Annotated in this window: 47 protein-coding genes; 41 read left to right on the plus strand and 6 right to left on the minus strand. The window is 30.9% G+C overall.

What is annotated here, in order from left to right:
* Positions 1-174 precede the first annotated feature (174 nt).
* Entirely contained in the window at positions 175-1,293 is a 1,119-nt protein-coding gene (locus ABF633_RS12415) for a ribose-phosphate pyrophosphokinase (protein ID WP_415524123.1), read from the plus strand.
* Between the two features lie 240 nt (positions 1,294-1,533).
* Here the strand turns inward: ABF633_RS12415 and dmpI are convergent, their stop codons facing one another.
* Complete coding sequence (gene dmpI / locus ABF633_RS12420; protein ID WP_415524125.1) at positions 1,534-1,716, minus strand: 4-oxalocrotonate tautomerase DmpI; 183 nt, start codon at positions 1,714-1,716, stop codon at positions 1,534-1,536.
* Positions 1,717-1,809: 93 nt separating this feature from the next.
* Positions 1,810-2,367: a flavin reductase family protein gene (locus ABF633_RS12425; RefSeq protein WP_415524127.1), complete on the minus strand. Its 558-nt coding sequence runs from the start codon at positions 2,365-2,367 to the stop codon at positions 1,810-1,812.
* A gap of 139 nt (positions 2,368-2,506) precedes the next feature.
* Here ABF633_RS12425 and ABF633_RS12430 point away from each other — a divergent pair, with 139 nt between their 5' ends.
* The 11 genes from ABF633_RS12430 to ABF633_RS12480 all read left to right on the plus strand — a co-directional run bounded on the left by ABF633_RS12430 (position 2,507) and on the right by ABF633_RS12480 (position 12,402).
* On the plus strand, positions 2,507-2,833 hold the full coding sequence (locus ABF633_RS12430; protein WP_415524128.1) for a winged helix-turn-helix transcriptional regulator: 327 nt from the start codon (positions 2,507-2,509) through the stop codon (positions 2,831-2,833).
* A gap of 467 nt (positions 2,834-3,300) precedes the next feature.
* Positions 3,301-3,894 carry a GNAT family N-acetyltransferase gene (locus ABF633_RS12435; protein ID WP_415524130.1) on the plus strand — a complete coding sequence of 198 codons (594 nt, stop codon included), beginning with the start codon at positions 3,301-3,303 and terminating at the stop codon, positions 3,892-3,894.
* Positions 3,895-4,057: 163 nt separating this feature from the next.
* Entirely contained in the window at positions 4,058-4,633 is a 576-nt protein-coding gene (locus ABF633_RS12440; RefSeq protein ID WP_415524131.1) for an NfeD family protein, read from the plus strand.
* Positions 4,634-4,799: 166 nt separating this feature from the next.
* Entirely contained in the window at positions 4,800-6,290 is a 1,491-nt protein-coding gene (locus tag ABF633_RS12445; RefSeq protein WP_415524132.1) for a flotillin family protein, read from the plus strand.
* A gap of 276 nt (positions 6,291-6,566) precedes the next feature.
* On the plus strand, positions 6,567-7,064 hold the full coding sequence (locus ABF633_RS12450; RefSeq protein ID WP_415524133.1) for a pyridoxamine 5'-phosphate oxidase family protein: 498 nt from the start codon (positions 6,567-6,569) through the stop codon (positions 7,062-7,064).
* 40 nt (positions 7,065-7,104) lie between these two features.
* Positions 7,105-7,332, plus strand: coding sequence for a hypothetical protein (locus ABF633_RS12455; RefSeq protein WP_415524134.1), 228 nt, complete (start codon positions 7,105-7,107; stop codon positions 7,330-7,332).
* Complete coding sequence (locus ABF633_RS12460; protein WP_415524136.1) at positions 7,329-7,958, plus strand: hypothetical protein; 630 nt, start codon at positions 7,329-7,331, stop codon at positions 7,956-7,958. The genes ABF633_RS12455 and ABF633_RS12460 overlap by 4 nt, the downstream gene beginning before the upstream one ends.
* Before the next feature lie 161 nt (positions 7,959-8,119).
* Entirely contained in the window at positions 8,120-8,506 is a 387-nt protein-coding gene (locus tag ABF633_RS12465) for a hypothetical protein (protein ID WP_415524137.1), read from the plus strand.
* Positions 8,507-8,526: 20 nt separating this feature from the next.
* A complete protein-coding gene (locus ABF633_RS12470) occupies positions 8,527-10,977 on the plus strand; it encodes a glutathionylspermidine synthase family protein (protein WP_415524138.1) in 2,451 nt (816 codons plus the stop codon).
* Entirely contained in the window at positions 10,974-11,444 is a 471-nt protein-coding gene (locus ABF633_RS12475) for a hypothetical protein (protein ID WP_415524140.1), read from the plus strand. Before ABF633_RS12470 ends, ABF633_RS12475 begins: the two co-directional genes overlap by 4 nt.
* A gap of 34 nt (positions 11,445-11,478) precedes the next feature.
* Positions 11,479-12,402, plus strand: a complete 924-nt coding sequence (locus ABF633_RS12480) for a ketopantoate reductase family protein (RefSeq protein ID WP_415524141.1) — start codon at positions 11,479-11,481, stop codon at positions 12,400-12,402.
* 240 nt (positions 12,403-12,642) lie between these two features.
* Here the strand turns inward: ABF633_RS12480 and hydG are convergent, their stop codons facing one another.
* Together hydG and ABF633_RS12490 are read right to left on the minus strand one after the other, a co-directional pair.
* Positions 12,643-14,055, minus strand: a complete 1,413-nt coding sequence (hydG, locus tag ABF633_RS12485) for a [FeFe] hydrogenase H-cluster radical SAM maturase HydG (protein WP_415524142.1) — start codon at positions 14,053-14,055, stop codon at positions 12,643-12,645.
* Between the two features lie 88 nt (positions 14,056-14,143).
* Positions 14,144-14,389: a TM1266 family iron-only hydrogenase system putative regulator gene (locus ABF633_RS12490; RefSeq protein ID WP_415524143.1), complete on the minus strand. Its 246-nt coding sequence runs from the start codon at positions 14,387-14,389 to the stop codon at positions 14,144-14,146.
* 428 nt (positions 14,390-14,817) lie between these two features.
* On the opposite strand from ABF633_RS12490, the gene ABF633_RS12495 reads away from it, so the two are divergent.
* From ABF633_RS12495 to ABF633_RS12535, 9 genes are all read left to right on the plus strand, one after another.
* Complete coding sequence (locus ABF633_RS12495) at positions 14,818-15,657, plus strand: 2-oxo acid dehydrogenase subunit E2 (RefSeq protein ID WP_415524144.1); 840 nt, start codon at positions 14,818-14,820, stop codon at positions 15,655-15,657.
* Positions 15,658-16,027: 370 nt separating this feature from the next.
* A complete protein-coding gene (locus ABF633_RS12500; protein ID WP_415524145.1) occupies positions 16,028-16,411 on the plus strand; it encodes a cytidine deaminase family protein in 384 nt (127 codons plus the stop codon).
* Positions 16,412-16,644: 233 nt separating this feature from the next.
* A complete protein-coding gene (locus ABF633_RS12505; RefSeq protein ID WP_415524147.1) occupies positions 16,645-16,941 on the plus strand; it encodes a putative quinol monooxygenase in 297 nt (98 codons plus the stop codon).
* Positions 16,942-17,495: 554 nt separating this feature from the next.
* Positions 17,496-18,359 (plus strand): Rpn family recombination-promoting nuclease/putative transposase, encoded by an 864-nt coding sequence (locus ABF633_RS12510; RefSeq protein ID WP_415524148.1) that lies wholly within the window; start codon positions 17,496-17,498, stop codon positions 18,357-18,359.
* 294 nt (positions 18,360-18,653) lie between these two features.
* The gene (ftsH, locus tag ABF633_RS12515) at positions 18,654-20,492 is read left to right on the plus strand and encodes an ATP-dependent zinc metalloprotease FtsH (RefSeq protein ID WP_415524150.1); all 1,839 of its coding nucleotides are present in this window, start codon (positions 18,654-18,656) and stop codon (positions 20,490-20,492) included.
* The gene (locus tag ABF633_RS12520; protein ID WP_415524152.1) at positions 20,471-22,597 is read left to right on the plus strand and encodes a HelD family protein; all 2,127 of its coding nucleotides are present in this window, start codon (positions 20,471-20,473) and stop codon (positions 22,595-22,597) included. The genes ftsH and ABF633_RS12520 overlap by 22 nt, the downstream gene beginning before the upstream one ends.
* Positions 22,598-22,684: 87 nt before the next feature.
* Positions 22,685-23,932, plus strand: a complete 1,248-nt coding sequence (locus tag ABF633_RS12525) for an MFS transporter (protein WP_415524154.1) — start codon at positions 22,685-22,687, stop codon at positions 23,930-23,932.
* A gap of 217 nt (positions 23,933-24,149) precedes the next feature.
* Positions 24,150-25,718 (plus strand): FAD-dependent oxidoreductase, encoded by a 1,569-nt coding sequence (locus ABF633_RS12530; protein ID WP_415524156.1) that lies wholly within the window; start codon positions 24,150-24,152, stop codon positions 25,716-25,718.
* A 159-nt stretch (positions 25,719-25,877) separates the two neighbouring features.
* On the plus strand, positions 25,878-26,804 hold the full coding sequence (locus ABF633_RS12535; RefSeq protein WP_415524157.1) for a DUF2935 domain-containing protein: 927 nt from the start codon (positions 25,878-25,880) through the stop codon (positions 26,802-26,804).
* Positions 26,805-27,049: 245 nt separating this feature from the next.
* Here the strand turns inward: ABF633_RS12535 and ABF633_RS12540 are convergent, their stop codons facing one another.
* Complete coding sequence (locus ABF633_RS12540) at positions 27,050-28,234, minus strand: MFS transporter (RefSeq protein ID WP_415524159.1); 1,185 nt, start codon at positions 28,232-28,234, stop codon at positions 27,050-27,052.
* A 507-nt stretch (positions 28,235-28,741) separates the two neighbouring features.
* Between ABF633_RS12540 and ABF633_RS12545 the strand changes: the two genes are divergently transcribed.
* The 6 genes from ABF633_RS12545 to ABF633_RS12570 all read left to right on the plus strand — a co-directional run bounded on the left by ABF633_RS12545 (position 28,742) and on the right by ABF633_RS12570 (position 33,381).
* Positions 28,742-29,662 carry a M15 family metallopeptidase gene (locus tag ABF633_RS12545; protein ID WP_415524161.1) on the plus strand — a complete coding sequence of 307 codons (921 nt, stop codon included), beginning with the start codon at positions 28,742-28,744 and terminating at the stop codon, positions 29,660-29,662.
* 183 nt (positions 29,663-29,845) lie between these two features.
* On the plus strand, positions 29,846-30,874 hold the full coding sequence (locus tag ABF633_RS12550; RefSeq protein ID WP_415524186.1) for an amidase domain-containing protein: 1,029 nt from the start codon (positions 29,846-29,848) through the stop codon (positions 30,872-30,874).
* Positions 30,875-31,046: 172 nt separating this feature from the next.
* The gene (locus tag ABF633_RS12555; RefSeq protein ID WP_415524162.1) at positions 31,047-31,316 is read left to right on the plus strand and encodes a hypothetical protein; all 270 of its coding nucleotides are present in this window, start codon (positions 31,047-31,049) and stop codon (positions 31,314-31,316) included.
* Positions 31,313-31,630 carry a PTS sugar transporter subunit IIB gene (locus tag ABF633_RS12560; RefSeq protein ID WP_415524163.1) on the plus strand — a complete coding sequence of 106 codons (318 nt, stop codon included), beginning with the start codon at positions 31,313-31,315 and terminating at the stop codon, positions 31,628-31,630. The genes ABF633_RS12555 and ABF633_RS12560 overlap by 4 nt, the downstream gene beginning before the upstream one ends.
* A gap of 56 nt (positions 31,631-31,686) precedes the next feature.
* Complete coding sequence (locus ABF633_RS12565; RefSeq protein ID WP_415524164.1) at positions 31,687-33,009, plus strand: PTS sugar transporter subunit IIC; 1,323 nt, start codon at positions 31,687-31,689, stop codon at positions 33,007-33,009.
* Between the two features lie 18 nt (positions 33,010-33,027).
* The gene (locus ABF633_RS12570) at positions 33,028-33,381 is read left to right on the plus strand and encodes a PTS lactose/cellobiose transporter subunit IIA (protein WP_415524166.1); all 354 of its coding nucleotides are present in this window, start codon (positions 33,028-33,030) and stop codon (positions 33,379-33,381) included.
* Between the two features lie 71 nt (positions 33,382-33,452).
* On the opposite strand, the gene ABF633_RS12575 is transcribed toward ABF633_RS12570, so the two are convergent.
* Entirely contained in the window at positions 33,453-34,325 is an 873-nt protein-coding gene (locus ABF633_RS12575) for a LysR family transcriptional regulator (RefSeq protein WP_415524168.1), read from the minus strand.
* A 380-nt stretch (positions 34,326-34,705) separates the two neighbouring features.
* Here ABF633_RS12575 and ABF633_RS12580 point away from each other — a divergent pair, with 380 nt between their 5' ends.
* The 14 genes from ABF633_RS12580 (at position 34,706) to ABF633_RS12645 (ending at position 50,397) form a co-directional block, all read left to right on the plus strand.
* Complete coding sequence (locus ABF633_RS12580) at positions 34,706-35,500, plus strand: ABC transporter permease (protein WP_415524170.1); 795 nt, start codon at positions 34,706-34,708, stop codon at positions 35,498-35,500.
* 14 nt (positions 35,501-35,514) lie between these two features.
* Complete coding sequence (locus ABF633_RS12585) at positions 35,515-36,300, plus strand: ABC transporter ATP-binding protein (protein WP_415524171.1); 786 nt, start codon at positions 35,515-35,517, stop codon at positions 36,298-36,300.
* A 103-nt stretch (positions 36,301-36,403) separates the two neighbouring features.
* Positions 36,404-37,603, plus strand: a complete 1,200-nt coding sequence (locus tag ABF633_RS12590) for a threonine synthase (RefSeq protein ID WP_415524172.1) — start codon at positions 36,404-36,406, stop codon at positions 37,601-37,603.
* A gap of 262 nt (positions 37,604-37,865) precedes the next feature.
* Positions 37,866-38,876, plus strand: coding sequence for an ABC transporter substrate-binding protein (locus ABF633_RS12595; protein WP_415524173.1), 1,011 nt, complete (start codon positions 37,866-37,868; stop codon positions 38,874-38,876).
* 201 nt (positions 38,877-39,077) lie between these two features.
* Positions 39,078-40,361 (plus strand): DUF362 domain-containing protein, encoded by a 1,284-nt coding sequence (locus ABF633_RS12600; RefSeq protein WP_415524174.1) that lies wholly within the window; start codon positions 39,078-39,080, stop codon positions 40,359-40,361.
* A 15-nt stretch (positions 40,362-40,376) separates the two neighbouring features.
* On the plus strand, positions 40,377-41,462 hold the full coding sequence (locus ABF633_RS12605) for an Ldh family oxidoreductase (RefSeq protein ID WP_415524175.1): 1,086 nt from the start codon (positions 40,377-40,379) through the stop codon (positions 41,460-41,462).
* A gap of 428 nt (positions 41,463-41,890) precedes the next feature.
* Positions 41,891-42,748: an AraC family ligand binding domain-containing protein gene (locus tag ABF633_RS12610; RefSeq protein WP_415524176.1), complete on the plus strand. Its 858-nt coding sequence runs from the start codon at positions 41,891-41,893 to the stop codon at positions 42,746-42,748.
* On the plus strand, positions 42,745-43,668 hold the full coding sequence (locus ABF633_RS12615) for a DMT family transporter (RefSeq protein ID WP_415524177.1): 924 nt from the start codon (positions 42,745-42,747) through the stop codon (positions 43,666-43,668). The genes ABF633_RS12610 and ABF633_RS12615 overlap by 4 nt, the downstream gene beginning before the upstream one ends.
* Positions 43,669-43,763: 95 nt before the next feature.
* Positions 43,764-44,576 carry an alpha/beta fold hydrolase gene (locus ABF633_RS12620; RefSeq protein ID WP_415524178.1) on the plus strand — a complete coding sequence of 271 codons (813 nt, stop codon included), beginning with the start codon at positions 43,764-43,766 and terminating at the stop codon, positions 44,574-44,576.
* A gap of 289 nt (positions 44,577-44,865) precedes the next feature.
* Complete coding sequence (locus tag ABF633_RS12625; RefSeq protein ID WP_415524180.1) at positions 44,866-45,786, plus strand: aldo/keto reductase; 921 nt, start codon at positions 44,866-44,868, stop codon at positions 45,784-45,786.
* Between the two features lie 597 nt (positions 45,787-46,383).
* Positions 46,384-47,127, plus strand: a complete 744-nt coding sequence (locus tag ABF633_RS12630) for a hypothetical protein (protein ID WP_415524181.1) — start codon at positions 46,384-46,386, stop codon at positions 47,125-47,127.
* A 73-nt stretch (positions 47,128-47,200) separates the two neighbouring features.
* Positions 47,201-47,566, plus strand: a complete 366-nt coding sequence (locus ABF633_RS12635) for a VOC family protein (RefSeq protein ID WP_415524182.1) — start codon at positions 47,201-47,203, stop codon at positions 47,564-47,566.
* A 1,064-nt stretch (positions 47,567-48,630) separates the two neighbouring features.
* The gene (locus tag ABF633_RS12640; RefSeq protein WP_415524183.1) at positions 48,631-49,677 is read left to right on the plus strand and encodes an aldolase catalytic domain-containing protein; all 1,047 of its coding nucleotides are present in this window, start codon (positions 48,631-48,633) and stop codon (positions 49,675-49,677) included.
* A gap of 78 nt (positions 49,678-49,755) precedes the next feature.
* Positions 49,756-50,397 carry an HAD family hydrolase gene (locus ABF633_RS12645; RefSeq protein ID WP_415524185.1) on the plus strand — a complete coding sequence of 214 codons (642 nt, stop codon included), beginning with the start codon at positions 49,756-49,758 and terminating at the stop codon, positions 50,395-50,397.
* Positions 50,398-50,603 lie beyond the last annotated feature (206 nt).

Raw genomic sequence — 50,603 nt, forward strand, 5'->3', positions numbered from 1 at the left:
CGTAAGTCTCCCACTTGAAGAAGTGGGAGACTTACGCCAAGTTAGTCAGGTTAAATTTATAACCATGAATTTACCATTGACATAAGCTGTTTGTATACTTAAAATTAATTAAGTAAAATACTCGAAAAATGTATTAATGGAAAATAAATTTAAAATGATATATGGAGGAGAAATATGAGCAGCAGTCAAGTTTTCACCCATAATAATGGAGAATTGGGCCTAATTGTTTTGGAAAGTTGTAGAGAATTAGGGAAAAAAATTAATGAACATATCAAAAAGAGAAGAAATGTAGATGAAAATTTTTTATTACCTGTGGAAGAAATACGTTTTTCTAATGGTGAGGGTAAGGTAAAGCTTTCAGACTCAGTTAGAGGTAAGGATATCTATATACTTTGCGATATAGGAAACTATAGTTGTACATATAATATGTTTGGAATAGAGAATCATAAGGGTCCAGATGAACACTTTCAAGATATTAAAAGAGCTGTATCAGCCATAAGAGGAAAAGCTAAAAGAATAACTGTTATAATGCCACTGCTTTATGAATCAAGACAGCATAGAAGAAAGGGCAGAGAATCACTAGACTGTGCACTAGCTCTTCAAGAACTAGAGCGTTTGGGTGTACAAGAGATATTGACTTTTGATGCTCATGATCCTAATGTTCAAAATGCAATTCCACTATTGTCATTTGAAAATTTATACCCTACATATGATATTCTTAAAACTATTATAACAGAAGAAAAGGATATAGAAATACCTAAGAAGGATATGCTTGTTATAAGTCCAGATACAGGTGCTATGGATAGAGCTATATATTATTCAAGTGTTCTTGGTGTAGATGTTGGATTATTCTATAAAAGAAGAGATCACTCAACAATTGTAAATGGCAAAAACCCTATAGTTAAGCATGAATATATGGGAAGAGATGTTGAAAATCAGGATGTTTTAATAGTTGACGATATGATTGCCTCAGGAGAGTCAGTGCTTGATATAGCAAGAGAATTAAAATTAAAGAAGGCAAAAAATGTTTATGTTGCTACTACTTTTGCATTTTTTACAGAAGGACTGGAGAAGTTTCAAAAATATTATGATGATAATATAATAACTAGAGTTTATTCAACAAATTTGACTTATATATCACCTGAACTTAAAAAGACTGAGTGGTTTAAACCAGTTGATATGTCGGAACTTTTAGCAATAATAATAAGTAGATTGAACAGGGAACAATCCATTGCTAAATTTATGGATGCTACATATGTAATACATGAACTAATAAGAAATGAAAAATATTAATATTACTTTGTTTGTACAAATTATACATGTATAATTTGTACATAGCATAAAGACCAGCAATTAGTTAATTGCTGGTCTTGCTTCGTAATTGAAGAATATTGTGTCTTATCCTTATTTCTTTTGCAGAAATATAAGCCTTATTTGCCTCATCTACAAGTAGCAATATTGTTTCTATATTTTAGCATAACGACATACTATTAAAATACTCCTGATTTTTTCTAAAACTCATATTTCAATATTTTATTTTTTGGATATTAGTTGCCCGCCTACACCAATATTGTCTTTTTCATTTTCTTTCAGTAAAACTACAAATGCTTGTTCTGGTGCATTCATAATTTTAGCAGCTGATGCTGTTAATTCTTTTACTAATTGACTCTTTTGTTCTTTACTTAATTTTTCTCCTTCTAATGTTATTACTGGCATAATTTTCTCTCCTTTATATATATATTAAAAATAATTAATTTTCTCAGATGCAGCTAAGCAAACTGTTTCACAACAAGTACAACCATACTTTTATTATGAATTCTTATACTCTCTTCCAACATTCCAGCATTGTGCAACCACATCACCTGTTCTTAAATATGTTCTTGTTAGCTTTTCAAATAATATTGGTTTTATTTTTTGATAATCAACCTTTCCACTTTTATCTAGAGCATGTTCTTCTACATGAGTATGAACAACTTTTAAAATAAAATTATCATAATCTTTTGTATCATAAATATCTACTAGTTCACACTCCATTGCAAGTGGTGATTTATCGATTATTGGAACATTTAATTCCCCCATGTGGTATTCAAACACTTGAGATTTATCAACTGTTTTACCTGATACAAGTCCTACATAATCTGCTTCTACCACCATATCTTCACTTACCAAATTAACAGATACTGTTTTATTTTCTTTTATCCCTAGATTTGTGTAACGTCCTTTTCTTATGCTAAGCATTATGGAATCTAGTCCTATGATTCCTATATGTGCAACATTACACCAATTAACTTTATCTCCTACAACTGTTCCTATCATAGTTGAAGGCGTCGGATAAAGACCTACTACTGCTCCAATATTTTTCTTCATTATTTTATTCCTCCTGGTGTAATCATGATTACTCTTGATTAATGAATTAATTCATGTTATTATTTTAACAGTAATTTTCATTTAATCAAGAATGCACTTTTTTGTAACATACTACCTAAAAAGAAAGTGAGTGTAAATAATGAAAGATTCAAAAACATTTAACTGCCCGATTGAAGCTCCCATAAGCTTAATTGGCGGGAAATACAAAGCAATCATTTTGTTTCATTTGATAAACAAAACTTTGCGCTTTAATGAATTACAGAAGCTTATTCCTCAGGCTACTCCCAAAATGCTTACGCAGCAATTACGCGAACTAGAAGGTGATGGACTAATTGTCAGAACTGTTTATCCAGTAGTTCCCCCTAAAACCGAGTATTGCCTCTCAGGATTTGGAGAAAGTATAATCCCTATACTAAATTTAATGTGTGATTGGGGTACTAATTATTTAAATAAATCTGATACTTAGAATGGCTTCCTCTAGCATAATTTAATTAAATTAATCCAACAAACCTTTTTTAAATTACTTAATGGTTAAATCAAAGGCTATTGATTTAACCATTTTTATTAAAAAATAGAATTTAATTACCATTCTTTCTCTTCTTCTCTTCAATCTTTTCATGAAGGTTGGTATTATACAATTTGTAAAGATCATAATCCCTATAAAACAAAAAGCTAGTTACGGTTATATCTAATCACCTTAACTAGCTCATTAATTTCTATAACTTAATTTCAACCTTATTTCATTTAACTGTTCCAAAACTGTATTTGGAACATAATCTATTTGGGCATAAGGCTTTTCTTAACTATAGGTTTATCAGATGGAAATATTAAAATTCTAACATTTTTTATAGGAGCAATATCATATTCTTTAATTTGAATATGTGTTCAATTGAATTTATCCATTGATAATTAATAGGTCTTACTATAATATTTATGTATGAACTAATTAATGTTTTTGTGGATTATGTAGATGATATAAATGTCAGTGGATGGAATTATTTTATTCATGGAAGGAAAAATAATCTTGTGCTAATATCCCTTAAGATATTAACACTTATGGAGGGAAATAAAATGAACTTAGAAGTAGTAAAAGCAGATAGTAAGAATACTGATTTTATTGAGCTTATAAAATTATTAGATGATGACCTAGGGGAAAGATATGGAGAATTACAAAAGCAATATAAAAAACACAACAAAGTTGACTATATAAATGATGTGGTAATTATTTTTAAAGATAAAGTTCCAGTTGCATGTGGAGGATTTAAAGAACATGATATTAATACTATAGAATTAAAACGAATATTTGTAATGAAAGAACATAGAGGACAAGGATTATCAAAATTAATAATCAATAAATTGGAAGAGTTAGCTAGAAGTAAAGAATATAAATATGCTTTATTGGAAACGGGAATAAAGCAAAAGGAAGCAATTAATTTATATAAAAGTAATGGATATTATGTAATACAAAATTATGAACCTTATGTGGGAAATGCAAATAGTATATGCATGAAAAAAATACTAGGTTGATGCGCAAATCGAATTACTTAATGCAATGGGTATATCAGATTATGAAAATATAATTTATTGAGAAAATACAATCTTCAACAATGTTATGATATAATATGATATATTGTAATATAATGGACTGTTATCAAGGTAATGTTAAATAAAGAAATTTAGGGGGCGCTTTATGGAGAGAATATACACAATTATATTTTGTGTAGGTGTGATTTATACAGTGTTTACTTTTTTAATAGGGGGACTCTTTGGAATTGTTCATATGGGATTAGATTTACATATGGATGCTCATCTGGATGGAGGAAATTCTTCAGGAGGCTTTGCTGCATTTCCACTTAAGCCTATAACTATAGTTTCATTTATTACAGTATTTGGCGGCGTAGGAATTATTGGAACGCAGTACAAATTAAACTGGATAACAGTAATTGTAATAGCAGTGATTTTGGGATTTATAGTTTCTACTGTATTATATAGATTTATAGTAGTGCCGCTATATAGAGCTCAAAATACCAGTGCAGTTTCTCAGGACAAACTTATTGGTATGACAGCAGTAGTTATATCACCAATAATGGAAAACGGCTTTGGTAGTATAGCTTATGTTGTTAATGGCAGTAAATACAATGCTCCAGCACAGCATGTTGCTAAGAAAGCAGTAAAGCAGGGGGAAGAAGTACTTATTTATGAAATAAAAAATAGTGTTTTTTATGTGGAACCATTAAATAACAATTTAGATTTATCTAATAACTAAGGATTTCAAGTGATTTTTATTATTTATTTGGCCATTGTTTGTTGATAAGGCTTGGAATAAATAATAATATAAAGTTTTAATTAAGCAAAAAGCTTATTAAAATAAATAAGGCATTTGAAAATGAATAGAAAGATTTTGAGTATGCCTAATAAAAGGAGAGAAGAAAATGGATTTAACAATATTAACTATTCCTGGAATCATCGTAGGGGTAATTATACTCTTAATTCTAAGTATTTTTTCCATGTGGAAAAGAGTGCCTCAAGACAAAGCATTAGTGATAACAGGACTTAAAAAGAGAGTAATCACTGGTGGTGGTGGCTTTGTAATTCCACTATTAGAGAGAACAGATAAAATATCTCTTGAAAATATGGAGATAGAAGTCCGTATTGATGGGGCATTAACTGGACAAGGCGTTGGAATAATGGCAGATGGAGTTGCTGTGGTAAAGGTAAAATCAGATACTAACTCAATTTTATCCGCAGCAGAACAATTTAACACTTCAAATGGATTACAGCATACCCTTCAAGTTATTGAACACACTACTCAAAATGTTCTTGAAGGTAAGTTAAGAGAAATTGTCTCAAAAATGACTATAGAGGAAATTTACAAAGATAGAGAAAAGTTTGCTTCTCATGTACAGGAAGTGGCAGCAATTGATCTTTCACAAATGGGTTTAGAACTTAAGGTGCTGACTATTAAAGAGATTTCAGACAAAAACGGATATTTAGAAGCACTTGGAAAACCAAGAATAGCTGCTGTAAAGAGAGATGCACTTATTGCAGAAGCAGAGGCAGCAAAGGAAACAAAAATAAGGACAGCCGAAGCAAACAGACTAGGTGAAGCAGCTAAGATTTTATCAGAAACTCAAATTGCTGAGTCCTCCAAGGAAAAGGAATTAAAGGTACAGGCATATAGAAGTGAGCAGGAAAAGGCAAAAGCTATATCTGATTTATCCTATGAAATAGAAGCCAATAAGGCCAAGCGAGAAGTAACAGAAACTCAGGTACAGGTAGAAATTACAAAGAAACAGAAGGAAAAGGAACTGGCAGAAGCTGCACTCCAAGTAGAACTTACTAAAAAGGAAAGAGAAATAGAACTTGCTGAAAAAGAGGCACTTAGAAAAGAAAGAGAACTGGATGCTACAGTTAAGAAACAGGCAGAAGCAGATAAGTATAGACAGGTTCAAACAGCAGATGCAGTTAGATATAAGGAAATTGCAGATGCAGAGGCAAGAGCTAAGGCTATTGAATTAGAAGGTAAAGCAAAATCAGAAACTCTAAGACTTCAAGGTATGGCAGAAGTAGATATAATAAGAGAGAAAGGTAAAGCAGAAGCAGAGGCTATGATGAAAAAGGCAGAAGCCTTCAAGTTATATAATGATGCAGCTATGACGCAGATGATAATAGAAAAATTACCTGAAATCGCCAAAGCTATATCTGAACCATTGGCAAAAACAGAAAAAATTGTTATTGTTGATAATGGAAATGGAGAAGGCAGTAATAAAGGTGCTGCAAAGGTTACAGGCTACGTAAATGATATTGTATCCCAGCTTCCTGAGACTGTTGAAGCCCTAACAGGTGTGAATATTTTGGATTTCCTATCTAAGAAGGTTTCAAGTAATGAAGATAAAGTTGAGGAAAAGCCTTTGGAACAATAGAACTTCATTAGCAAGAGATTGCACTTTCACTAATTTTAGTACATGGCTGATATAACTTTGCATTCGCATTGAATTATAAGAGTTATAAGAACTATTGAATAAGAGTGTAATTCTAATAGTATAATGGTAATTTATCTATAATAGAAAAAAATCTTAAAAATAATGCTATCAAGTTTGCTTTAAATAAATTTGATAGTATTTTACTTTAAAGAAAAATAGGTGGATGCCTTGTAGGTGCTTCAACAGAAAGTAATTAAAAGAGTGGTTATATCATAGATGATAAGGAAAGAAGTGAATAAATTAATGGGAATCGATTCTGGTATACTGGAAGAAGAAATTTTTAATCTTCTGGGAAATAAAAAGATAATGGTATTGGCTACCAGCGCTGAGAATAGAGTTACAGCAAGAAATATGAGCTGCATAATAATTGATAAAAAAATATATTTTCAGACGGATAAAAGATTTTTAAAATATGATCAGATACTTGAAAATCCTAGGGTTGCGCTGTGTGTAGATAATATTCAAATAGAAGGTATTGCAAAGATAAGAAAACATCCCCTTAATGAAGAAAATAAAGATTTTGCCTCCAGATTTGAAGATTTCTATAAAGGTTCCTATGATAACTATTCCCATATGGAAAATGAAGTAGTTATAGAGATAAAGCCAATGTTTATAACTATGTGGAAATATGAAAATGGACAACCTTTCAGAGATTTTTTAAATGTTACAGAGAATAGAGCTTATAGAAAAATTTATGATACAAGTGTATACTAATAACATCAATTTAAATGTAATTAAAAAGGAGAGTTTCATAATGAATGGATTGGAAAAATATTTATATTCTAAGGTGAAAATATATATTTATACTACTGCTCAGACTTATAATAATGAGAAGGCCGATGTTATATTAGAAGGAATAACTCTAGAGAAAGTAGAGGGGAATTTTATAGATATTAAGGATGAGCAGGATATAGTTCATCGCATTAATTTAGATAAATGTTTTTCTATAGTGGTTGAACCTGAGGGGAGCAACAGATATTGATAGACAAAGATATTAAACAGTATTACTATAATGTATACAAAAACTTTTATTTGAATGCAGGCATAATGTCATGCTTTGTTAAATCACTGCCCTTTGTTTCTGCTGTAAATTTAAGTGACTTAAACATAGGTACAAAGGTGGAGTTGGACATTTCAAAAATTAAAGCTCTTAAAACAGAAGATAATTTGATTATATTGGATATACCAGCTGAGTTGGGAATGGAATATGCTTATAATTATAGGGATAAATACACTATAATACCCGATTTCAATATGGTATGTCATGACTTTGGAATAGTTAAAAGTAAGCCTCTGCTAGAAAGATTAACCTTATTTTCAGATATAAAGTTAAAGAATACTGATAGGTATATGATTATATTGGACAGCAATCGTTACAGAGATATTGAAATAAATAACATGAATGAGTATAACAATCAATATGAAGTAACGGAAGAAGAATTACCTGAATTAGAGATTCTGGAGTTTTTAAAGATAAATACTGTTTCGTATATAGGTAGTGATAATGTAAAGGAAGATATAGCAGAATATTTGAATTATCTTAAAGCTAATAAAATAACTGTAAACATTGAATATGTGAATTTAAATAAGGCATGTGAAAATAAATAGTAAGTCAAAGATGCGACGAATATTTTGAATCCAACAAGGAAGCAGGTTCCGAAGATAGTGGGCTATCTGAGGGTTCTGCTGACGCAGTAGGATTCAAAATAGGCTAGCATACTGACTAGTTATTTATTTGAATATGCCTAAGGAGAATAGGAGTACATTATATGGATAAGAAGAAAATAGCCCTTAGTTTAGTTGTTTCCATGTTGGTGGCCAGTCCTCTATACGGATGCGGCCAAAAAAATATAACTGACAAGGATAAAGAAGAAGCACAGCAGCAGCAATCAGGTTACACCACACCCTTTGTGTATTATCCATATTCTTTTTTTCAAGGATATACTACAAATAATGGAGCTAGATCCAATGTGGATTTCTTTGGCTGGCACAGCTGGACTACTAATACAACAGGTGTAAATAGTCCCTATACCAGTTCAAGTTCAACTGTTAAAGGCAGCAGCGGCGGAGTCTCTTCCTCCTCATCAAGTCATATAGGAAGCAGCTCTGATTCAGGTGGCTACAGCGGAGTTCATGGAGGCAGTGCAGCAGGCTAACAGGAAGGAGATTTTAGAAAATGGAATATAATAATGTGGTAGATGAATTGCTTTTTAATTATTATGCCATACACTGTAAAAGAAAAGGGGATATTTACTCTCCTTATCCTTTCTATCTTGCAGAAGAAGAGTATAAAAAAATTAAATCCTTTACCACTGTAATTGATAAATTATCTCTGGATATATTAAATAATCTGAATACTAAATATGTGGATTATAAAGATATGATTCCTGATTTTCCTCTTAAAAATGAAATATTAAATCTAAATAGAGAAATATCTGATGTGTTTTGGACAAGATACGATTGTTTTATTGAAAGCAGGGGAAAGATATTTTTTAGTGAAGGCAATTATGACAAGCCTTGTGCACAGAGAGAACTAGGCATAGGCCAGTATTTTAACTGTGATAATAATGTAAATGAGGATTTTGTGGAAAAATTTAAATATAAATTTAATTCAATAGTGGAAAAATATTATAGTGATAAAAAAATCAATGTGCTTATACTGGCAGACCCCTGCCATTATGAGGAAGTTCATTTGTCCATGCTCTATAGAGAGTGGCTGGAAGACAGCAGAATAAATGTAATTTTAGGCGGCGGTAATAATTTATATGTTAAAGGTGAAAAAGTATACTGCTTCAATAAACCTGTTCATATTATATTAAGGCAGTTCCCTACTGAAAACTTATATGAAGTGAATGATATAGAAAAAATTTTAAATTTATATACAGAGGATAAAGTAATATTATTAAATGATCCAAGAATAGTAGTTCTTCAGAGTAAAAGCATATTTGCCTATTTTCACAAATTATTAAAGGAAAATAGATTGGATTCACACACTTCAGAAATAGTGGCACAGTGTATCCCCTATACAGAACTGTTGTCCAAAAAAAATATAAATAAAGCCATGGAAAATAAGAACAGCTATGTAATAAAGCCAATACTTGGACGTTATAGTGAAGATGTATTTATAGGAAGCTTATATTCAGAAGAAGAGTGGAAAAGTATTATAGAGGATATTGAAAATTATACAGAGTACTATATTTTACAGGAATTTAGGGAGATAAGAAAAGATAATATAGTTGAATTAAAGGAAGGCTATGCTCATAATGTGGATGCCTTTTGCAATCTTGGAGTGTATTTGTGCTGTAATGAAATCATAGGAATCTGTTCAAGATGGAATTACGATTATCTTACAGACAATGAAACTACTTTTGTTACTCCAATAGGAGTAAAAAACAGTAAACTTAACATTCAATACAATGAAAAAATAAAATGCAAGGAAACAGAGTTTAAAGATGTAAATATAGACCTTGTTAGAAAAGGCTTCCTCGGTGCTTATAATAATGCAAGAGAATATGTATCTCTAGACAAAATTCTATTAAGTAAAGATAAATTTCAGGAACTTAAAAATGCTTCAGAAGAAATTTTACACATATTCAATAGAGTATCTGAATTTGTGTATGGAAATAAGGGGTGGTTTGATGAGATTTTGGGTATATCAGATGTAAGCAAAAATGTATATTCCCCAAAGGATTTCAGCTATCTCAGTATTTTAGGAAGAATGGATTGGGCCTTAGATGCAGATAATAATTTAAAATTGATGGAGCTGAATAATGAAACTCCAGCTGGTCTATATGAGAGTACTATACTGAATGATTATCTCACAAAACGATATAAAGTGGATATGGAAAATCCTAATGAAAATTTTGAAGAAATATTGAGTAAAAATATAGAAGAATATATATTGAAATACTATCCAAAGACTATAGGGATATTTAGCAGCTGCTATTATGAAGATTATTATAATATAGATATTATTGTAAGCATAGTAAGAAAAATCAGCAGTAAATATAATATAAAAGTTATAAAAGGTAATGTCTATAATTTAAGAGTAGAAAATAACAAATTATACTACTTTAATGAACAGATAGATATGATTTACAGATATTTTCCACTAAATTGGTTTGAAAAATTTAATCTCAAGCAGGTTGGCAGCTGGATAAATAATAAAAATTGCATAAATCAGCCAGTAACAATGATAGCACAAAGTAAGGCTCTGTTTGCAGTTATATACGAAATGATGAGTACAGATTTTTTTACAGCTTATGAAAGAAACATTATATTAAAATATATTCCATATACAGATGTAAGTCATAAATCCATGAAAACCATAGATTATATTTGTAAGCCTATACTGGAAAGAGAGGGACAGGGAATATATACAAGGAGACAACTGTCTTCTGCAGATGGCCTTGAAAATTACATATTTCAGGAGAGAATAAATATAAAGGCAGTAAATTATAGGTTGAATTCCACTTATAAGAGAGAAGAAAAAAATTTATTTCCCATAATGGGATGTTTCTATAGTAAAGATAAATTTATTGGAATGTATTGCAGATTAGGCAGTTTAATCACTAAAGAAAATTGTGTGTATATGCCTCTATATGTTAATGAAGGCGGTGTAAAATGAAAAAGAAAAGAATTGAAATTATCGCAATAGTATTACTGGTTTCTCTGTTATTTACAGGCTGTGGAGAAGAGCTTGTAAGTCAGTCTTATGTGGGAACTTATAAATTACATGCTACTGATGGATATTACCTGGGAAAAGGAACTAATGAAGATGATAAAATGGAATATATTTTTCAAACGGAACCTATAGATGATTCTCAGACTTTATCCGATAATATAGATGTTACGGATGGAGTAACCATAAAGAATAGCTATACTAAAGAGGAAAAAGATACTATATTGAAAGAGGCCAATAAGTCTGTATCAAAAGAATCCATGGATACTTTCAAAAATAATCTAGAAGAGACAAATACAGTTTCCGTTTTTGCCGTTTCCTACAAAGATAGTAGTGGAAAGATCAATACACAATACAAATATGAAATTATAATCAATGATGATAAGATAAAAGATTTTGATAGCGACAATTAAAATTTCATAATAATTGCAAAGGAGTGGATAGGTTATGAAATATTTGATAGTAGGAACAGGGGGCACCGGCGGGTGTATTGGAGGTTATCTTGCCAGCTGTGAAAAGGATGTTACATTTATTGCCAGAGGGGCTCATTTAAAGGCCATGAAGGAGAAGGGGCTCATTATTCATTCTTCACGAAAGGGTGATATCCATATAAAAGATGTTAAGTGCTCTGATGGAAGTGATGACATTGGAAAGTTTGATGTAATCTTTGTATGCGTTAAAGGATATTCAATAAATGAGATTATTCCAATAATAAAAAAGGCTTCTCAGGAGAAAACTGTGGTAATTCCAATTTTAAATACTTTAACTGCAGGAGAAAAATTAAAAGAGGCTTTACCGGAGATAACTGTATTGGACGGTTGTATTTATGTTAGCGGATACGTATCAGCACCAGGAGAAATTACTCAAGGAGTGATGATCTTCCGTGTTGTATTTGGCCCTATGGAAAACACAGAAGTAGACATGAATTTTCTTAAGAAAATACAGCAGGAGCTAAAGGAATGTGAAATTGATGGTATTATTTCAGATAATATAAAGCGTGATACTTTTAGAAAGTTTTCCTTTACCTCTCCACTTGCAGCTGTTGGTGCATATTTTGATATTAACGTGGGTGAAGTTCAAAAACAGGGAAAATACAGGGATATGTTCATAGATCTTCTTAAGGAATTAGAAAAAGTTGCTGTTGCTTTAAATATTAATCTAACTAATGATTTAGTGAAAGAAAATCTGGATATTTTAGATGGACTTGCTCCTAATATAACGGCTTCAATGCAAAAGGATATTAAAAAGGGTAAACAAAGTGAAAAGGATGAACTTATATTTGATATTGTGAGAATTGCTGAGAAGAATGGAATTGAGGTTCCTAGTTATAAGAAAATAGCGGAGTACTTTGGATATGGAAAAGATTGTTAATGAGTATATATACTGGACAAGTTTCTTGGCAAAGATGTAAATAGAGGAGCTGTGCCACAATGCGTATCTATGCATTGTGACACAGCTTTTCAAATATTCTACTATTAAAATCTGATTGCTAATAAATAAATGAAATCTTTCCTAAATTTAACGAATATTTCTTTTTTGAGAAGTAATTCTGAAACATTGTTTAAAATTTTAACAATATATAGCACCTGATTATCTAATTACAATTATATATTAAAAATAAAGATCTCTTTCTCCAGCTTCTATTCTCTCTAATCTTCTTATAGTCTCTTCCTTTGCCTTTTCAGAAGTTATATCCTGTAAATTCTTTTCTATAGTTTTGGCACCAATTTCCTTAAGCTCATCATCAGCATAGTCTATTAAAAATTCCTTAAAAGTCATAATGGCATTTGGAAGACAGCAGTTATGGATATTTCCAGTTTTAGCTAGACTCATAAATCTTTCACCAGTTCTTCCCTGTCTGTAGCAGGCTGTACAATAGCTTGGAATATAGCCATTTTTGCATAAAAGCTTTAATATTTCAATAGGAGTTCTATGATCGCTTACTACAAATTGAGAAGCAGCAGGAGTAGGTGCATTTCCATATTCATCTTCATATCCTCCTACATCAGTACAGGAACCAGCACTGATTTGAGAAATTCCCACAGCTATAACTTCTTCTCTGAAGTTTGGTTCTTCTCTTGTGGAAAGAATCATTCCAGTGTAAGGTACAGCAAGTCTTATTATAGCTACAAGCTTTTTAAAGTCATGATCTGAAACCAAGTATGGGAAATTGTCATAGTTAACCCCTTCAGCAGGTCTTAATCTTGGCACAGATATGGTATGTGGACCTACACCGTTGAACTTTTCTTCAAGATGTTTTGAATGTAAGAATATTCCTATAGTTTCATATTTATAATCATAGAGGCCATATAGTACACCAATACCAACATCGTCAATGCCGCCTTCTATAGCCCTGTCCATGGCTGTGGTGTGATAATCATAATTGTGCTTCGGACCTGTTGGGTGAAGTCTTGCATAGGTTTCTCTATTATAGGTTTCCTGGAAAAGAGTATAAGTACCAATGCCGGCTGCCTTTAATTTTTTATAGTCTTCCACTGTAGTGGCAGCTATGTTTACGTTAATTCTTCTTATGGAACCATTGTCCTTTTTTACGCTGTAAATAGTTTTCATACAATCAGTTATATAATCAATTGGACAATTAACAGGGTCTTCTCCTGCTTCAATTACTATTCTTTTATGACCTAGATCCTCAATAAGTTCTATTTCTTTAATAAGTTCTTCTTTTGTAAGTTTTTTTCTGGTTTCCTTATTTGTACACTTATAACCACAGTATTCACAGCCGTTTACACAGTAGCTGCTTACATAAAGAGGTGCAAACATTACTATTCTGTTTCCGTAGATTTCCTGTTTTATTTTTATTGCTGCTTTATACATTTTATTTAATAGAGAATCATCCTCTACATGTAAAAGGGCAGAAACTTCATCAATAGTTAGCCCATGTGCTTTAGAAGCTTTTTCTATAAGTCCTTCAATATAATTTTTATCCTTAGCAAGCTCATTTCCCTTAGCAAGATGTTCTCTTATAACTTTATCATCTATAAAATCTGCTTTTTCAATATTCATTTGATTCCCTCCAGTTAATAATAATATACAATCATACAAAGATATGACTTTCAGTTTTAAAACCCACGCAATGCTAACACTTTAACTGCTACTTCTTAGATATTGCTGATTTTACGCTTATACTTTTTATGTTTCCAAGTTTACCGGTCATAGCACTTATGCTGTCCATAGGGCCATCAACTATTAAAGATATAACAGATACCTGTCTTTCTTTATGGGGTATGCCCATTCGGCCAACGATAATGTCACTGAAATCATGGAGTATCTTGTTAACTTCCTGTGCGTTACGTATATCTTCAACTATAATTCCAATGACACCTAATCTCTTATCCAAAAAACCTCACCTCTGACTCTTATTTAGACATCTCCAAAATATACGTTTCATATTTGGCTTGTTATTAATTTTCAGATGCCTTAGGCATATTAAAGTATTTTAAATTTTTGATATTTTTTTAACATGCTTTATTCTGGGTAATGAAATTCAATGAAAATAAAAAACCTTCCTCAAAAAATAGGAAGGTAAAATTACTTGGCTTTATCTCCTTCCTTTTGCTCAGAACTACTTTGCAATCAGAATGCAGTATCAATAGTAAATCCAATCTAAAAGAATACTCTCGTAAATTGAATCTAAATTTATTTTCTCACAAAGAGTTTAATATATCAATAGAAGGGAGAAATTTTATTTGTTTTATGATACAATATTGTTAGGAAGAAACGTAAAATTAAAGTAGTGATAATCTTTACAAATGAGAAGGAATATAAATGGATAACAATTTAAATCAGACAGATAAACTATTTAGGATATTTCAAATCGCAAAATTTAATCAAAAATCTATGGTGCCTACTGTTGCAATGACAATAAATATTGAAACAGAACAAATAATGAAGAAAAGGCTGGAATACAAGAAAGATATAACCAATCCACACATTACAATAACCAATATTATTATGAAAGCTGTTGCGGACACGCTGATTCAATATCCTCCCTTATATTCTTATTTTGATGGTAAAAAGATTATCGAAAATGAAGATGTTGTCCTGAATATTCCTGTAGATACGGGAAAACATGTTGAATATATAGTAATCCGTCAAGCTAACAAAAAAAATCTGGCTGATATTGCTAAGGAAAGCATAGAGGAGAGAAAAAAAATAGCGGATGGTAAAGGAAATTTTTCACAGTATATTATAAATTTAATGAAAAAAATTGTAGGAAAGAAACCTTCTGATCAATTAAATGATAAGGATATTCGGAAAATAGAAAAAAGAATGCAATATATAAGGCTATTGGAAAAAGTAAACCCAAATTTCTCTCTGAAGTTCGTAAAAGAACATTATGGGAATTTTCCAGTATCTAATTTTGGTTCTTTCCATATTCCTAATGGAATATTAGCTCTTTCAAAACCTATTGTAGCCGGATTATGTATTGGAGAAATGAATACATTTTTAAAGATGAAGGAAAAAGAAATAGTTGCAGTAGAATATATCCCATTGACTTTATCATTTGATCATCGTGTTTTTGATGGTGCATATGCAGGAAATTTCTTAAATGATTTAAAGGATTTATTAGAAAACTCTTCTGAAATGTCTACTCATTGTCTGTAATAGAGTCGTTAGAGCTCTAAATACCCTTGGTGAAGCGGTTATTGATAAAATATGGTTAAAGTAAAAATCAATATTTAGAACATGTAACTTTCTAAATATTAGATACTTTTTAGTAAACTAATAGACAATATTCTATTATGTTAAAATAGGTATTATTATCCAAGATGGCATAATAATTTATACAAAGATGAACTAATATATCAAGGGGGCAGAAAAGTCAATGAGGCTTACACACAGTTGTATTATTACTGAAAACGTAAAAAAATTAAGTGATTTTTATAAAGATATATTACATCATAATCTTCTATTAGAAAGCATATAAGCATATTGCTAAATCTTAAATTTATATATACTTGAAAGGATGATAGCTATGACATTTGATGAACTATATGATATTGCGAAAAATACATTAAATCCTAGAGAACTTTCAAAAAATTCTTATGCTGGTTCTGTTGCGGCAACAATTTTGAGTGAAAGTGGAAAAGTTTATACTGGAGTATGTATAGATACACCTTCATCTATGGGATTCTGTGCAGAACATTCTGCTATCGCTTCAATGATTACTGCTGGAGAAAATAGAATAGTTAAATTAATAGCTGTTTATAAAGATGGAAAAATAATTCCACCTTGTGGCAGATGTAGGGAGTTTATTTGCCAAATCCACGATGATAATTACAAATGTGAAGTAATGATAAGGAAAGATACAGTAGTTACTATTGATGATTTATTACCTTATCATAGTATATACCATTAACAGACACTGTTTATCCGATGACTAGCCGCTGTAACACTCCACCTTCAAAAGGTGGAGATAACACCGGCACATCCCTGGATAATTCATCTAAACTCAGTGGGAATACAAACTCCTACTGAGTAAGATTCATTGATAATAGGTTGAATCAAGTATTACTACTATACTAATATAATCTGGCAAAATATTAAAAAATCAAAATATTTATTTGTAAAGTATAATAGGGAGGATTAACTATGATAATAAAAAATGTTACTTTTTACATAAAACCAGAACACATAGAAGAATTTATAGAGGCAACTATAGAAAATCGAGATAACTCAAGAAAAGAAAAGGGAGTTGACTGCTTTGATTTTCTTCAATGCAAGGATGAACCAAATAAATTCCTGCTCTATGAGGGCTATAAATCAGAAGAGGCTATGGAAGAACATCTTGAGACAGAGCACTTTAAAAAATGGATAAATACAGTTGAAGAGTGGTTTTTAAAACCAAGAGATAGAGTTACTTACATACCCGTTTCAACAATAAAATAAAGTAAAAAACACCGTAAAATTCTTGATGATGAAAATTTTACGGTGTTTTTATAAACTATTCAGTTTTTCAAATACAATTTTGTATACATATTTAATTTTGAATATAATCATAGTTAGACTTTTGAAATAATGTGATTTTTCATGATTCTATAATATATTGTTATAAACAGAGTTCTTAGTATCGGTATTTTCGATGCTTACTAACAGAGTTCTTAGTATCAGTATTTTTGATACTTAGAAATCGTTGTCCTTTAGGGTAAATCGTTATCCAGGGGCGTAGCAGACCTTATCTCCCACATTGATAGAAAAGCAGAGAACCAAAATCTTTGATTTTGTGTGAATCGCTTTCACAGAGTGCGTTGGGAGCATTACGGATGGTAGTCATCGGATAAAAAATATCAATGAATCATTTAAATATATAATGAAGCTTTCATAGAATTTGGATATAATATATCTAATAGAAAATGTGAAATAAATTAGCTTTAGCTATTTTTAAAATTAATTGATTGATAGTTGAAAAGCTCATGAGAAATAAGTGAGAGGAGGTATAAAAAATGTGCAGACTAAACCCAAAGGTAGATTTTGCTTTTAAAAAATTATTTGCAAGTCCGGAAAATAAAGATCTGCTAATATCCTTTATAAATTCAATGCTTTCAGAAGATGAGCAGATTTCAGATATAGAATTAAAGAATCCATACAATATAGCAAATTATAGAAAAGGTAAAATGACCATACTGGATATAAAAGCAGTGTACGAAAAAGGTGTATGGTATGACATAGAGATGCGGCTGGCAGAACAGAGTTTTTACGATAAAAGAGCTTTTTACTATTGGGAAAAAGTGTATTCGGATCAGATAGAAAGCGGCGATGATTTTGAAGTATTAAGAAAAACTATAGCTATAAATATACTGGATTTTAACTATATAGATGAAGAAGATTTCCACAATGTATACAAGGTATTTAATGAAAAGAGTAAAAAGGAATTTTCTAATATATTTGAAATGCATTTTGTTGAATTAAATAAATTTAATAAGGATTACAGCAGTTTAACCAGTACTTTGGATAGATGGATAGCCTTTTTAAATATGGCCTATGAGATAGATGTAAATAAAATACCAGAAGAACTGGCAGTAGACAAGGAAATAAAGAAGGCATTGGAAAAGTTGGATATTATGTATCTGGACAGTGAGGAAAGAGAAATATATGAAAATGATTTAAAGGCTATGAGAGATTATAAGGCCGGACTCAAAACTGCTGAGAGAAAAGGTATGGAGAAGGGAAGAGAGGAAGGAAAATTAGAAGCTAAGATTGAAATGGCGAAAAATTTTTTAAAAATGGGATTGGATATAGAGCAAATAGCAGCAGGAACTGGGCTTACCAGTGAGGAAATTAGAAAATTAAAAAGTGAGTTATATTAATAATCTTCAATTTGAGTACATCAGTAAAAATGAAAATTATATAGTCCATTTTTTTAATGATTTTTCCTAAAGGATAAAGATTTCTAGGTATCAAAAATACTGATACTTAGAAATCTGTTTGTTCAATGCCGTATTATTCAATTAGAATTGTACGGTATTTTTCTTCTCAGACATATTAGTTGATAATTAATCTTAATATTATATTAAATTATTGCACGTATTAAAAAAACCGTAATAGAAAAAACGTGTATTTAGTGATACACTTAGTATTAAGAAATGGAGGGGAGTAAGTATATGTTTAACAATAATTTCGGCGACAAAAAATTTAAGTACGCAGCTTATTATTCCATCGGAGTTATTATTTTAGTACTTATATTAAATTATCTAATAGTAAGTATAAAAACGGAAGAAATAACATATAACAAATTTTTAGATCTATTATCACAGAAAAAAGTATCAGAGGTTCAAGTTACTCCTACGAGAATAACTGTAATACCTACTGATAATAGTGGAATAAATAAAAAAGTATTGTATACAGGAAGACTTTATGATCCAGATTTAAAGACAGAACTTAAAGATTCAGGTGCACAGATAACAGTGCCTTCTGGCAGTGATGATCCTATAAAAAATTTCATTATAAATTTTGTGTTTCCAATAGCTATATTTTTAATAGCTGGTAGATTTTTAATGGGTATGCTGGACAAAAAACTTGGCAGTGGAGTGATGTCCTTTGGTAAAAATAATGCAAAGCTCTATGCGGAAAGTGAAACGGGAATAACCTTTGAGGACGTGGCCGGACAGGAAGAAGCTAAGGAATCTTTAATTGAAATAGTTGATTTTCTTCATTACCCTGAAAAATATGCTCAAATAGGGGCAAAACTTCCAAAGGGAGCATTACTTGTAGGGCCTCCAGGAACAGGTAAAACTCTTCTTGCAAAGGCTGTAGCAGGAGAGGCAAAGGTACCATTTTTCTCTATGTCTGGTTCAAATTTTGTGGAGATGTTTGTAGGAATGGGAGCAGCTAGGGTAAGAGATTTATTTCAGCAAGCTCAGGAAAAAGCACCATGTATAGTATTTATAGATGAGGTTGATGCTATAGGTAAGAGCAGAGATAATGCCCTAGGCGGTGGAAATGATGAAAGGGAACAGACACTAAATCAGCTTTTGGCAGAAATGGATGGTTTTGATTCATCAAAGGGTGTGGTTATTTTAGCAGCTACTAACAGACCGGAAGTGCTTGATAAAGCTCTTTTAAGACCAGGAAGATTTGACAGAAGAGTAATTGTAGATAGACCAGACTTAAAAGGAAGAGAATCTATATTAAAGGTACATTCCAAGGGAGTAAAAATTTCCAGTGAGGTCAATATGGAAGCAGTTGCAAAGGCAACTCCAGGAGCAGTAGGAGCGGATCTTGCTAATATTGTCAATGAGGCTGCACTTTTAGCAGTTAAGGGTAGAAGAAAAGAAATAGAACAAGGTGATTTAGAAGAGGCTGTAGAGGTTATAATAGCAGGTAAGGAGAAAAAGGATAGAATTTTATCTGATAAAGAAAAGAAAGAGGTTGCATTCCATGAGGTAGGTCATGCATTGGTGGCAGCGTTATTGAAGCATACAGATCCTGTACACAAAATTACTATTGTACCAAGAACTATGGGCGCTTTGGGATATACCATGCAGCTTCCAGAAGAAGAAAAATATCTGGTTACCAAGGATGAAATGATAGATGAAATTACTGTTATGCTGGCAGGAAGATCTGCAGAGGAAGTTGAGTTTAATTCCATATCTACTGGTGCAGCTAATGATATTGAAAGAGCAACTAAAATGGCCAGAAATATGATAACTATATATGGAATGACTGATAGATTTGATATGATGGCATTAGAATCAGTAGAAAACAGATATTTAGATGGAAGGCCAGTACAAAATTGTAGCGCTGAAACTTCTACATCAATTGATACAGAAACTTTAAATATAATAAAAGAAGCTCATAATAGAGCTAAGAATTTACTAAAGGAGAATATAGAACTCCTTAGAAATATATCTGGCATACTTCTTGAAAAAGAGACATTAATGGGTGATGAATTTATGAAACTTGTAAAGGAGAGTCCGAATTGGCAGGAACAGAATATGTAGATAGAGATAAAAATGATGAACTGGAGCTTCAAGAGGAAAAGATAAGACTTCAGGGTGTAATAGATATAATAAATAAAGAAATACTAAACTATATACACAAGAGAAAGGATATAACGCAATATATACTGGATAGTAGAAAAAAGAATATTGAGGAATTTGAAGATGATGAAGATAAGATAATAGAATACTTCGATCATGAAAGATTTGTAAAAGAAGAAGCCTTTAAAACCATAGATAAAAGATTGAAAGAGCTTACAATATTGGAGTTATCACCTTATTTTGGACGGGTTGAGTTTAAGGAAGATGAGGAAGATCAAAGAATATATATAGGAAGGTTTGGAGTCACTCCAGAGGGGGCCTATGAACCACTGGTGGTAGATTGGAGAGCACCAGTTTCTTCACTATTCTATACTAGCAGCCTTGGAAAAAATGTATATACTGCTCCAGTAGGAGAAGTAGAGGCAAATATAATAAAAAAAAGGCAGTATATTATTAAAAAAAAGAAGCTTATGGGTCTCTTTGATTCTTCTGTAGATGTTAAAGATGACATATTACAGCTTGTATTAAGCAAAAATGCGGAGGAAAAGCTTAAGGACATTGTAATGTCAATACAGGAAGAACAGGATAATATCATAAGACAGTCAAGAAATAAAATAGTGGTGGTAAATGGAGTAGCTGGCAGCGGTAAAACTACCATAGCACTGCATAGAGTGGCTTATCTACTATATAATCACAGGGATACTCTTCAGGACAAGGTACTTATTTTAGGACCTAATCCTATATTTATGGAATATATATCTTCTGTTCTGCCAAGTCTTGGAGAAGTAGGTGTTAATCAGAAAACCTACAGAGATTTTGCGGTAGAACTCCTAGATGTAAGACAACGTGATATTATGACTACTAGAGAATATATGGAGAGAATTTTAAAGGGAGACAGTGAATTTATTAAATCTGTAAGCTATAAAAATAGTGATAAGTTTATAAGAGACTTAGATAATTTGGTAAGCAGTGTAGAAAAAAATCACTACATATTTACAGATGTGTTTTTTAATAATAAAATTATAGTTTCAAAAGCAGGAATTCAGGAAATGTATACAAAATATTATGGTAATATGCCTGTATTTAGAAGAGTAAAAAAGTTAAAGAGAATTATTTTTTCAAAACTTAAAGATGAGAGAGACAATATAGTTAGAAAAATAGAGCAGGATTATAGAGAAGCCATAAATAAACTTACTGAAGATGAATTAAAACTTCAGGGTACATCCTTGGATTACAAAAGAAAGCTTAAAATAAGAGAAACTATAAAAACACTTATGGATATAAAGAAAAGTATGACATGGCTTGGAGAACCCTCTATAATAGAACTATACGCTAGTATAAATAGTGAAAAACCTTATACTATAGATGATTTAACTGCACTACTGTACCTTTCCATAAAGTTTGAAGGCTTAACTATTGCGCAGGAAATAAAACATGTGGTAATAGATGAGGCTCAGGATTATAGCAATCTGGCTTTTAAAGTTATAAAAGAACTTACAGACTGCAAGGGCATGACAATAGTAGGGGACAGCAATCAGAGACTTATACCTTTAGAAGGTGAAATACCTTTTAATGAACTTGATAATTTAATAGAAGATGTAGAAACAGAGCATTTTAAGCTAAATAAAAGCTATAGATCTACAAAGGAAATAATGGAATATGCAAATAAATTCTTAGGAAAAGATACAATAGTTCCCTTAGTTAGAAGTGGAGAGACCGTTAAAATACTTAATCCAAAATCAGAAAAAGAATTTGTTGAGACTTTAGATAATATCATCAAAGACTATACAAAAAAAGAATTTGACAGTATAGCTGTAGTGTGTAGGGATTTGGATAGTACAGATAAATACGGAAAGCTTTTGAGTAAAAATAATTCTTTAAAGGTTATAGATAGGGAAGATATGATCTACCAAGGCGGAACAGTTGTGATTCCTTCATACCTTGCCAAAGGTCTTGAGTTTGATGCCGTTATAATTGTAGAAGATGGGAAGTATACCGAAAAAGATAAGTTTATGTATGTAATGGCTACGAGAGCTCTTCATGAACTGGCAGTGGTAGAATATTAAAATTTTTATTAATGCATAGCTAAATTTATTTACTGATGTGAAAAGTATGATACAATTTATTATGGTAAAATACTTTGAGACTTGGGAGTGATATTTTTGACAGTATGGAAAAGAAATTTAGCGGTGTGTTGGATGGGCTCCTTCACTACTTCTATAGGAATGAGTTTAGTTGTACCTTTTTTAGCCTTTTATATTGAAAATTTAGGTGTCACAAATATAAAATCTGTAGAGCAACTATCAGGAATAGCTTTTGCTATCACCTTTTTAGTTGCTTCAATTATGTCTCCAATGTGGGGCAAACTTTCAGATAAAAAGGGAAGAAAGCTGGTTATGATGTGTACAGCTATTGGATTGTCTTTGGTAAGCTTTGGTACAGCCTTTGCTGCTAATGTCTATATGCTTATTTTTTTTCGCATACTTCAAGGATTGATATCAGGATTTATTCCTTCAGCTATGTCATTTGTGGCAAAGGAAACACCAGAAGGTCATACGGGGTGGGCTTTGGCAACTCTTACTACAGGTAGTATGGCAGGTACTCTTTTAGGACCTATCTTTGGAGGATATTTGGATGAGCTTGTGGGAATAAGAATAGTTTTCTTTATAACAGCAGGATTTCTGTTTATGTCATTTTTAGTAGTTAAGCTGTTTTTAGTAGAGAATAAAGGAGAATTTAACTTAAAGAATCAGGATAGTAATGGTAAAAAATATAAAGAGAAATCAATTTGGGATAGAGTTGAATCAAGGTCTTTTATAATTATATTATTGATAACTACCTGTATAATAAATACTTCAAATCAGTCAATAGAGCCTATTGTATCTCTATATGTAAGGCAATTATTGAATGCTGCCCATATAGGCAGCTCTCACATTAGTCTTTATTCTGGAGTAGTAATGTCTGCTACTGGTTTTGGTATTCTCATATCGGCATCAAAAATTGGTAGGTTAGGTGATAAAGGCAGCTATTTCAAGGTGTTGAGTATTTCTATTATAATTTCAGCTGTGGTATTTATACCTATGGCTTTTGTAAGAAATCCTTGGGAGCTTATGATTTTGAGATTTGTACTTGGAATTTGTCAAGCAGGTGTGATGCCTTCAATAGCTACCATGCTTAAGAAAACCTCTGCTAAGGAAATATCGGGAACAATATTTGGATATAATCAAGCTGCGCAATTTTCCGGACTTGTTATTGGGCCATTAATAGGCAGCCAGATATCAGCAAATTTTGGATTTACTCATGTATTCTTTTTTACGGGATTTTTGCTGATGTTAAATTATATATTAATTATTCATACTAAAAAGAGTAATAGGGAAAGAATAGAAAGACTTTCACTATAAATAAAAGCTTATCTGATGACTACCTAAGGTAATACTGTAATCTCGTTCAAGACACTATGAAACTCATATGAGTGATTTTCATAGTGTTTTTATATTGGATTGGGCAAGTAATCATCAGAAATCTTGGTGTAAAAGAATTAGGATAAGAAGTATAAAGTATAAACTATCACATTTAAGCAAACAATATAGTGAAAAAGTTTAAATGTGGAGGACAAAAATGGAAGGTATAGGATCACATAATTCAGATGTTTTTTCTAGTATTCATGAACCATACTGGATTACATCTACAGAGGGAATAGAGTATCCTGCTTTAAAAGAGGATACAAAGGTTGATGTTGCCATAGTTGGTGGAGGTATAGTTGGGATAACTTCAGCATTTCTTTTAAAAAATAAAGGCTTAAAGGTAGCTGTATTAGAAGCTAACAGAATTGCTCATGGAACTACGGGGCATACAACTGCTAAAATAACCTCCCAGCATAATTTAATTTATGACAAGATAATATCTAAATTTGGAGAAGAAAAAGCAAGGCAATATGCAGAAGCTAATGAATCAGCTATTCATTTTATTGCAAATCTTGTAAAGGAAAAAAATATTGATTGTGATTTTTGTTGGCGTCCTGCTTATGTATATACTGAATCTGAGAAGTACATAGAGAAAATTGAAAAGGAGGTAGAAGCTGCTTCAAGTCTTGGAATAAAGGCATCCTATGAAGAAAATATCCCATTCCCCTTTAATATAAAGGCTGCTATTAAATTTGATAACCAGGCTCAATTTCATCCTTTAAAATATTTGCTTTCAATAGCCAAGGAAATACCAGGTGATGGAAGTGAGATTTTTGAAACTACTAAAGTTGTGGATATTAAAGATGGAGAAAAATGTACAGTGGTAACAGAGGATGGAAAAAGGGTAACTGCTGATAAAGTAATTATAGCTTCTCATTTTCCCTGTTATGATGGAAGATCCATGTATTTTGCAAGGATATATGCAGAAAAATCCTATGTACTTGGAGTTAAGATTAAAGAAAAATTTCCAGAGGGTATGTTCATAACAGCTGAAGATCCAGTGCATTCTCTTCGTTCCCAAAACTATGGAGATGGGGAAATTGTTCTGGTAGGTGGAGGAAAGCATAAGACAGGCAGCGAGAGTAAAACTAATATACATTACAAAAATTTAGGCGATTTTGCTAGAGAGTCCTTTGATTTACAAGAAATACTATATAGATGGTCCACACAGGATTGTATGACTGTAGATGATGTTCCCTATGTAGGCTACTGTGCATCTAATACTACCAATATATTGGTAGCTACAGGATTTGGGAAGTGGGGAATGACTAATAGTACAGCAGCTGCAAATATATTGACGGATTTAATTACAAAGGGAGAAAGTCCATGGTCACCTGTATATAATCCATCTAGATTTGATATAGCTGCTTCAGGTGCCAAATTGGTATGTGAAAATGCGGATGTGGCAGAAGAACTTATAAAGGGTAAAATTGCTCCAGCACCTAAAGATGTAGAAATTAATATTGGTGAAGCTAAAATAATTACTGTTGATGGTGAGAGGGTTGGAGCCTATCGTGATGAGCAGGGCGATTTGCACATGGTTGATATAACCTGTACCCATTTAGGCTGTGAACTAGTATGGAATGAAGCAGAAAAAACTTGGGATTGTCCTTGTCATGGTTCCAGATTTAGCTATGATGGTAGTAATGTGGAAGGGCCAGCATTTAATACTTTGAAGCATAGAGGAGAATGGCCAAATAAAAAAGATGCAAATATACTTTAAATATAAAGTTACAAATATAAAGGAATTATTGAAGATGTGGTTGAAAAAATGAATTGCGTATCACAATATATTATAGATAATATACAATTAGTAACACTTTACAAACTTAATTAATATATTAAATAACAGTTAATGATATTATATTAAGAGAGGTAAATTATGTTATCAAGTATTAATTTTATACGACAATCTCTTGAATTGCATCTTTTTTTCGGACGAATTATGAAAGAACACTCATTTTTTTTAGAAGCAGGCTTTACGCAAAAGAATTTAAGGTTTATTGATGAAGCAGATGACTTTAGAAGAGCGTTTGATAGATTTTTAGCAGATGTTATATCACTTTCTAATGGTGTTGTTAGTACTAGCGTGTTACAGTCTGGTGAAGTAATAACTCCTTTTACATTAAAAGCTGAAATGGCGTCAGAATATTTTACAGGAATAAATATTGCCACTGGTTTGACACAAGCAGAGGAAGGATTAAGGGGGAATAGTTTAACAGGAGATAATCCTGCTCTTGAACGAAGAGTATATATACTTAATGAAAGATCTCAGGATTTAGTTAGATCTTTAATACAGTTTAAGGCTAGGATATTATCAGATGTTATATCCTGTAGGATATTTACAAATAATTATCCTCTACTTATAGACCATATTATGAGAGAAGCAAAGTTTTATTTTTCTATAGTTCAAAGATTGCAGAATCGTGAAGAAATTAATTTGGAACAAGAGGCTTACGAGCAAGAAACATTCTGGAACAGAATTATGGCTGAACACTCAAAATTTATTCGTGGACTTCTTGATCCAACTGAGGAGCAGCTCATAAATACTGCAAATAACTTTGGAAACGAGTTTGATAAATTGACAAAAGAAGCAAAAGCAGCTATGGATAAGACAATACCAATTTCAAAAGTTACAGATGACAGTCTTAAGGCCACTACAGAAATAAGTAAATTTAAAGCACAAGGTACACAGGGATTAGTAGAGTGTAAAATTAGGTCAATAATAATACCATTGTTAGGTGATCATACTTTACGTGAAGCAAATCACTATTTACGTTTATTGAAGATATTTCAAAAGAGTGTATAATACTTTAATCTCATCTTTTTACACCTTAAATTCTTTTTTGTTTATCCTTCTGTATAAATAATTATTTTAAATTAGGGAAGCAATTAATTGGAGCCACCTGAAATAAGTAAGAAAACAAATTTTTGATGAAATAATAAAAGCACTATGAAACTCATATAAGTAATTTTCATAGTGCCTTTATGTTGGATTAGGGAAATAATTATAATAAATATGGATATATCTATAAGATTTTTTTAAGATGATAATTAATTTTTATATTTTCTAATGAAATAAGCTCCCGTCAATAGTTCTAATAAAGAGCCAATGATAAAAATCCACTTTACCTCAATTAAATTAGAAAAAATTCCACCTATTAGAATAGACAGAACACATAAAGGCTGAACTATAGAATTAATAAAACCTGAGACACGTCCTAATAAATTTTCAGGAGTATATTGCTGAATAACTGTTTGCAATATGCTGCCTGTAAAGGATCCAACTATACCCATGCCTGCAAATATTAATAATGAAATGGGAAAATATCTGTTTAGTGAAAAAATTATAACTAATATGCTATCAAAAATCAATGAAAAGGAAAATATCATTAATTTATTTTTACTTCTAAACTGTCTGAGGATTATACCTCCAGCTATTGTTCCTATTCCTGCAAAAGTAAACAGCAATGCAGTTCTATTTGCCATAAACATTTTTCCACCTAAATATTTTTCTACAAAAATATAGGTGAGAGGTTCCTGCATTGAGATAACAAAATTGATTAACATATCCAGTATAAACATATGCTTTATAATTGCATTAGTTTTTATAAAGTTCCAGCCTTGAAGCATGTCTTTTTTATAATTTGCAGCAGGATGATTATATGAAGAAGTATTGCTTTGCCTGCTTTTTAGAAAAATTGATACTATTGCTATAAAAATAAAAGAGCAGCTATCCAGCATAAAGGCCGTAGTACTTCCGGCAGTACTGAGTAAAATGCTGGCAAAAGCGTAACCAGTTATCATTACAATCCCATTAACGGACATTTTAATGGAATTTGCCTTAATTAAATCTTTTTCGTCAACTAATAAGGGCATTAAAGAAGTAACTACTGGTATATAGAATGCTTGAATAATACCATTTAAAAGTATAACAGAAAAAATTATTAGTGTATTATAGGTTAAAGCAAAAAGTAGAGAAGTTAGGGAGGATATAAGATTAATTAGTATAAAGGAAATTTTTTTATTACTTTTGTCTATTATATTTCCAGCTAACATACCTAAAGCCAAAATTGGAATGCTCTGAAGTATAAAAACTAAGCTTATGCTAAAATCATTTCCAGTAAGTTTTATAAGTTTATCAGATAAGGCGATAGTGGTAAGCCTTGTTCCAATACCAGATATAAAAACGCCAAATAAGTAGATGATTAAATTAAAATTTTTGTATGTGATTTGCATGATATAATAACCTCCATATTTTGATAACCTATCAAGTAATGGAGATTAATTTTTATACTACATTTAGTGATAGCATAAAAGTGCCAATGACAGGTTATCTAACAAGTTTACATAATGTTTATTTTTAGATAGACTAATCCCGTAAGCTTGTTCTTTGCTCATGTTGATAATCATTATCATTTAGCACACCTTCAATTCATATATATTTAATTGAATGCTATATCATAAATCTTTTTCTGTCAATATGTTATTTAGATTTTGGATATTTAAATAAACAGTTTTGTAAACGAAGAGTGAGAGATTTTATTTATATACAAGAATAAAACAATAGATTATAATGGGAATGTTAGAAAAGACATAATTATTGATAAGATTACCTACCTTAAATTTTACTTAAGAATTGTTATAAAGATCTTTATGTTAAAATTTGTTTCACATACTCTTAGAAGTAATGTCCAAAATATATATATAAAACATTTTTAAATATATATTTGAAGGGTGAATTCTATGAGAAAGATAATTACATTTCTAATGACAGCTTTAATTATTTTCAGTATTAATTGTAATACTAAGGCTTTAATGAGAAATTCAGAGGAGCCTAATTATGACTTAACCATGAAACAGGATCTCTTGATACTGATGATGGCCTATCCTGAATATATAGATAACGTCACTAAAGACGGTAATAATGTATATTTAGTAATGAAATCAGGGAAAAAAATTCTTTACGATGATAAAAAGACAAAAAGCTTTGAAGAAAAATTAAATAATCCTGATTTACAGGATATGTTGGAACAAATTTATCCCTTAGAGACTGTTACAAAACTTATGGATAAAAATTTTGATCCGGGACGTTCTAGAGTGTATGCACTTACTGAAACAGTATATGGAGCTTCAAGACAGCAGATAGAAAAAAATCTTACAATGGTGCACACAGGTTATGGCTCTTTTCAATTCAATAAAAACAACAAAGCAGCAGAAGCCTTGAATAATTCCTTTAAGAAACTTAGGGGAATGGCCAGTGAAAATAAAAAAATTTCTTCATTTTTGGCTCCTTGCAGTGGTACCTATAATTACAGAATAATTGCAGGAACAGGCAGATTGAGTCCTCATGCTTTTGGTACAGCTATAGATTTAGCCAGTGACAGGAGAGATTATTGGAAATGGGCTACCAGAGAGCAGGGTGAAAAAAGACTTTTATCCTATTCAAAAGAAGTAGTAGATGTATTCGAAAAAAATAATTTTGTTTGGGGTGGAAAATGGGGACATTTTGATATACTTCATTTTGAATACAGACCGGAAATAATATTAAAAGCTAAATATTTTGGTAAAAATCAGGAATCTAATAAACCTTGGTATAATGGAGTTCCTACAGAACAGGAAAATATTAAAAATTTTATAGAAAAAATTGAAAATGCTTTAAAATAAAAGCATTTTGGATTAAATTCACAGATAATATTTATAATTTATTGGGAATACTAAGAACACTATAAATAGGGAAACTTTTCAGTTGAATAACTTAAAGGATAAATTGAGAGAAGGGGTTTACTTATGAAGCGTGTGTCAAAGCTTTTTATTTTAATAGCTTGCTTAGTATTCTTTCCATTTAATATGGCCAGTGCAGTAATGGAAATTGATGCTGATGAAAAAGAACAAGTTTCCAAAGCCATAGAGGAAATTTTTCAAAAGAGGAATAAAGCAATAATAGATAATGATCTAGAATACATTAAGTCTATATATGACATGAAGACTAAATATGGAACCTGGGCTTATGAGTACGAAGTTAAAAAATCAAAATATATTCATAATTGGGCAGAAAAGCAAGGTGCTAAATTTAAAGAGATAAAACCTAAGGTTATTATCAGAAGAGTTAGGGGAAGTGATGGTAAGTATTCTGCCAACCTTATATGTTCCACTGAGTATAAATATTCCTATGTAAATGAATCTGATATTATCAACACATCACGAATAGGAACTTATCACGTTTTAAATCTTGAAAACAGGGATGGACAATGGATAATTACAAAAGAATGGTATAAAGATCCCTTTGGTGACTCCTTAAATTTAGATAATATAAAAGCGGATGATATAAAACAGTATATAATTTCCCAGTCAGCTAGAGATTTATCTAATATAGAAGAAAGAAGAAGAGGTGCCATGGAATATGCTGAAAAATATTGTGGTGCAGCCAGTGAAGAAAAATATGGTTTTAAATATAATAAAAAATACAGAGACTATAATTCACAAGGTGGAAATTGTGCCAACTTTGCTTCGCAAATTCTCTTTGAAGGTGCAAAATTTAAGAAAAATGGTGCTTGGAATTACGATGGTAGAGGTGCTACAGGTCCTTGGCTAAATGCAGATAAATTCAAAAATTATTGGGTTGGCAGTGGCAGGGCTTCAGTAATTGCCCATGGAAGTTATGAAAAAGTATATAAAGCTTCCTATAAGCTGCTGCCTGGAGATTTTGTAGCCTATGAAAAAAAGGGAGATATAACTCATATATCTGTAGTAACTGGTGCTGATTCAAAGGGATATTCTCTTGTAACCTGTCATAATGCAGATAGAAATAATGTTCCATGGGATTTAGGATGGAGCGATAAGAAAATAAGATTTTGGCTGATACATGTTAATCACTAAAATATAATTTATATGTTTAAATCTGTAAAAAGGTTTCTCTATTATTAAAGGAGAAGCCTTTTGTGGTTGTTTTGAATTTTATTGCAAGACGTAATGAATTATAGAAAAAAATTTTTCATATAAATAAACTAATGAAGAAATGAGGTTCTTCAAATAATTTAGGGGGTGCAATATGAAAAATAAAAATTTCTTATATAATGCCAAGGGACCTATTGTATTTTTCTTTATTTTAATTAGTTTGCCGTGGGTTATTCAAATAAAAAGTCTTATATCCGCAGGTAAAACTGGTTCAGCATTTGAACTGTCCATATTTGCATTTGTTTTTTTAGTTTTTTTATTTTGGATGCAAAAGTGGTTTAAAAAAATGCTTATTCAATATCAAAATAATTTAAATATATCCATGAAGAAAATGAAAAATTATAAAGGGAGGAATTTAAAATGAAAGCAATAATTTTATGTAGTTGGGGAGCAACATCAAGTTCACTTGCAAAGGCTGTTACAGATGAAGCAAAAAAGAGAAATTTGGATATAGAAGTGGATGCTGGTGGCACAGGAGAATTTAAGAAAAAGGCAGCAAACTATTCTGTAGCATTACTTGAACCACAGGTAAGACATTTAAAAAAAGAAGTTGAGGCAGCTGCAAGTAAATTTGATATACCTGTAGAAATAGTAGATATGCAGGCTTTTGCCTTGATGAATGGTGGAAAGGTTCTTGACCAGATAATCAAACTTGCAAAAGATAATGGTAAATTGTAATTAAGATGAGGACTACCCTTATCTTAAAATAAAATATTTAAGGAGGACTGAATTTTATGGAAAATAGTAAATTCATGAAATGGATGGAAGATAATTTAATGCCTGTTCTTGGGAAATTAGCACAAAATATTTATTTACAATCAATACGTGATGCCTTTTGTATTTTTGCCCTCCCACTTATAATAAGTGGTTCAATATTTTTAATTATCGCCAATCCACCAACAGCACTGGGGTGGGGCGTGATAAATGCATGGAATAATGCAATTACTCCAATTCAAAGCAATATTATGATAGGTTTTAATTTAAGTTTTGGTATTATGGCAGTAGCTGTTGCATTTGGTACGGCTTACAGTCTAGCTTCAAGGTGGGATATGGATGAAGCACTTTGTGGAATGTTATCATTAGTATGTTTTCTCATAGTTTGTTTTCCAGCTTCAGATATTAGCAAAGTTCCATTTGGAGATATTTTAAATTATCTTGGTGGGCAAGGCTTGTTTATTGCAATAATATGGGGCATTTTAACAACTTTTATAGTAAAAATATTTACTAAAAAAGGCTTGGTAATAAAAATGCCGGCTGGTGTTCCACCCTATGTAGTAAGAACTTTTAGTGCATTAGTACCATTTTTTATAATGATTACTCTGTCCTGGGCCTTGGAATGGATAGTATGGGCAAATTTGCACATAACGTTGCCGCAATTGGTATTAGAGGTATTCAAACCTTTAGTTGCAGTTTCCAATAGTTATCCTGCTGCACTTATAGAAATTGTTTTAATGATGTTATTATGGTCACTGGGTATTCATGGAATGAATGTCGTATCTTCTGTTGCCTATCCATTCTGGACAGCCCAATTGGCAGCAAATACTGCTGCACGAAGTGCTGGAACACCATTGCATGGAATCATTACAGAACCTTTCTTCCATATGTTTACCCATATAGGTGGTTCAGGTTTAACATGGCCACTGGTAATAATGTTTTTATTTTCAGCATCAAAACAACTTAAGAGTATTGGAAAAATAGAACTTATACCAGCAATATTCAATATAAATGAGCCAATAATGTTTGGAGCACCTCTTGTACTTAACCCTATAATGTTCATACCATTTATACTTTCACCTGCTGTGGCAGTAACCGTAAATTATATTGCATTTTATAGCGGAATTGTTCCTAAAATAGTAATGCAGCCGCCATTTACAGTTCCGGTATTTTTCGGTGGAATTATTGCTACTGGTGGCTATTGGCAGGGGGCAGCACTTCAGCTTGTAAATCTAATTCTGTCTGCATTGATTTATTTTCCTTTCTTCAAATTGTTTGAAAAACAGCTTGTAATAAATGAGAAGAAAGCAGAACTTGAAATTGAAAATGGAGAACAGGTTTAATAAAGGGAGGTCTTAGCAGTGAGTGAAGGGAATAAATTTGATTTGGAACAAATTGTTTTTAATCTTGTACTTCATGGAGGAAATGCAAGGGGGAAGGCCTATGATGCATTGGATGCTGCGGAAAATGGAGACTTTCAGCTTGCAGAAAAATGTCTTGATGAGGCAGATGAGGAATTCTACCAAGGTCATGATTATCAAAATAAGTTAATTCAAGGCCAGATGGATAGTGAAGCACCTAATTTCTTAGTAATACACGCACAGGATCAGCTTATGACAGCTTTAGCAGAGAAAAATTTAATTAAAAGAGAAATAGCCTTATATAGAAAGGTAAATGAGCTAGAAAAAAAGATAGAAATATTAATGAAAAAATAATAGAGAAGAGGGTCTCAAAGTAAAAAGAGGCTCTCTTTTTTGATATTTATAAAATAAATTGTTGCATACTTCTATTCTATCTTAAACATTTCTATAAAATTTTTAGCTACATCAGATAGATATCTGTTTTTAACCCATACAACTGCAGCTCTGGTTTTTAAGGATAATTCGTCTATTTCAATGTATTTCAAGCCTAACCCTGGGATCAGGTCAGCAGCGGATTTAGGTAATATACCTATGCCGATTTCTGTATGGGCCCATAGAAGAACTGATCTTGCATCTTCATTTTCACAAAGTATTGTTGGTTCAAATCCAGCTTGGTGACAGGAAGAAATTAGCATGTCTTTAAATTTATGATCTATTATCAAAGGTTTGTTTATTAAATCATTTAAACTTATAGGATTCTTTTTATTATTGATAAAATATGCATCAGGTTTAAAGATCGCTATCATAGGTTCACTGGAAAGCAGCAGTGATTCAAAGTTTTCAGAATTAAAGGGCGTCAAAATAACGCCTACTTCTATTGTGCCTATAGAAAGTGATTTTAATATTTCATCAGTGTTGCTTTCTCTTATCTTAAAATTTATATGAGGATACTTATTATGAAATTCATTTAATCTTTTTAATAAAATGGTAGTACTTGAAGATGGAACTGTACCCAGAGATAGTATTCCTTTAAAACCATGTTTCAAGTTTTTTAGTTCCTTTTCAGTGTTTTGAGTTAATTCTAAAATTTGTTTAGAACGATGCTGAAGTATCCTACCTGCATCTGTTATTTGAATTTTTCGTGTATTTCTATCTATAAGCTTTATATCAAGTTCATCCTCAAGTAATTTCAGCTGCTGGCTTAAGGGTGGTTGAGCTATATGTAATCGCTCTGCAGCTTTAGTTATGCTGCCTTCTTCTACTATAGTTAAAAAATACTTAAGCTGTCTAATATCCATCAATAATCACCTCTGATATTTTATTTATATTAATTTCATATAAATCCAATATTTTATTTATATTTGTTATGTAAGCTTCTATTTGCTATAATCATACACAAAGTTAAAGATTTATAAAAGTGATATTTTATAATTTTACTAAAAAGATAAGATTAGTATGTATTAATGAATTTATTTTATATATAGTATTGACAAATATTAAAGATATGGTGTAATATTTTAGTTAATCAAAGTATACATATTTAATTAGTAGGAATTATTTTTTTGCCCAATAAACAAGTTTTCCAGTAGGTTAAATATATTTTCCTTTACTAATAAAAAGTAATTGACATATAGGGCCTAGAATTATGTTATTATCAAAATCTGAAAGGAGTATATGTATGGATTTTAAAATTATTTTACATAGGACATCTAGAGTAATTAAAAATATTCTCATAGCGTTGATTGTGCCCATAATATTATTAATAATATGGCAAGTATTAAGTGATAAAGGATTTATTAGATCATCCGTGCTTCCCTCACCCCATGTAATCTATGAAGCCTTAGTGGACATGATAAAAAGCGGAGATTTATTTAAAAATTTGTATATAAGCATATTGAGAGTCTTAAAGGGATATGTTATAGGCGCCATTCTTGGAATAGTTTTTGGTACATTAATTGGATTATTCAAAGGCATAGAGAAAGCTTTAGATCTAATTATAGGATTTTTAAGGCCGATACCGATTGTAGCTTGGGTACCTGTGCTTATACTTTGGATGGGAATAGATGAAGCATCAAAGATAACAATAATAATTATCGGAAGCTTTTGGCCAATACTTATAAATACTATTTACGGCATAAAAGGAGCAGATAAAAAATTTCTAGAGGTTTCAAAAATATTGGAAAAAAGTAAGTTGGACACACTAATAAAAATTGTTTTCCCATCTGCATTACCATCTATTTTTACAGGACTGCGTATTGGAATCGGAAGTGCATGGATGAGTGTTATTACGGCGGAAATTATTGCTGCAACTTCAGGTATAGGATATCAAATTTCCTATGCCAGGGAATTATCTCAGCCAGATGTTATGCTGGTAGGAGTTTTTTCAATAGGTATAATTGGTTTCTTAATTGATTATTTAATAAAGAAATTACAAATCTTGGTTATTAGATGGGACATAAGTAATGAAAATTAGAAGGAGGTAAAGCTATGAGTGATAAAAGTAAAAGAGCTATTGAAATAAAGAATTTAAATAAAACTTTTAAAATAGATAGTGGAGAACTTACTGTATTGAAGGATATAAATTTATCTGTTAAAGATGGAGAATTTTTAAGTATTGTAGGTTCCAGTGGATGTGGTAAAAGTACTTTACTTAGAATGATAGTAGGTCTTGATACAGATTATTCAGGAAGCATATTATCTTATGAAAATCCCATTCAGGGACCAGCAGTTGATAGAGGAATGATCTTTCAAGAATCCAGGCTTTTTCCATGGCTTACAGTTGAAAAAAATATAGCCTTTGGTATCAGCAAAAAAGTATCCAATTCAGAAAAGAAGGAACTAGTCCATGAACAACTTGAATTAGTAGGATTAAGCAATTTCGCAAGGGCTTACCCTGGTCAGTTATCTGGAGGAATGAAGCAGAGAATTAGTATTGCAAGAGCCCTTATCAATAAACCTAAGATTTTATTATTGGATGAACCCTTTGGAGCCCTAGATGCTATGACGCGAATTAATATGCAGCAGGAAATTCTAAAAATATGGGAAAAAGAAAAAACTACCATGATTCTTGTAACCCACGATATAGACGAAGCTGTATATCTTGGCAATAGAGTTGTAGTATTATCCAGCAGGCCAGGTAGAATTAAAAAAATAGTTCCTGTGGAATTATCAAGACCCCGTGATAGAAGTGGATATGATTTTACTTACATAAAAGGTGAAATATATGATGAATTTTTTACAAAAGTAGAAAATCCATTTTCATATAATATATAGAATGATTTTGCTTCAAGTTTAGTAGTTGAAAGGCAAAAAGTTCTATTTAGTTAATGTAGTTAAAGCAGATATATAAGATTATAGTGAAAGGGAGTAATTTTAAATGAGTTATTTTAGTTATTTACAGTGTTCAAAATGCGGAAAAGAGTATTCAAAGGATGAAAGACATAATTTATGCGAATGTGGTGGACCATTACTTGTAAGATATGATTTACATAAGATAAAAGAGAATGTGGACAAAGATATATTCAAATCTAGAAGCAAAGGCCTATTTAGATTTAAGGAACTTTTACCTATTGAAGATGAAAAAAACGTAGTTTCACTTGGAGAAGGAGATACACCTATATTCAAACTTGAAGCTTTAGGAGATAAAATAGGAGCAGAAAATTTATATATTAAAGATGAAGGATTAAATCCTACAGGAACTTTTAAGGCAAGGGGAGCAGCAGTTGGAGTATCAAAGGCTAAGGAACTTGGTATAAAGACAATAGCAATGCCTACAGCAGGAAATGCAGGTGGTGCTTGGTCTGCTTATTCTGCTAAAGCTGGAATTGAACTTGTGGTTGCTATGCCTCAAGATGCACCAGATTTAGCTAAAAAGGAAGCTTTCATATATGGATCAAAAACTTATCTTGTTAAAGGCTTAATATCCGATGCAGGTAAGATAATAGCTAAGGGTGTAAAAAAGCATGGCTGGTTTGATGCGGCTACACTTAAAGAGCCTTATAGAATTGAAGGTAAAAAGACTATGGGACTTGAGATTGCCGAATATTTTAATTGGGAATTTCCAGATGCTATACTTTATCCAACTGGTGGAGGCGTAGGAATAATTGGAATATGGAAGGCATTTCAGGAATTGAAGGAGCTAGGATGGATTAAAGATAAAATTCCGAAACTTATAGCAGTACAGTCTGAAGGCTGTAATCCAATAGTAAAGGCTTTTAATGAAAATTCAGAAGCTTCTGAATTCTGCAATGGTGCAAATACTATAGCAGGTGGCATACGTGTTCCTAAAGCATTAGGAGATTTTATAGTTCTTGATGCTGTTAGACAAAGTAAAGGTACAGCAATTGAAGTAAAAGATTCTGAAATTATAGAATCACTTAATCTTCTGGCTAAGACAGAAGGACTGTTTATATGCCCTGAAGGAGCAACATTAGTTGCGGCAGTAGACAAATTGATTAAAAATGGTTTTCTAAAGTCAACTGATAAAATTGTACTTTTAAATACTGGAAGTGGATTAAAGTATTCAAATTTAGTAGATGAAAAGCTGCCAGTACTTGAAATAGATGCGGATATATAAATAAAGAAAGTTTTATTAAAAATTACAAATATACTCACTAAAATCTAATTTATCCGATGACTAGCCGCTGTAACACTTCACCTTCTAAAGGTGGAGATAACACCGGCACGTCCCTGGATAATTCATCTAAACTAAGTGGGAATACAAACTCCCACTTAGTAAGATTCATTGATATTCATAATAAAAGTGATTTATAAATGATTAAGTATTTAACTTAAATTAATATTAATTAGCTTAAAAAAGAAAAAGGAGTGAATTATAATTGAAAAAAATAACGGTTCTGATCTCCATATTATTAATAAGTATATTGGTGTTCACAGCTTGTGGACAAACTAATAGCTCTACAAATTCATCAGCAGGAAATAATACTGCATCAACAAAGCCGAAAGAGATAAATATAGGCTATCAACCTGGAATAAATCATACACTTTTAATTGTTGCAAAAAACCAAGGATGGTTTGATGAAGAATTTAAAAAGGATAATATAAAAATTAATTTTCAGAGCTTTGTATCCGGACCACCAATGATGGAAGCCTTTGCTGGTGGAAGACTGGATTTTGGTCAAGTTGGTGACCAACCAGCTATTCAGGCAAGAGCAAATAATACTGACATCAAGGGTATAGGAGTTTATGCATCAGGATATAAATTGAACACTATACTTGCTGCAACTGGATCTAATATAAAATCAGCTAAGGACTTAAAAGGTAAAAAAGTTGCTGTAACAGTGGGGTCTTCTGCACATATGCTGCTTGCCAGATATTTGGAGTCAGCTGGTCTTAAACAAAGCGACATACAATTGGTTAACTTACAACCTACTGATATAAAGACTTCTTTTGCATCAAAAAATATTGATGCAGGAATTGTTTGGGAGCCTTATGCATCTTCTACTGAAGCTGAAAATACAGCTTATGCAATTGGTGATGGAACTGGTCTTAAATATGAAGTAAATTTAATTCTGGTAAATAATTCTTTTGCAAAAAATAATCCTGATATAGTGAAGAGAATTTTAAAGGTTTATGACAAAACAGAAAAATGGGTTAAGGCAAATCCAGATAAAACAGCTGATATTATTTCAAAAGAACTTAAGTTAAATAAAGAAGTTGCAGCGAAAGGTTTAGCTAAAGAAGATTTTGATATAAGATTAACAGATCAAGTTGTAAACTCACTTACATCAACTATAAAAACTTTAAGAGAAAATAATACTGTAAGAAAAGATGTAGATGTGAAAGATCTTCTAGATAAAACTTATGCAACAGATGCAGGAATAAAATAGTAGGAAATGTCCTTAGTTTATGTAAATCTAAACTAAGGATTTAATCTATCTATAATTATTATATGTAATTATCCCACAGGGAAATAGGCCATGATGATAGTGAGCTGTCTGGAGCTTTTATTGATGTAGCACAGCTACTGACTAGTTATTTACGATGCCTAAACTTAAAATATGTGGGAATTATTGAGAGAGGGTGTCATTATGGAATCCTTAGATTTAAGTAAATTCAATCAAATACAATTGCCTAAGTTTTTAAAAGTAAGACAAAATTTCAAGAAAGATAGAATTGTGGATGTGAAAAATGAAGTACAAGAAAAAGTTCATCCTCATTTACATAATTTAAAGAATAAGAGAATTGCAGTGGGGGTTGGAAGCCGTGGAATAGCCAATATAGATATAATAACCAAAACAGTTATAGATTCTTTAAAGGAAGCTGGAGCGAGGCCCTTCATAGTTCCAGCAATGGGAAGTCATGGTGGAGCAACAGAGAATGGACAAAAAGAAATTTTAGGTTCTTATGGAATTACAGAAGAGAACATGGGAGTTAATATAGATCCGTCTATGGATACAGAAATTATAGGAGAATATGAAGCTGATTTACCTGTTTATGTAGGAAAAAGCGTACTAAATGCTGATGGTATAGTAATAATTCCAAGAATAAAGTCCCACACAGGTTTTAGAGGCAGGGTAGAAAGTGGAGTTTGCAAGATGCTTTGCATTGGTCTTGGAAAGCAAAAGGGGGCAGATTCAATTCATAGTAAAGGATTTGAAAGATTCCCAGAATTAATACCCCAAATAGGTTGTATGATAGCTAGGAAGACTAGAGTATTATTTGCAGTAGCTATAGTGGAGAATGCCTATGACGAGACTTATAAAATAGAAATTATAACTAAAGATGAAATATTGAATTTAAAAAAAGAAGAGACTCTACTTAAAGAGAGTCGAGAGCTTATGGGTAAAATACTTATACCAAAGTTTGATGTACTTATAATAGATGAAATAGGTAAGAATATAAGCGGCAATGGTCAAGATCCAAACGTAACTGGATTATATTTTACTGGATGTGTCAGCGGCGGCCCGGAATTTAAAAAATGTGTAATTTTTGATATCACTAAAGAATCTCATGGAAATGCCAACGGGGTAGGCGTATCAGATATTATTACCAGGAAATTATTTAATAAAATAAATTTTATAGATATGTACACAAATTGTTTCACTAGTACATATATGGAACCGGCTAAAATACCTATGGTTGCATCAACTTCAGAGGATGCAATAAAGATTGCTGTTAAAATCTGCAATGGTGTTAAAAATGGAGAACATAAGATTGTGTGGATAAAAAACACCATGGAATTAGAAAATATTATAGTTAGTGAACCTCTTATGGAAGAAGTTAAATCAAATTCAAATTTAGATATTTTAACAAATACTGAGAATTTGAAATTCTATGAAGGTGAGCCTAAGTTTTCTTGGGGAAAATTATAGTTCTTGGAGGATGTTATGAGTTATAAAATATACAAATATGAAGGCTTAAAAAAATTATGTAATGCAGTTTTTGAAAAATTTGGATTCAATAAAAATGACAGTGAAAATATAACTGATGTTCTGCTATTATCAGATCTATTTGGAATTGAATCTCACGGAATTCAGAGATTGGCCAAATATTATAAAGAGATAAAAAGCGGACTGGTAAAAGTAAACTCAAAAATAAAAATAGTTAAGGAAACACCAATATCAGCTGTTATAGATGCAGGAGAAAGTATAGGACAGATAGTTGGCAAAAAAGCCATGAATATAGCAATAGAAAAAGCAAAAAATACAGGAATGGGAATAGTTCTAGTTAATAATTCTAATCATTATGGTATAGCAGGATACTATGCAAGAATGGCCCAGGAGCAGGGATTGCTTGGGATTTCAATGACTAATTCTCCAGCCATTACAGTACCTACCTTCGGCAAAGAGGCTATGATGGGAAGCAATCCTATTGCAATATCCATGCCGGCAAGTCCTTATCCTTTTTTGATGGATATGTCAACAAGTGTTGTTACTAGAGGGAAAATAGAAGTTTATAACAAGAGAAATGAGGAACTTCCTACAGGATGGGCAATTAATTCAGAGGGGGAAGATACATCAGATGCAAAAGAAGTTTTATATGATATAGCTAATAAAAAGGGCGGAGGAATAGTTCCATTAGGTGGATCAGAAGAAATTTCAGGTGGACATAAAGGTTATGGATTTGCTCTTACAGTAGAATTGTTTACAGCAATTTTATCTGGTGGTTTAACGGCAAACTATGTTCATACCAATGGAATTTCTGGTACATGCCATTCATTCATTGCAATTGATTATGGAATGTTTGGAGACAAAAAAATAATTGAAAAAAACTTTTCGGAGTACTTAAATGAAATTAGAGAATCTAAAAAGGCAAATGGAAAGTATAGAGTATATATCCATGGAGAGAAAGAATTTGAGGCATATGAAGATAAAATCAAAAATGGCATTCCTATAAATGATAATACCTTAGAGGAAATAGATGAAATATGTAAATATTTTAATCTGAAAATAGATGATTATATTGTTCAATAGTTTTTATTCAATCACTAGCCATTGCAAGTAAGTTTTGTGAGAAAATACAAGTTGGGATTGTATTATTAGAAATAGTAGAGTTATCAGGTGAAACCATTTCCTATTTAAAAGAATATATAAATTTGTAGAAGTTATAGAGAGGTATTTACTGAGAAGTAGATATCTTTTTACATTTGTTACAAATGTGAAGTTGTATATATTCATTCTAACTAATATTTCGCATAGCCCAATATTACATTTGAAAATCAAATTATAAAAAATATATGAAGGTATAAATTAATCTGCAAAATATAAGTAATATGAAAGATTTTTAATTATATAATCATGGTAACTGCTTCAACTGAAAAATTAAATTTAGGCAATATCATACAAGAACTAATAAATCTATTTATGGTATCCTTAGAAACAGATAGAAGGGAGGAGCATAAATGAAAAAAGAAATTCGAACTGTACGTTTTGATACAGAGCTAAATATTGAAGCCTATAATTTTAAAGGGATTATGCAAAAATTTCCTAATCATTTTCACGAATATTATGTAATTGGTTTTATTGAAAGTGGGAAACGATATTTATCATGTAAAAATAAAGAATATACAATAAAAGCAGGAGATTTGCTTTTGTTTAATCCTGGGGATAATCATACCTGTGAACAGATTGATGGTAGAACCTTGGATTACCGATGTATCAATATTAAGCCGGAAATTATGAGTAAAGTATCTTATGAAATAACAGGTAAAAAATATCTTCCTTATTTTACTCAGCAAGTTGTTTTTCATAGTGAATTAGTTTCATCTTTAGGTGAACTGCATCTTATGATAATGCAGGAAGAAAAGGATTTTAAAAAGGAAGAAATATTCTTTTTCTTGATAGAACAGTTGATTAAAGAATATACCGAACCAACTCCACCTGTAGCAATAATAGAGCCTAGCACAGAGGTAAAAGCAGTCTGCGAATTTTTAGAAAAAAATTATAGAGAAAATATCACTCTCAATAATTTGAGTGATTTGACAGGATTAAGCAAATATTATTTATTACGTTCTTTTACAAGGCAAAAGGGAATTTCGCCCTATAGTTATTTAGAGACTATTCGTATTAATGAAGCAAAAAAATTATTGGAAAAGTGTACAGCACCTATTGATGTTGCACTACAAACTGGTTTTAATGATCAAAGTCATTTTTCAAATTTTTTCAAGAAATTTATTGGATTGACACCAAAACAATATATGAATATATTTATTGAGGATGATAAGCAGCAGTATCATGGGTTTAAGGGGGGAAAAAGTTGACTGGAAATAAAATAACTAATGGACATTTATCAGCACTAATTACTATTGTGATTTGGGGAACTACCTTTATATCAACTAAAATTCTGTTAAAGGATTTTTCTCCTATTGAGATATTGTTTTTCCGTTTTACAATGGGATTTATTATGCTGTTAATTATTTATCCCCATAGACTTAAAATCATAAAGAAAAAACAGGAGTTGTATTTTGCTTTGGCAGGGTTATGTGGAGTGACTTTATATTTCCTTTTAGAAAATATTGCACTTATTTATACATTAGCATCAAATGTTGGTGTTATCATTTCTATTGCACCATTTTTTACTGCTATTTTTGCACATTTATTTTTAGATGGTGAAAAATTAAGATTTCAATTTTTTATAGGTTTTGCTTTTGCTATTATTGGTATTTTTATGATTAGCTTTAATGGTAATATGATTTTAAAATTAAATCCATTAGGAGATATATTAGCCATTTTTGCAGCTATTATATGGGCTGTATATTCTGTTGTGACAAAAAAGATAAGCAGTTTTCACTATAACACAGTCCAAACAACTCGTAGAATATTTTTTTATGGGCTTCTGTTTATGATACCTGCACTATTTATTTTTGATTTTAAATTGAATTTAAAACCCTTCGTTTATATACCTAATTTATTAAACATTTTATATCTTGGATTAGGTGCTTCTGCTCTTTGTTTTGTAACATGGAATCTGGCTGTGAAAATTTTGGGAGCAGTTAAAACCAGTATATATATTTATATGGTTCCAGTGATAACTATTATGACAGCAGCTGTTGTTCTACATGAAAAAGTCACATGGATTGCCTTAGTTGGCACATCTCTTACTTTAGCAGGCCTATTTATTTCTGAAAGTAAAATAAATTTAAAAATAGTAATACGAAAATGGTGTTCTTTGAAAAATTAATAATATGACATTTAAGAATTATTTTAATCATTCATAAATTCTTACCCATATGAATAACATATCAATATAGTTATTTAAATATTGGAGGTAGCTTGGTGGGATACTATGTTAGAGTAGAACCAAAAGTCAAAGTTTATGTAGAAGATCTTAATCCGGAAGGCAACAAGACCATTGTGTTTCTACATGGTTGGCCTGGAAGCCATAATTTATTTGAGTACCAATTTGATGAGCTTCCTAAAAGAGGATACAGATGCATTGGTATAGATCAAAGAGGCTTTGGCGAATCAGATAAACCTTTTACAGGATATGATTACAATAGATTGTCAGAGGATGTTTGGCATGTGGTTAAGGCATTAAAATTGAAAAATTTTACCTTGGCAGGACACTCAACAGGAGGGGCCATAGCAATTAGGTATATGGGTAGATTTAAAAGAGAAGGTGTATCAAAGCTTGCTCTTTTTGCAGCAGCAGCACCCAGTCTTATTAAACGCCCTAATTTTCCTTATGGTTTGAATGAGCAAACTGTAATAGATATTATTAATGGAACCTATGCTGATCGTCCTCAAATGCTCAGTGATTTTGGCAATATATTTTTCTTTCAACATATAACTGAGCCTTTTGCTACCTGGTTCCTAAATCTAGGTTTGCAGGCAGCAGGGTGGGCAACTGCTGCAGTGGCAAATACCTGGATACGTGAGGTTCTATTTTCAGATTTAGCAGCCATAAATGTTCCAACATTAATTATTCATGGAATTCATGATAAAGTTGTTCCCTTTCAATTAGGAGAAGTACAAAATCAAAGTATTAGGAATTCAAAGCTTCTACCTTTTAAATTCAGTGGTCATGGGTCATTTTATGATCAGAAGGATGAATTTAATAAGGAATTAATGAAGTTTATTGAAGAATAGAGTTTTTGTAAGGTAGGATTTATTAATAAAAGTATTGAAAGTCAATAAATTTATTTAAATGGCGTAAAACTCAGAAATGAATTTTACGCTATTAGTGTGTTAAGCGTGAAAATATAATCAATTGATAGTTTTTATATTATTAATTTCAGTGAATAAACCAGATTAATTGTTAAGATAAAATTAATAAAATAAATTAATGTAGACATTTACAATTCCTTTAGTGTAAAATGTTTACAGAGGATAAAGCTATCCAAGTAAAATATAATATCATCAAAAAGAGGTGCCTTTAATGAAGAAAATTAATATTGGGAATGGGAAAATTACTAATGCTTCTGAAATCTCTCTAGGATGTATGAGACTTACTGAACTTAGTGTCAGTGAGGCATCTAAGCTTATTGATACTGCTCTAGAAGAGGGGATTAACTTCTTTGATCATGCTGATAAATATAGTGATGGAAAATGCGAGGAACTATTTGCAGAAGCAGTTGATATGAAGCCTAGTGTAAGAGAAAAATTTATAATTCAGTCAAAGTGCGGTATTAGACCAGGATTTTTTGATTTTTCAAAGGAGCACATATTAAATGCAGTAGATGGTAGTCTAAAGAGATTAAAGACTGACTATTTAGATGTTTTGTTATTACATCGTCCTGATGCACTTGTAGAACCAGAAGAAGTTGCTGAAGCTTTTGATATACTACATAGCAGCGGCAAAGTTAAATATTTTGGTGTTAGTAATCAAAATCCTTATCAAATTGAATTGCTTAATAAGTATTTAAATCAGAAAATTATTATTAATCAGCTGCAGTTAAGTATTATGCACACTGGAATGATTGATGCTGGAATCAATGTAAACATGAAAATTGACTCATCAAATGATCGTGATGGAAGTATTTTGGACTATTGTCGTTTAAATGATATAACAATCCAACCATGGTCTCCTTTTCAATATGGATTTTTTGAGGGAGTATTCTTAGATAATGATAAATTTCCAGAATTAAATGAGACCATAAATGCAATAGCAGAAAAGAAAGATGTTCCAAATACAGCTATTGCTATTGCATGGCTTCTAAGACATCCTGCTAAAATGCAGCCAATAGTTGGTACTATGAATGTTAAACGTTTGAAAGATATTGCTAAAGCATCTAACGTAGAACTTTCAAGACCGGAATGGTATGAAATATATAGAGCAGCAGGGAATAAATTGCCATAATATATTTCAGTTAGCAGATTGAATATTATATTGTGCCTAAAAATTTGTTTTTATGTTGTAGAAATTAAATATGTATAAAAATATCGTGGAATCCATATTTGGATACTACGATATTTTTTTCTTTAAGGCATCTGAAAATAAATAAGAAGTCAAAGATGCGACGAATATTTTGAATCCAACAAGGAAACAGGTTCTGATGATAGTTGGACTATCAGAGGGTTCTGTTGACGCAGTAGGATTTAAAATAGGCTAGCATACTGACTTAGTTATTTTTTGAAGATGCCTAAGGGAGACAGTATTCAGCAAATCACTAACGTGATCAAACTCTCTATTAAAGTAATTTGAATAAAACTCCTAATGATTATAATTACAATACATTATGTAGATATATTTGCATTAATTTGCAATTGATAGTTGATAGTTAATGGGCTGTATTATAATATTAATGTATAAGTTAAGAGGGTAGTGTGCTTTATTGATGGAAATAAGTATTCTTTTATAACTGATACTGTTTTTTTAAGGCATCACAGAGCTAAAAAATAAAGTACAATATTAAAAGATAAATAATATACTTTAAGCTAAGGGAGCATTAGATTTATGTTAAAAGGTGTCCAGTTGGAAGAGCTGAAAATGGAACATTATAATGATTCTAGAACATCATATAATTTTCAGAGAGCATCATTCTTTAAATATATTGAAAAATCAGACTGCAGAGAAATACTTATGACAAACAATATGCTGCAGGTTTTGACTGGCATAGTATATCACAATGGTATTGAAAATATGCCAATAACTTTATATTTCAAAGAGGAAATGAATTTTACAGAGTTTATAAATATGCCGACAATTAGATTGTTTCCAAGTATTTTTAAAAACATTCGGACTTTTACTTATAATAACAAATTAGTTGGCATATGGGCAAGTATATTGCTGGAAGAAGCAAAATTAACCTATGAAAAATTATATAAAGAAGATAAAATAGACAATAATCTTAAGGCTATATTTAGAATTAATACTATATTGCCAAGTTTAAATGGGAAATCGTCAACGGCTTTTGAGATAGTATCAGATGAACGTTTGGATAAAATAGAGGATTTTATAAATGATAAACTTGTTATGTACTTATTGTGGGAATGCGATAGAAATAATGGATGTTTTGGAGTACCATTATCCGGTTGGAAGCTGGATGAGATAGAGAGTTCTATGGCCTTTGCAAAATTAAAAAAGTTTTTTAATAGGGTATTTATAATTGGATGTGGAGAAATGTGGCATTCAACACATCTAATTGTTAAGGAGCCCAAAATTGAGGATATTAATAGACTTTCTATTGTTTTAGATTAGCAAAATATATGTACTATATTTGACTTCCCATTTATTTTAACATGCCTAAAGTGCTGGAAAGGAAAATAAAGAAATGACTTTGGAAATGAAATTAAATTCACTGTATATTTGTGTAAAAGATATGAAAAGGGCAATAAATTTTTATGAAAGTCTTTTGGATAAGCAGATCCACGTAAAGGATGAAGTTTTCAGTATATTTCAGCTGGACAATTTTAGATTTTGCTTATTTAATAATGAAAAAGTAGAAGAAAAAGTTACTTGGGGAGATAACTGTCTGCCTAGCTTTCAGGTAAATGATATGAATATGCTAATTAAAAAAATAGAAGAATTAGAAGCTGAAATAGTTTTTCCATTAGCTCAAATTAATGATAATTGGGTTTTAGAATTTAAAGATAGCGAAGGAAATGATATCGAAGTATATTCAAAAGTGATAAGTTAATTATAATTTTTTCTCAATCTTTGTATTGACTTTGCCCAAAGGGCAGGGTTTATAAACAGTTTGTTTTAAAAATTTTAAGAAAAATAGTTGACAAGTATAAACGTTTACATTATAATAAAATCAAGAAGAAGATACAGAACTTCTTCTAAACAACCCTAACTCATTAAAAGCTTACAAAATAGTTTTTAGGTTAATAAAATTTAGATGTAAGTTTGTAGAATAGTAGTAAATTAAGCAAATAACAAATAAAATAGTGTATTATAGAAAATATATTAGCTGACTAGACACACTGGAGGCTAGATTTTATTTGAACAGAAAATTTAGTAACTTTTATCTTAAAATTATGTTCATAAGTTTTAAAAAATTATAAATGTAGATTTTAAGAAATGTTAATTGTGGATTCAATAATAGACGTTCAATAAAATCTCGGAGAAAATTTTTAAGATTGAATTTGAAAATGCAGCAATCAGCATAAAATAACTAAAAAAGGGTGATAAATATTCAAATAACAGAAGATAGCTTGGATGAGTTAAGTGTTGTTTAACTGCCAATTAGTTTATATATTATATATAGCTAATTGGCAGTTTTATTTTTTGTAAATAGAATTTTATTCGATGACTAGAAAATCTAGCACTCCAATCTTTCTTTAAATTGAAAGTAAAGTTCAATATTTCTTTAGATAGCAATTTCAATTAAGTCATAAATATCTCTAAGCATCATAGATACCAAGAATTACGTTTATAATGCAATATTATTAGATTATCAAAAAATATATAAAAAATTTACTGAATATTTAAAAAAATATATTGTATTTTCATATATAATATAATATAATAAACATACAACTTAATTAATAGTCAAAGTTGTATCTTTGATTCTGTATATTAAAATAAGAAATATACTTATTCTAAATATGTGTTTTAATTTTCAGACAAAAATTAAATGAGATAAATAGTTTTGTAAATTATTTGTTCAATTTAATGATGATAGAGACAAAAAAATGGGATTATCAATAAATTATAGATTTAAAGGGTATTAAAATAATTATATAAGAGGTGATTTTAATGAAAAATGTAAATATATTGGATTGTACACTGAGGGATGGAGGATATATAAATAATTGGTCATTCTCCGATGATACTGCTTCAAACCTTATTGATTCTTTAATAGAATCTAAAGTTGAATTCATAGAGCTTGGATATATAAGCAAAAAAAGTGATAGATGTGGAGATAGTACTATGTTTAATAGCATAGAATGTATTGAAAACATACTAACTAATAATAATGCTAAATATCTTGTTATGATGAATTTAGGAGATTTTGATGTAGATAATATGGACTATAACGATAATATCTTTGGTATAAGGCTTGCTTTTCGTAAGGAAGAGTGGAGAGAGGCTTTTCAGCAGGCCGAAAAAATAATAGAAAAGGGCTTTAAAGTTTTTATTCAGCCTATGGTGACTTTATCTTATACTGAAGAGGAACTGTTAGAAGTTATAAATGAATTCAATAAATTAGATATATATGCGTTCTATATAGTAGATAGTTTTGGATCCATGCATGATAAGGATATTTTAAGATTAGCTTCCTTAGTTGATAATAATTTAAAAGCTAGTGTTAAATTAGGATTACATGCACACAATAATCTTCAACTTGCCTTTTCAAATGCCATAACTTTACTGCAGTCAGTTAGTGACAGACAATTAATAATTGATTCATCAGTTTTAGGAATGGGAAGGGGAGCAGGAAACTTAAATACAGAGTTATTTGTAGATTATTTAGTAAGAAATTTTGATAAAGATTATAAAATACAACCTTTATTAGATATAATAGATAATTCTTTAAATAAGATTCATAGAGAAAATTATTGGGGATATTCACCTGCTCACTATATATCTGCAATTTATAATTGTCATCCAAATTATTCAACTTACTTAGCTGGCAAATCAAATCTTACGGCAAAGGATACAGAAAATATAGTTAAAAATATAGTTGATGAAAAGAAAAATAAATTTGATAAAACTTATATAGAAGATTTATATACTCAGTATATTTCAAAAAAGTGTATGGATTATGATTGCGAATTGTTAACTAGAGTGGCTCAGATATAAAAAAATTTAAAAGATAACTCTATGGTAAAATAGTATTTACTGAAGATTATATAATATTTTAATAAGGGGATGACTAATATGGTTGACTTTAATAAATATGATGTAATTATATTTGATTTCGATGGTGTCATAGTAGATTCTATGAAAGTAAGAGATAATGGATTTAGAGCTATTTTCTCTGACTTTGATACAGATGACGTAGAAAAACTGGTTAAATATAATCGAAAGAATGGTGGACTATCAAGATTTCATAAAATTAAATACTTTTATGAAGAAATATTAAAATCGAATATAGAGGATAGTTTAATAAAGAAATATGCAGAAGAATTTACAGAAATAATGAAGAGTGAGTTAATTAAGTTAGACTATCTTATTAAAGATACTGTAGAATTTATTAAGAAAAATAAAGACATAAAAAAATTATATATTGCCTCTGGGTCTGAGAATGAAGAATTAAATTATTTATGCAGGGAATTAGGTATAGACCATTGCTTTTCTGCAATTTATGGTTCGCCTAGACATAAAAATGATATAGTGAAAAGTATTATAGAGGATAATAGATATGATAATTCAAAGGTAATATTAATAGGAGATTCAATAAATGACTATGAAGCTGCTAAGGTAAATGGAATAGAATTTGCTGGTTATAATAATATTTCATTAAAAGATATTACCAACAATTATGTAGATAAGTTCTCAATGCTGATGGAGTGTAGCTAGTACCTGGCTAATTGCCTCAGCACACATAGTAGACTTAAGTTTAATTAAATATAAATACAGATTCTTAGAGCCTGTCTCGCAATGTATATCTATACATATGGAGACAGGCTTTTAACTATTCTGCTATTAAAAATAATTATTAAAATCTGATTTTTAACCTGACTAACTTGGCGTAAGTCTCCCACGCACTCTGTGAAAGTGATTCA

It is taken from the genome of Clostridium sp., from assembly GCF_047718555.1.
GTDB lineage: Bacteria > Bacillota > Clostridia > Clostridiales > Clostridiaceae > Clostridium_I.

What these genes read in the sequence shown, in the direction of transcription:
- ABF633_RS12415 (WP_415524123.1), top strand. Translation starts at nt 175, where the DNA reads ATGAGCAGCAGTCAAGTTTTCACCCATAATAATGGAGAATTGGGCCTA.
- dmpI (WP_415524125.1), bottom strand. Translation starts at nt 1,716, where the DNA reads ATGCCAGTAATAACATTAGAAGGAGAAAAATTAAGTAAAGAACAAAAG.
- ABF633_RS12425 (WP_415524127.1), bottom strand. Translation starts at nt 2,367, where the DNA reads ATGAAGAAAAATATTGGAGCAGTAGTAGGTCTTTATCCGACGCCTTCA.
- ABF633_RS12430 (WP_415524128.1), top strand. Translation starts at nt 2,507, where the DNA reads ATGAAAGATTCAAAAACATTTAACTGCCCGATTGAAGCTCCCATAAGC.
- ABF633_RS12435 (WP_415524130.1), top strand. Translation starts at nt 3,301, where the DNA reads ATGTATGAACTAATTAATGTTTTTGTGGATTATGTAGATGATATAAAT.
- ABF633_RS12440 (WP_415524131.1), top strand. Translation starts at nt 4,058, where the DNA reads ATGGAGAGAATATACACAATTATATTTTGTGTAGGTGTGATTTATACA.
- ABF633_RS12445 (WP_415524132.1), top strand. Translation starts at nt 4,800, where the DNA reads ATGGATTTAACAATATTAACTATTCCTGGAATCATCGTAGGGGTAATT.
- ABF633_RS12450 (WP_415524133.1), top strand. Translation starts at nt 6,567, where the DNA reads ATGATAAGGAAAGAAGTGAATAAATTAATGGGAATCGATTCTGGTATA.
- ABF633_RS12455 (WP_415524134.1), top strand. Translation starts at nt 7,105, where the DNA reads ATGAATGGATTGGAAAAATATTTATATTCTAAGGTGAAAATATATATT.
- ABF633_RS12465 (WP_415524137.1), top strand. Translation starts at nt 8,120, where the DNA reads ATGGATAAGAAGAAAATAGCCCTTAGTTTAGTTGTTTCCATGTTGGTG.
- ABF633_RS12470 (WP_415524138.1), top strand. Translation starts at nt 8,527, where the DNA reads ATGGAATATAATAATGTGGTAGATGAATTGCTTTTTAATTATTATGCC.
- ABF633_RS12475 (WP_415524140.1), top strand. Translation starts at nt 10,974, where the DNA reads ATGAAAAAGAAAAGAATTGAAATTATCGCAATAGTATTACTGGTTTCT.
- ABF633_RS12480 (WP_415524141.1), top strand. Translation starts at nt 11,479, where the DNA reads ATGAAATATTTGATAGTAGGAACAGGGGGCACCGGCGGGTGTATTGGA.
- hydG (WP_415524142.1), bottom strand. Translation starts at nt 14,055, where the DNA reads ATGAATATTGAAAAAGCAGATTTTATAGATGATAAAGTTATAAGAGAA.
- ABF633_RS12495 (WP_415524144.1), top strand. Translation starts at nt 14,818, where the DNA reads ATGGATAACAATTTAAATCAGACAGATAAACTATTTAGGATATTTCAA.
- ABF633_RS12500 (WP_415524145.1), top strand. Translation starts at nt 16,028, where the DNA reads ATGACATTTGATGAACTATATGATATTGCGAAAAATACATTAAATCCT.
- ABF633_RS12505 (WP_415524147.1), top strand. Translation starts at nt 16,645, where the DNA reads ATGATAATAAAAAATGTTACTTTTTACATAAAACCAGAACACATAGAA.
- ABF633_RS12510 (WP_415524148.1), top strand. Translation starts at nt 17,496, where the DNA reads ATGTGCAGACTAAACCCAAAGGTAGATTTTGCTTTTAAAAAATTATTT.
- ftsH (WP_415524150.1), top strand. Translation starts at nt 18,654, where the DNA reads ATGTTTAACAATAATTTCGGCGACAAAAAATTTAAGTACGCAGCTTAT.
- ABF633_RS12530 (WP_415524156.1), top strand. Translation starts at nt 24,150, where the DNA reads ATGGAAGGTATAGGATCACATAATTCAGATGTTTTTTCTAGTATTCAT.
- ABF633_RS12535 (WP_415524157.1), top strand. Translation starts at nt 25,878, where the DNA reads ATGTTATCAAGTATTAATTTTATACGACAATCTCTTGAATTGCATCTT.
- ABF633_RS12540 (WP_415524159.1), bottom strand. Translation starts at nt 28,234, where the DNA reads ATGCAAATCACATACAAAAATTTTAATTTAATCATCTACTTATTTGGC.
- ABF633_RS12545 (WP_415524161.1), top strand. Translation starts at nt 28,742, where the DNA reads ATGAGAAAGATAATTACATTTCTAATGACAGCTTTAATTATTTTCAGT.
- ABF633_RS12550 (WP_415524186.1), top strand. Translation starts at nt 29,846, where the DNA reads ATGGCCAGTGCAGTAATGGAAATTGATGCTGATGAAAAAGAACAAGTT.
- ABF633_RS12555 (WP_415524162.1), top strand. Translation starts at nt 31,047, where the DNA reads ATGAAAAATAAAAATTTCTTATATAATGCCAAGGGACCTATTGTATTT.
- ABF633_RS12560 (WP_415524163.1), top strand. Translation starts at nt 31,313, where the DNA reads ATGAAAGCAATAATTTTATGTAGTTGGGGAGCAACATCAAGTTCACTT.
- ABF633_RS12565 (WP_415524164.1), top strand. Translation starts at nt 31,687, where the DNA reads ATGGAAAATAGTAAATTCATGAAATGGATGGAAGATAATTTAATGCCT.
- ABF633_RS12575 (WP_415524168.1), bottom strand. Translation starts at nt 34,325, where the DNA reads ATGGATATTAGACAGCTTAAGTATTTTTTAACTATAGTAGAAGAAGGC.
- ABF633_RS12580 (WP_415524170.1), top strand. Translation starts at nt 34,706, where the DNA reads ATGGATTTTAAAATTATTTTACATAGGACATCTAGAGTAATTAAAAAT.
- ABF633_RS12585 (WP_415524171.1), top strand. Translation starts at nt 35,515, where the DNA reads ATGAGTGATAAAAGTAAAAGAGCTATTGAAATAAAGAATTTAAATAAA.
- ABF633_RS12590 (WP_415524172.1), top strand. Translation starts at nt 36,404, where the DNA reads ATGAGTTATTTTAGTTATTTACAGTGTTCAAAATGCGGAAAAGAGTAT.
- ABF633_RS12600 (WP_415524174.1), top strand. Translation starts at nt 39,078, where the DNA reads ATGGAATCCTTAGATTTAAGTAAATTCAATCAAATACAATTGCCTAAG.
- ABF633_RS12605 (WP_415524175.1), top strand. Translation starts at nt 40,377, where the DNA reads ATGAGTTATAAAATATACAAATATGAAGGCTTAAAAAAATTATGTAAT.
- ABF633_RS12610 (WP_415524176.1), top strand. Translation starts at nt 41,891, where the DNA reads ATGAAAAAAGAAATTCGAACTGTACGTTTTGATACAGAGCTAAATATT.
- ABF633_RS12625 (WP_415524180.1), top strand. Translation starts at nt 44,866, where the DNA reads ATGAAGAAAATTAATATTGGGAATGGGAAAATTACTAATGCTTCTGAA.
- ABF633_RS12630 (WP_415524181.1), top strand. Translation starts at nt 46,384, where the DNA reads ATGTTAAAAGGTGTCCAGTTGGAAGAGCTGAAAATGGAACATTATAAT.
- ABF633_RS12635 (WP_415524182.1), top strand. Translation starts at nt 47,201, where the DNA reads ATGACTTTGGAAATGAAATTAAATTCACTGTATATTTGTGTAAAAGAT.
- ABF633_RS12640 (WP_415524183.1), top strand. Translation starts at nt 48,631, where the DNA reads ATGAAAAATGTAAATATATTGGATTGTACACTGAGGGATGGAGGATAT.
- ABF633_RS12645 (WP_415524185.1), top strand. Translation starts at nt 49,756, where the DNA reads ATGGTTGACTTTAATAAATATGATGTAATTATATTTGATTTCGATGGT.